The 54,853-nt window shown below is 63.6% G+C and carries 54 protein-coding genes (1 of these 54 cut by a window edge); 25 read left to right on the forward strand and 29 right to left on the reverse strand.

The features are described 5' to 3' along the window. Positions 1–21 precede the first annotated feature (21 nt). The 4 genes from ACW9H9_RS18250 to ACW9H9_RS18265 all read right to left on the reverse strand — a co-directional run bounded on the left by ACW9H9_RS18250 (position 22) and on the right by ACW9H9_RS18265 (position 3,094). Positions 22–1,128, reverse strand: a complete 1,107-nt coding sequence (locus ACW9H9_RS18250) for a DUF2515 family protein (RefSeq protein ID WP_457370437.1) — start codon at positions 1,126–1,128, stop codon at positions 22–24. Further along, a complete protein-coding gene (locus tag ACW9H9_RS18255) occupies positions 1,125–1,643 on the reverse strand; it encodes a PAAR domain-containing protein (RefSeq protein ID WP_457344580.1) in 519 nt (172 codons plus the stop codon). The genes ACW9H9_RS18250 and ACW9H9_RS18255 overlap by 4 nt, the downstream gene beginning before the upstream one ends. A 141-nt stretch (positions 1,644–1,784) precedes the next feature. Beyond that, entirely contained in the window at positions 1,785–2,462 is a 678-nt protein-coding gene (locus tag ACW9H9_RS18260) for an anti-sigma factor (RefSeq protein WP_457344581.1), read from the reverse strand. Then, the gene (locus ACW9H9_RS18265) at positions 2,459–3,094 is read right to left on the reverse strand and encodes a sigma-70 family RNA polymerase sigma factor (protein WP_457344582.1); all 636 of its coding nucleotides are present in this window, start codon (positions 3,092–3,094) and stop codon (positions 2,459–2,461) included. The genes ACW9H9_RS18260 and ACW9H9_RS18265 overlap by 4 nt, the downstream gene beginning before the upstream one ends. A 151-nt stretch (positions 3,095–3,245) precedes the next feature. On the opposite strand from ACW9H9_RS18265, the gene ACW9H9_RS18270 reads away from it, so the two are divergent. Together ACW9H9_RS18270 and ACW9H9_RS18275 are read left to right on the forward strand one after the other, a co-directional pair. Continuing rightward, complete coding sequence (locus ACW9H9_RS18270; RefSeq protein WP_457344583.1) at positions 3,246–3,809, forward strand: DUF2780 domain-containing protein; 564 nt, start codon at positions 3,246–3,248, stop codon at positions 3,807–3,809. Positions 3,810–3,942: 133 nt separating this feature from the next. Beyond that, entirely contained in the window at positions 3,943–4,146 is a 204-nt protein-coding gene (locus ACW9H9_RS18275; protein ID WP_457344584.1) for a hypothetical protein, read from the forward strand. A gap of 5 nt (positions 4,147–4,151) precedes the next feature. On the opposite strand, the gene ACW9H9_RS18280 is transcribed toward ACW9H9_RS18275, so the two are convergent. Further along, a complete protein-coding gene (locus ACW9H9_RS18280; RefSeq protein ID WP_457344585.1) occupies positions 4,152–5,045 on the reverse strand; it encodes an acyltransferase in 894 nt (297 codons plus the stop codon). 174 nt (positions 5,046–5,219) lie between these two features. Here ACW9H9_RS18280 and rloA2 point away from each other — a divergent pair, with 174 nt between their 5' ends. Genes rloA2 through creC form a run of 3 tightly spaced genes read left to right on the forward strand, consistent with a single transcriptional unit; the run spans position 5,220 to position 7,824 of the window. Continuing rightward, positions 5,220–5,720 carry a retropepsin-like aspartic peptidase RloA2 gene (rloA2, locus tag ACW9H9_RS18285; protein ID WP_457344586.1) on the forward strand — a complete coding sequence of 167 codons (501 nt, stop codon included), beginning with the start codon at positions 5,220–5,222 and terminating at the stop codon, positions 5,718–5,720. A gap of 8 nt (positions 5,721–5,728) precedes the next feature. Further along, positions 5,729–6,397, forward strand: coding sequence for a two-component system response regulator CreB (gene creB, locus ACW9H9_RS18290; RefSeq protein ID WP_457344587.1), 669 nt, complete (start codon positions 5,729–5,731; stop codon positions 6,395–6,397). Next, on the forward strand, positions 6,397–7,824 hold the full coding sequence (gene creC / locus ACW9H9_RS18295; RefSeq protein WP_457344588.1) for a two-component system sensor histidine kinase CreC: 1,428 nt from the start codon (positions 6,397–6,399) through the stop codon (positions 7,822–7,824). Before creB ends, creC begins: the two co-directional genes overlap by 1 nt. A gap of 1 nt (position 7,825) precedes the next feature. Here the strand turns inward: creC and ACW9H9_RS18300 are convergent, their stop codons facing one another. After that, on the reverse strand, positions 7,826–9,220 hold the full coding sequence (locus tag ACW9H9_RS18300; RefSeq protein WP_457344589.1) for an aminotransferase-like domain-containing protein: 1,395 nt from the start codon (positions 9,218–9,220) through the stop codon (positions 7,826–7,828). Between the two features lie 136 nt (positions 9,221–9,356). Here ACW9H9_RS18300 and ACW9H9_RS18305 point away from each other — a divergent pair, with 136 nt between their 5' ends. The 6 genes from ACW9H9_RS18305 (at position 9,357) to creD (ending at position 15,082) form a co-directional block, all read left to right on the forward strand. Further along, positions 9,357–10,547, forward strand: a complete 1,191-nt coding sequence (locus ACW9H9_RS18305; protein WP_457344590.1) for a KamA family radical SAM protein — start codon at positions 9,357–9,359, stop codon at positions 10,545–10,547. 5 nt (positions 10,548–10,552) lie between these two features. Then, entirely contained in the window at positions 10,553–11,653 is a 1,101-nt protein-coding gene (locus ACW9H9_RS18310) for a pyridoxal phosphate-dependent aminotransferase (RefSeq protein WP_457344591.1), read from the forward strand. After that, positions 11,650–12,360, forward strand: coding sequence for an AzlC family ABC transporter permease (locus ACW9H9_RS18315; protein ID WP_457344592.1), 711 nt, complete (start codon positions 11,650–11,652; stop codon positions 12,358–12,360). The genes ACW9H9_RS18310 and ACW9H9_RS18315 overlap by 4 nt, the downstream gene beginning before the upstream one ends. After that, complete coding sequence (locus ACW9H9_RS18320; RefSeq protein WP_457344593.1) at positions 12,353–12,652, forward strand: AzlD family protein; 300 nt, start codon at positions 12,353–12,355, stop codon at positions 12,650–12,652. The genes ACW9H9_RS18315 and ACW9H9_RS18320 overlap by 8 nt, the downstream gene beginning before the upstream one ends. 9 nt (positions 12,653–12,661) lie before the next feature. Beyond that, on the forward strand, positions 12,662–13,621 hold the full coding sequence (locus ACW9H9_RS18325) for a C-terminal binding protein (RefSeq protein WP_457344594.1): 960 nt from the start codon (positions 12,662–12,664) through the stop codon (positions 13,619–13,621). Between the two features lie 99 nt (positions 13,622–13,720). Beyond that, positions 13,721–15,082: a cell envelope integrity protein CreD gene (gene creD, locus ACW9H9_RS18330; protein ID WP_457344595.1), complete on the forward strand. Its 1,362-nt coding sequence runs from the start codon at positions 13,721–13,723 to the stop codon at positions 15,080–15,082. A 93-nt stretch (positions 15,083–15,175) separates the two neighbouring features. On the opposite strand, the gene ACW9H9_RS18335 is transcribed toward creD, so the two are convergent. The 8 genes from ACW9H9_RS18335 to ACW9H9_RS18370 all read right to left on the reverse strand — a co-directional run bounded on the left by ACW9H9_RS18335 (position 15,176) and on the right by ACW9H9_RS18370 (position 24,061). Continuing rightward, positions 15,176–15,796: a glutathione S-transferase family protein gene (locus ACW9H9_RS18335; protein ID WP_457344596.1), complete on the reverse strand. Its 621-nt coding sequence runs from the start codon at positions 15,794–15,796 to the stop codon at positions 15,176–15,178. Positions 15,797–15,986: 190 nt separating this feature from the next. Further along, complete coding sequence (locus ACW9H9_RS18340; protein WP_457344597.1) at positions 15,987–16,184, reverse strand: hypothetical protein; 198 nt, start codon at positions 16,182–16,184, stop codon at positions 15,987–15,989. After that, the gene (locus ACW9H9_RS18345; protein WP_457344598.1) at positions 16,181–17,284 is read right to left on the reverse strand and encodes a PepSY-associated TM helix domain-containing protein; all 1,104 of its coding nucleotides are present in this window, start codon (positions 17,282–17,284) and stop codon (positions 16,181–16,183) included. Before ACW9H9_RS18345 ends, ACW9H9_RS18340 begins: the two co-directional genes overlap by 4 nt. Positions 17,285–17,347: 63 nt before the next feature. After that, the gene (locus tag ACW9H9_RS18350) at positions 17,348–19,756 is read right to left on the reverse strand and encodes a TonB-dependent siderophore receptor (protein WP_457344599.1); all 2,409 of its coding nucleotides are present in this window, start codon (positions 19,754–19,756) and stop codon (positions 17,348–17,350) included. A 98-nt stretch (positions 19,757–19,854) separates the two neighbouring features. Continuing rightward, entirely contained in the window at positions 19,855–20,823 is a 969-nt protein-coding gene (locus ACW9H9_RS18355) for a FecR domain-containing protein (protein WP_457344600.1), read from the reverse strand. Beyond that, entirely contained in the window at positions 20,820–21,338 is a 519-nt protein-coding gene (locus tag ACW9H9_RS18360) for an RNA polymerase sigma factor (protein ID WP_457344601.1), read from the reverse strand. Before ACW9H9_RS18360 ends, ACW9H9_RS18355 begins: the two co-directional genes overlap by 4 nt. A 96-nt stretch (positions 21,339–21,434) precedes the next feature. Beyond that, positions 21,435–22,142 (reverse strand): 3'-5' exonuclease, encoded by a 708-nt coding sequence (locus tag ACW9H9_RS18365; RefSeq protein ID WP_457344602.1) that lies wholly within the window; start codon positions 22,140–22,142, stop codon positions 21,435–21,437. Then, a complete protein-coding gene (locus tag ACW9H9_RS18370) occupies positions 22,139–24,061 on the reverse strand; it encodes a putative nucleotidyltransferase substrate binding domain-containing protein (protein ID WP_457344603.1) in 1,923 nt (640 codons plus the stop codon). The genes ACW9H9_RS18365 and ACW9H9_RS18370 overlap by 4 nt, the downstream gene beginning before the upstream one ends. 243 nt (positions 24,062–24,304) lie before the next feature. On the opposite strand from ACW9H9_RS18370, the gene ACW9H9_RS18375 reads away from it, so the two are divergent. After that, the gene (locus ACW9H9_RS18375; RefSeq protein ID WP_457344604.1) at positions 24,305–24,748 is read left to right on the forward strand and encodes a response regulator; all 444 of its coding nucleotides are present in this window, start codon (positions 24,305–24,307) and stop codon (positions 24,746–24,748) included. A gap of 121 nt (positions 24,749–24,869) precedes the next feature. After that, positions 24,870–25,313 (forward strand): hypothetical protein, encoded by a 444-nt coding sequence (locus ACW9H9_RS18380; protein ID WP_457344605.1) that lies wholly within the window; start codon positions 24,870–24,872, stop codon positions 25,311–25,313. A gap of 65 nt (positions 25,314–25,378) precedes the next feature. Here ACW9H9_RS18380 and ACW9H9_RS18385 read toward each other — a convergent pair whose 3' ends face one another. Next, complete coding sequence (locus tag ACW9H9_RS18385) at positions 25,379–27,556, reverse strand: malate synthase G (protein ID WP_457344606.1); 2,178 nt, start codon at positions 27,554–27,556, stop codon at positions 25,379–25,381. A 427-nt stretch (positions 27,557–27,983) separates the two neighbouring features. Between ACW9H9_RS18385 and ACW9H9_RS18390 the strand changes: the two genes are divergently transcribed. Next, positions 27,984–28,505, forward strand: coding sequence for a glycine cleavage system protein R (locus ACW9H9_RS18390; RefSeq protein ID WP_457344607.1), 522 nt, complete (start codon positions 27,984–27,986; stop codon positions 28,503–28,505). Positions 28,506–28,612: 107 nt separating this feature from the next. On the opposite strand, the gene rarD is transcribed toward ACW9H9_RS18390, so the two are convergent. The 5 genes from rarD to ACW9H9_RS18415 all read right to left on the reverse strand — a co-directional run bounded on the left by rarD (position 28,613) and on the right by ACW9H9_RS18415 (position 34,193). Continuing rightward, a complete protein-coding gene (rarD, locus tag ACW9H9_RS18395) occupies positions 28,613–29,494 on the reverse strand; it encodes an EamA family transporter RarD (protein WP_457344608.1) in 882 nt (293 codons plus the stop codon). Positions 29,495–29,616: 122 nt separating this feature from the next. Then, positions 29,617–30,591, reverse strand: coding sequence for a serine/threonine protein kinase (locus ACW9H9_RS18400; protein ID WP_457344609.1), 975 nt, complete (start codon positions 30,589–30,591; stop codon positions 29,617–29,619). A gap of 73 nt (positions 30,592–30,664) precedes the next feature. Then, on the reverse strand, positions 30,665–32,563 hold the full coding sequence (locus tag ACW9H9_RS18405; RefSeq protein ID WP_457344610.1) for a PhoX family protein: 1,899 nt from the start codon (positions 32,561–32,563) through the stop codon (positions 30,665–30,667). A 70-nt stretch (positions 32,564–32,633) separates the two neighbouring features. Further along, positions 32,634–33,398: a TOBE domain-containing protein gene (locus ACW9H9_RS18410; RefSeq protein ID WP_457344611.1), complete on the reverse strand. Its 765-nt coding sequence runs from the start codon at positions 33,396–33,398 to the stop codon at positions 32,634–32,636. Between the two features lie 57 nt (positions 33,399–33,455). Further along, positions 33,456–34,193 (reverse strand): double zinc ribbon domain-containing protein, encoded by a 738-nt coding sequence (locus ACW9H9_RS18415; protein ID WP_457344612.1) that lies wholly within the window; start codon positions 34,191–34,193, stop codon positions 33,456–33,458. 90 nt (positions 34,194–34,283) lie between these two features. Between ACW9H9_RS18415 and bioB the strand changes: the two genes are divergently transcribed. The 9 genes from bioB to ACW9H9_RS18460 all read left to right on the forward strand — a co-directional run bounded on the left by bioB (position 34,284) and on the right by ACW9H9_RS18460 (position 44,682). Next, positions 34,284–35,339, forward strand: coding sequence for a biotin synthase BioB (gene bioB / locus ACW9H9_RS18420; protein WP_457344613.1), 1,056 nt, complete (start codon positions 34,284–34,286; stop codon positions 35,337–35,339). Positions 35,340–35,405: 66 nt separating this feature from the next. After that, positions 35,406–36,584, forward strand: coding sequence for an 8-amino-7-oxononanoate synthase (bioF, locus tag ACW9H9_RS18425; RefSeq protein ID WP_457344614.1), 1,179 nt, complete (start codon positions 35,406–35,408; stop codon positions 36,582–36,584). Then, a complete protein-coding gene (locus ACW9H9_RS18430) occupies positions 36,577–37,299 on the forward strand; it encodes an alpha/beta fold hydrolase (protein ID WP_457344615.1) in 723 nt (240 codons plus the stop codon). Before bioF ends, ACW9H9_RS18430 begins: the two co-directional genes overlap by 8 nt. Next, positions 37,292–38,104: a malonyl-ACP O-methyltransferase BioC gene (bioC, locus tag ACW9H9_RS18435; protein ID WP_457344616.1), complete on the forward strand. Its 813-nt coding sequence runs from the start codon at positions 37,292–37,294 to the stop codon at positions 38,102–38,104. The genes ACW9H9_RS18430 and bioC overlap by 8 nt, the downstream gene beginning before the upstream one ends. Continuing rightward, a complete protein-coding gene (gene bioD / locus ACW9H9_RS18440) occupies positions 38,101–38,781 on the forward strand; it encodes a dethiobiotin synthase (RefSeq protein WP_457344617.1) in 681 nt (226 codons plus the stop codon). Before bioC ends, bioD begins: the two co-directional genes overlap by 4 nt. A 107-nt stretch (positions 38,782–38,888) precedes the next feature. Then, positions 38,889–39,170: a pyrroloquinoline quinone biosynthesis protein PqqE gene (locus ACW9H9_RS18445; protein WP_457344618.1), complete on the forward strand. Its 282-nt coding sequence runs from the start codon at positions 38,889–38,891 to the stop codon at positions 39,168–39,170. Positions 39,171–39,486: 316 nt separating this feature from the next. After that, on the forward strand, positions 39,487–41,292 hold the full coding sequence (locus tag ACW9H9_RS18450; RefSeq protein ID WP_457344619.1) for a phenylacyl-CoA dehydrogenase: 1,806 nt from the start codon (positions 39,487–39,489) through the stop codon (positions 41,290–41,292). 190 nt (positions 41,293–41,482) lie between these two features. Continuing rightward, positions 41,483–42,769: a diguanylate cyclase gene (locus ACW9H9_RS18455; protein WP_457344620.1), complete on the forward strand. Its 1,287-nt coding sequence runs from the start codon at positions 41,483–41,485 to the stop codon at positions 42,767–42,769. A 134-nt stretch (positions 42,770–42,903) separates the two neighbouring features. Continuing rightward, on the forward strand, positions 42,904–44,682 hold the full coding sequence (locus tag ACW9H9_RS18460) for an acyl-CoA dehydrogenase C-terminal domain-containing protein (protein WP_457344621.1): 1,779 nt from the start codon (positions 42,904–42,906) through the stop codon (positions 44,680–44,682). Positions 44,683–44,910: 228 nt separating this feature from the next. Here ACW9H9_RS18460 and ACW9H9_RS18465 read toward each other — a convergent pair whose 3' ends face one another. Next, complete coding sequence (locus ACW9H9_RS18465) at positions 44,911–45,810, reverse strand: LysR family transcriptional regulator (RefSeq protein ID WP_457344622.1); 900 nt, start codon at positions 45,808–45,810, stop codon at positions 44,911–44,913. A gap of 208 nt (positions 45,811–46,018) precedes the next feature. Between ACW9H9_RS18465 and ACW9H9_RS18470 the strand changes: the two genes are divergently transcribed. Continuing rightward, complete coding sequence (locus tag ACW9H9_RS18470; RefSeq protein WP_457344623.1) at positions 46,019–47,287, forward strand: aspartate aminotransferase family protein; 1,269 nt, start codon at positions 46,019–46,021, stop codon at positions 47,285–47,287. Positions 47,288–47,469: 182 nt separating this feature from the next. Next, positions 47,470–47,628, forward strand: coding sequence for a YqaE/Pmp3 family membrane protein (locus tag ACW9H9_RS18475; RefSeq protein WP_003228885.1), 159 nt, complete (start codon positions 47,470–47,472; stop codon positions 47,626–47,628). Between the two features lie 3 nt (positions 47,629–47,631). Here ACW9H9_RS18475 and pqqE read toward each other — a convergent pair whose 3' ends face one another. From pqqE to ACW9H9_RS18515, 8 genes are all read right to left on the reverse strand, one after another. Beyond that, on the reverse strand, positions 47,632–48,762 hold the full coding sequence (pqqE, locus tag ACW9H9_RS18480) for a pyrroloquinoline quinone biosynthesis protein PqqE (protein ID WP_457344624.1): 1,131 nt from the start codon (positions 48,760–48,762) through the stop codon (positions 47,632–47,634). Next, a complete protein-coding gene (pqqD, locus tag ACW9H9_RS18485; protein WP_457344625.1) occupies positions 48,755–49,030 on the reverse strand; it encodes a pyrroloquinoline quinone biosynthesis peptide chaperone PqqD in 276 nt (91 codons plus the stop codon). The genes pqqE and pqqD overlap by 8 nt, the downstream gene beginning before the upstream one ends. Next, the gene (gene pqqC, locus ACW9H9_RS18490) at positions 49,027–49,779 is read right to left on the reverse strand and encodes a pyrroloquinoline-quinone synthase PqqC (RefSeq protein WP_457344626.1); all 753 of its coding nucleotides are present in this window, start codon (positions 49,777–49,779) and stop codon (positions 49,027–49,029) included. Before pqqC ends, pqqD begins: the two co-directional genes overlap by 4 nt. A gap of 11 nt (positions 49,780–49,790) precedes the next feature. Further along, complete coding sequence (gene pqqB, locus ACW9H9_RS18495; RefSeq protein ID WP_457344627.1) at positions 49,791–50,702, reverse strand: pyrroloquinoline quinone biosynthesis protein PqqB; 912 nt, start codon at positions 50,700–50,702, stop codon at positions 49,791–49,793. Positions 50,703–50,779: 77 nt separating this feature from the next. Then, the gene (gene pqqA, locus ACW9H9_RS18500; RefSeq protein ID WP_457344641.1) at positions 50,780–50,854 is read right to left on the reverse strand and encodes a pyrroloquinoline quinone precursor peptide PqqA; all 75 of its coding nucleotides are present in this window, start codon (positions 50,852–50,854) and stop codon (positions 50,780–50,782) included. A 171-nt stretch (positions 50,855–51,025) separates the two neighbouring features. Then, complete coding sequence (gene pqqF, locus ACW9H9_RS18505; RefSeq protein ID WP_457344628.1) at positions 51,026–53,425, reverse strand: pyrroloquinoline quinone biosynthesis protein PqqF; 2,400 nt, start codon at positions 53,423–53,425, stop codon at positions 51,026–51,028. A 39-nt stretch (positions 53,426–53,464) separates the two neighbouring features. Then, positions 53,465–54,259: a carbon-nitrogen hydrolase family protein gene (locus ACW9H9_RS18510; protein ID WP_457344629.1), complete on the reverse strand. Its 795-nt coding sequence runs from the start codon at positions 54,257–54,259 to the stop codon at positions 53,465–53,467. Positions 54,260–54,270: 11 nt separating this feature from the next. Continuing rightward, positions 54,271–54,853, reverse strand: the 3' portion of a protein-coding gene (locus tag ACW9H9_RS18515; RefSeq protein WP_457344630.1) for a flavin monoamine oxidase family protein. The gene runs 1,109 nt beyond the window's last position; the window shows 583 of its 1,692 coding nt (coding positions 1,110–1,692); its start codon lies beyond the right edge, outside the window; it ends in the stop codon at positions 54,271–54,273.

The raw sequence follows: 54,853 nt of genomic DNA on the forward strand, positions 1-54,853 counted from the left end.
GGCCTGCCTGACGGCAGGCCGTTACCGGCCCGCACACAAAAAATCTGACAGTCCCAACTGAATTGCAGCTCGGGTTACAAATTCCATGCGCTCGCCTTTGTTTGCCAAATCTGCACTTGCATTCCCACTAAAAGCTATCTTTCTGCTGTCGGATGCTTTGCACTGGCTTGTCAGTGTGAGCTGTATTTCTTCCGAGAGACCTGAATACATACCTGTGACCACTGACAGTACATCACCTGCTTGTGTGCCTCGCATTAAACGGGCGAAATGAGAGACGTCGTACATGGCTGGCTGGAGAATATTTAATTGTTCGTGTCGAGCCATCTGGAAAACACTTTCACTGATTTTTCCGTGGGCGATGAGTGAAAACGTTTGAGAAATTTCAAAATGGGCAATTCCAAACTCTACCTTGTCTGCAATGGGCCAAAGCACTTCACTTTTTAGATCTCTTCGGCTGGGCAGACACTGCTCCAGTTCTTCATACCCTCGCACCATAAAAAACCGATGCAACGGATACACATCCAGAAAAATCGCTGTATTTCCAAGCGCCAACATCTCCTGAACATACTGCAATTCCTCTTGCAGCATTGTTATCACGCCGCTCAGTAATGGATCACTCGCCATGGGCACCGGATTCTGTTGCTTGAGCTCATTCCACTCTTTCCAGTACTCGGACTTTGGGCGTGATTTGTTCATCACGATGCGTTCATACAGATCCTGAGGCGCATTGTGTCTGAGCGTTTTATAAGCCCTTTTTTCCGCCTCGATTCGCTCTTGTAGCGTGGCGGCATGCAACAACCCACACCCCACCTGCTTCGACGCAAACGCCGCCAACCCCGCCCATTGAAACCGCTCATCCGCCAGCCACAGCTGCGCATACGCGGCGTTGATCTTGCGGTTGCGCGCCTGTGGGTCGGCGATCAGAACGCCGCCGGGGGCGATCCAGTCTTGGGCTTCTTGCTGGAAGCGGCGCCACAGGCAGTTGCAGGTCAGCAGCGGAACTTCGATGCGGGTGGTCGGGTTGGGGCCGTCGGTGAGGGTTTCGCGTTTGCAGTCTGACAGTTCGCGGGTGCTGTCCCAGAGTTTTTTCATGTCCAGGTCGTGGGGCGCCAGGCAGTGTGCGGTCATGGGGTGCTTCCTTGAGTTCCGACAGGCCAGCGCACGACGGCGAGGCCAGGTTGCTGGGTGACGACGCTTTGGGTCATGCCTTGGGGGCTGGTCTGGCCGTTGACCCGGCGGCCTTCGGCGGTTTCGATTTCGTAGGCTTGCCTGGCGATGGGCTCGCCGTTGCCCATGCGGACGGCTTTGAATTCCACCAGGGGCTGGCCCAGGATCGGCAGCGGCGGGGTGAACGGCGCCGGGGTGTGCGTGTCGCCGATCAGGATGCTGGCGGACCCGCCGAGGATGACACCGCCGTGATCGGTCGTGCCATCTCGTGTCATGGCGTTGCGGCCATTGATGAAGACGGTCGAGGAAAACCCGCCACTGAGGGCTTGGCCGCAGGTGCAGGTGTCACCGAGGCGGGCGGCGGGGAGCCCGTCGAAGATGACATCGGGCGAACCGCTGGTGATCGGGTGGGTGCCATGGCCCGGTAAGGGGCAGGTGGCAAGGTCTGTAGCGCGGGCGGCGGGTTTGCCGGACATGGGCGTTCCTTTGAATGTTTTTTGGCTGAGTCGCGGACCCTAAATAGCGCTATGGGGAGGATCAAGCCTCCAGGGCCGGGCAGCAAAAAACAGGAACGTTCCTTATGTGCGGCGGTATTTATCTGTAGGAAAGGGCAGCGATTACCGCCCCGCCAGCGCACCCTGATACAGCACCGGCCCCGTCGGTTGCCCGGTGGTCGAGCCGCCGTGTGGCTCCAGGCTGATGGCCAGTGTCAACGGGGTGCGCAGCAGTGCTTGCTGCTGTGGGCTCAGGTCCATCCGGCCTTGAGCGGAGGCCGGCAGCACCCCGAGGGACACCGGCTTGCCGTCGGGCGGGATCGCCCACAGTTCCAGGTCCCGCGTGGGCGCTATCGCCGCGAGGGCCAGCGGTTCGATTTGCAGGTAGTCGGCAAACGCCTTGATGTGCAGCGCCGGTTGATGCGCTGCGCTGACCAGCGTGGCGTTGTATTGCAGGCCGCTATCGCGCTGGTACAGCACGCCCACCAGCAGGGCGATGACCAGCCCGCAGGCGGCCGCCAGCAGTTTGGCGTTGCGCCACCATCGCCGTTTGGTCGGGACGTGCAGCACCTGCGGCGCGATACGCGCCTGAATGCCCTGCCACACATGCTCGGGCACCGGCCGTTCGGGCAGGGCCCCGGTGAGGCTGGCGAGCGCGTCTTGCCAGTGGCCCAGCTCACGCCGCAGGTGGGCGTCGTTCAGCAGCAGCTGTTCAAAGCGTCGGCGCGCGGTGGCGGGCATCAGGCCAATCGCATAGTCGGCCGCCAGGGCGCGGCGCAGGGCGGTTGTCTGGTAGTTCATGATTCAAGGCACCTGCGCAAGCGCTCCAGGCCCCGGCGGACCCAGGACTTGACCGAGCCCAGCGGCGCGGCCAGGTGCCTGGCCAGTTCCGAGCCACTCAGGCCCTGGAAGTAGGCCAGGGTAATCGAGCGGCGCTGCATGCCTTCCAGGCTTTCCAGGCAGCGGTTGAGGGCACCGGCTTCGCGCGCGCGGTCGAGTTGTTCGTGCGCCCCGGGGCTTTCGTCGACCAGTGCATCTTGCTGGCCGTCTTCCAGCGGTTGTTCGCGGTGTTTGCGCAGCTGGTCGATGGCCAGGTTGCGCGTGATGTTGGTCATCCAGGTCATCGGTGCCGACAGGTGCGGCTCGTAGCGCGCGGCGTTGTACCAGATCCGCACAAAGCTTTCTTGCAGCACGTCTTCGGCCAGGTCCTGGCGGCTCATGAAGCGCAACGCAACGCCATGCAGGCGCGGGGACACCGCGCGGTAGAGCGCTTCAAACGCCTGGCGATCGCCCAGCGCGCAGCGGGCCAGCCAGTGGCGGAGTTGATCGGTGTCGACGGCGCTGATGGGGCTTCTCCTGGCGCTGGGGGGCACGCGGCGGGGCGACGCACGGAAGCGGTTGCCGGCAAAGGGTAGTTCAGCTCGTGCATTCATTCCATCCACCGCCGTGCTGCTGTTAGCGGATATACGCAGCGCGGGTGGATTTGGATGCAGGGATTTTTCTGAACTAATCTGCGCCCGGGAACATTCGTACACGATGCCCGTCAAACGGCTGCTTTCAGTTCTTACCTATCGAGGTTGCACGATGAAGATTTCACGCGGTTTTGCCCTGTCCTGCCTGCTGACCGTCGCGGCCAGCCCGGTGTTCGCGGCAGGTTTCAGCCTGGGTGACGTGGCCAACGCCGTTTCCGGCGCCCAAGGTGGCGACAAGGCCGCCGCCGCCGCCCCGACCTCGCAGACCGCCGGCCTGCTGAGCGCGTTGACCTCGCAATTGAACGTGACCCCCGAGCAGGCCGTGGGCGGTACGGGCGCCATGCTGGGCCTGGCCAAGAACCAGTTGGGTGGCGGGGATTACTCCCAACTGACCAAAAGCGTGCCAGGCCTGGACAAGCTGTCGGGCAGCAACGCCCTGGGCAGCCTCGGCGCGTTGAGCGGCATGCTCGGCCAGACCGGCGGCAGCAAGACATCCGGCCTGGACGGCGTGCTGGGTAACGTGAAAGACACCGGCGACCTGAACACCGCGTTCAGCGCCCTGGGCATGGATGACAGCATGATCGGCAAGTTCGCCCCGGTGATCCTGCAATACCTGGGCGGCCAGGGTGCCAGCACGTCGGTGCTGGGCAAGCTGGGCAGCATCTGGGGCGTTTGATCTTTTATTTGAGTAATGTTGTGTAGCATTCGTGAGGGAACGCTGTGGGACCGTTCGCCACACAGGGAGACCGCCTTGGGATAACGCGACAAGCCAAGGCGGGTTCATTAACCCCTGATGTAGGAACGACCTTATGAATATTGCAAATGCTGCGAGTTTCAACCCTGCTCACTGCGAACTCGCTCTGCGTCCGCAGGCAAGCTTGATCGGCGCCGTCGCCACGTTTAGCGAAGAAGAACGGCTCAATGCCCTGGCGGACGCGGTGAGTCGACAAGACACCATGACCCGCAAGTTCGTCCAGCCCCTGGGCCATGGCCTGAAAGACCGCGGCCTGTAATTGCGTCAAGACGTGGCGGTTTCGCGCTTCAACTGGCGAATTCGCTCGTCCTTCTCCCGCCAGAGCTGGTTGACCCAGCTCTGGACGGTCTGGCGAAACGCCGGATCATTCTCGTAATCGCCCTGCCACAACGCCGGGTCCAGCTCGCGGGTCTGGATGTCCACGATCACCTTGGGCACGGCGCCGCTGATCAAGTCCCAAAAGCCTGGGATCTTGTCCTGCGGGTACACCACGGTCACGTCAAGGATCGCGTCCAGCTGTTCGCCCATGGCGGCCAGCACAAAGGCCACCCCACCGGCCTTGGGCTTGAGCAAGTGATCGAACGGTGACACCTGCTGCTTGCGCTTGCTCTCGCTGAATCGCGTGCCTTCCAGGTAATTGACCACCGTCACCGGCTGGCACTTGAACAGCTCGCAGGCCTGCTGGGTGATTTTCAGGTCCTGGCCTGCCAGCTCCGGGTGCCTGGACAGGAACGCCTTGCTGTAGCGCTTCATGAACGGGTAGTCCAGCGCCCACCACGCCAGGCCCAGCAGCGGCACCCAGATCAGTTCCTTTTTAAGGAAAAACTTGAAGAACGGCGTGCGGCGGTTGAGGGTCTGGATCAGCGCCGGGATGTCGACCCACGACTGGTGGTTGCTGATCACCAGGTAAGACGTGTCGCTGCGCAGGCCGTTGTCGCCACGGATGTCCCATTGGGTGGGGATGCAGCGGGCGAAGATCAGCTTGTCGATTTCGGCCCAGGTTTCGGCGATCCACATCACGGCCCAGGAGGCGTAGTCACGGGAGCGGCCGGGGGCGACCAGCTTGAGCAGGGCAAACACCATCAGCGGGCCGATCAGGATCAGGGTGTTGAGCAATAGCAGCAGTGTGACGAAACTGCCGGTGAGCAGGCGGCGCATAGGCAACTCTTGTGGGGTCATGGGGGCGCGACATGATAAGCAGCTTCTGTCTAGAGGCCAAATCGCAGATGTGAGGATGAATGTTTCACGCAAGCCCCGGTATGCTTGGCGCTCAACTCAGCAGCGGTTGTGCGGTCTACAAAGTCACCTACCCCTTTCAAGGAAACCACCTACGTGAAATCCATCCTTGCCCTGCTCACCCTCGTGGCCTTGCCCGTCATGGCCGCCGAGCCGACGCTGTATGGCCGCTACGAATACATCCAACTCCCGGAAATCGGCGAAACCTTCAAGGCCAAGATGGACACGGGCGCGCTGACCGCCTCGCTGTCGGCCCGGGACATCGAGACGTTTACCCGCGACGGCGACGACTGGGTGCGCTTTCGCCTCGGCGGCAAGGACGCCGGCAACAAGGTCTACGAGCACAAGGTGTCGCGCATCAGCAAGATCAAGAGCCGCGCCGACGAGGACGATGACAAGGACGAACCCGCCGTGGCCAAGCGCCCGGTGATCGACCTGGAGATGTGCCTGGGCGACGTCAAGCGCACGGTGGAGGTCAACCTCACCGACCGCAGCAGCTTCAATTACCCGCTGCTGATCGGCGCCAAGGCCCTGCGCGAGTTCGGCGCGGCGGTGAACCCGGCGCGGCGCTACACCGCCGACAAGCCGGACTGCTGAGCCGCGCCATGGCCCATATCCTGATTGTCGAAGACGAAGCCGCCATTGCCGACACCCTGGTGTTCGCCCTGCAAGGCGAAGGCTTCACCACCACCTGGCTGAGCCTGGGCCAGGCGGCGCTGGCGCACCAGCGGCAAACCCCGGCGGACTTGATCATCCTCGACATTGGCCTGCCAGACATCACCGGGTTTGAAACCTGCAAGCAATTGCGCCGTTTCAGCGAGGTGCCGGTGATGTTTCTCAGCGCCCGTGACGGCGAAATTGACCGCGTGGTGGGCCTGGAGATCGGCGCCGACGACTACGTGGTCAAGCCCTTCAGCCCACGCGAGGTGGCGGCGCGGGTCAAGGCGATCCTCAAGCGCATGGGCCCAGGGCCTGCGCCGGAGCTGTTCCAGGTGGACCTCGAACGGGTGCAGATCAGCTACCGGGGCCAGGCGCTGAACCTCACCCGCCATGAGTTTCGCCTGCTCCACTGCCTGCTCGAACAGCCCGAGCGGGTGTTCAGCCGCGAGCAACTGCTGGACGCGGTGGGCGTGCCGGCGGATGCGGGCTACGAGCGCAACATCGACAGCCACATCAAGAGCCTGCGCAGCAAATTGCGTGCGGTGGCGGCGCAGGCCGAGCCCATCCAGACCCATCGCGGTCTGGGCTACAGCTACAGCCCGGGCAACAGCTGATGCGCCTGGGGCTGCGGTTTTTTCTGGTGTACGCGCTGTTCATCGGCCTGACCGGCTACTTTGTGCTCAACACCGTGATGAAGGAAATCCGCCCCGGCGTGCGCCAGTCCACCGAGGAAACCCTGGTGGACACCGCCAACCTTCTGGCCGAAATCCTGCGCGACGATGTCAAGCACGGCACCCTCGGGCAGAGCCACTGGCCGCAGCTGCTCAAGGCCTACGGCGAACGCCAGCCGGGCGCGAACATTTGGGGCTTGCCGAAAAACCAGGTCAACCACCGCATTTACGTGACCGATGCCAAGGGCATCGTGCTGCTCGACTCCACCGGCGAGGCGGTGGGCGAGGACTATTCGCAATGGAACGACGTGTACCTGACCCTGCGCGGCGAGTACGGCGCGCGCTCCACCCGCAGCGAGCTCGATGACCCCAATTCGTCGGTGATGCACGTGGGGGCGCCGATCCGCGATAACGGCCAGGTGATTGGCGTGGTCACCGTGGCCAAGCCCAACAGTTCGCTGCAACCCTATGTGGACCGCACCGAAAGCCGCCTGCTGGCCTACGGCGCGGGGCTGGTCGTGCTGGGCCTGCTGTTCGGTGCGCTGTTGTCGTGGTGGCTGAGCGTGGCGCTGCACCGGCTCACCGCGTATGCCCAGGCGGTGAGCGAGGGGCGCCGCGCCGAACTGCCGCGTTACCGGGGCGGCGAGTTGGGGCAGTTGTCCACCGCCGTCGAGCACATGCGCACGCAGTTGGAGGGCAAAGCCTACGTCGAGCGCTATGTGCACACACTGACCCATGAGTTGAAAAGCCCGCTGGCGGCGATTCGCGGCGCGGCGGAATTGCTGCAAGGGCAGATGTCACCGGCCCAGCAACAGCGCTTCGTGAGCAACATCGACAGTGAAAGCGCACGCCTGCAACAACTGATCGAACGCCTGCTGAACCTGGCGCAAGTGGAACAGCGCCAAGGCCTGGAAGAACAGACCGCCGTGCCCCTGGCGGCCCTGGTGGACGAAGTGCTCGAGGCGCAATACGCACGTCTGGAGGCGGGTGGCTTGCAGGTGCAGCAACAGATTGCGGCGGATGTGCAGCTGTTTGGCGAGCCGTTCCTGTTGCGCCAGGCCTTGGGCAACTTGCTGGAAAACGCCCTGGACTTCACCCCGCCCGGCGGCACGTTGCGGTTTGCGGCGCGGCGCCAGGGCAAGCAGGTCGAGTTGAGTCTGTTCAATGCCGCCGAGCCGATTCCCGACTACGCCCTGCCGCGCCTGAGCGAACGCTTCTATTCGCTGCCGCGCCCGGTGAGTGGGCGCAAAAGCACGGGCCTGGGGCTCAATTTTGTCGAGGAAGTGATGCAGTTGCACGGCGGGCGTTTGCAGATCGGCAACGTGGAGGGCGGCGTGTGCGTGCTGCTGTGGTTGCCCGCCGCGACGTGAGTCAGAGCTGGAACAGCCACTGGGCCTTGGCCGTGTCCAGGTGCGCCACATTGATGCGCAGCCAGGTGCTCTTGCGCCCGTCGGCGCTGAACAATTGGCCGGGCGCCAGCAGGATGCCGTGTTTGTAGGCGCGCTCCAGGAACTCGTCGATCTGGCTCAACCCGGGGTGGCGCACCCACAAGAACAAACCGCCGTCGGGCAGGTGAAAGATCTCCCAGCCCCAGCGCTGAAAGCTCGCCTGGGCAATGGCCTGGTGGGTCTGCAATTTGCGTTGCACCAGGCTCAGGTGCCGCTCGTAGATGCCGTCTTGCAAGATGGCGCTCAAGAAGCGCTCGCAGAAGCTGGGCACGGCAACGCTGGTGAGCAGCTTCAGGTCGGCCAGCGCGGCGATGAGATGGGCGGGCGCCACCAGGTAGCCCACGCGCAGGCTGGCAGAGAGGGTCTTGGAAAAGCTGCTGATGTAGATGACCTTGCGCAACCCGTCCAGGGTCGCCAGGCGCGTGCCGTGCTCGCCGGCAAGGTCGCCGTAAACGTCGTCTTCCACCAGCAGCAGGTCGTGTTGATACGACAGTTGCAGGATCTGGAACGCGTTCTGCGGGCTCAGCGAGGAACCGGTGGGGTTGTGGAACTGTGAGTTGATAAAGAACGCCTTCACCGGGCGGCTGGCCAGAATGTGCTCCAGCGCGTTGATGTCCGGCCCGTCCGGCAGGCGCGGGATGCCGACGATGGTCGCGCCGCGCAGGGCCAGCAGTTGCACCAGGTTGCTGTTGCACGGGTCGTCCACCAGCACGCAGTCGCCGGGCTCGATGAGTTTGCGGATCACCAGGTCCAGCGCCTGGGTGGCGCCCAGCGTGGTGAGCACCTGGTCGGGGCTGACGGTCAAGGCCAGCTTGTGGTGCAGGTGCCGGGCCAGGCCCTGGCGCAACGGCAGATGGCCGAGCGGGTCACCGTATTCGACCAGCGTGCTGTGGGCGAAGTTGGCCGTGCGCCGGATGATGCGGGCCAGGGCCTGGGTATCGCGCCAGGTGGGCGGCAGCCAGCCACACCCCAGCTTCATGCTGTAGGCGTCGCCGTTGAAGATGCGCCAGAAGGCGCTCAGGTTGCCACGGTCTACCGCTTCCAGTGGCGCCAGCGGTGCGGGTGTCACCACCTTGGCGGCATGGGCTTCCACAAAAAAGCCACGGCCTTGGCTGGCGCTGATGAACCCGTTGATTTCCAGGCGTTCGTACGCGCTGACGACCGTGTGGTAGCTCACGTCGTGGGTGGCGCAGAGTTTGCGAATGGACGGCAGGCGTTGGCCGGGCTTGATCTCGCCACGGCCGATGGCGGCCTTGATGGCCTCTACCAGTTGCTCGATAACGGGCGTTTTCGTTGAGCGGTCTAGTATGAGTTCCATCCCTGTAACGCCTGCCATGATGTGTTAGAGCAAATTTTCTAACAGTTATCACAGCAGGGCCAGCACTGTTTTTGGGTTACCGGGATTTCTGGAGTAAGCCTGACGCCTCTGTCCGCTTAATTCAGGAGCAATAACAATGACGCAGGTAGTGTCGCCGTCGGTCACGGCACCCCGCAACGCCCGGCAATTGGCTCTGACAGACCTGGACAACTGGGGGGACTGGAAATGGCAACAACGCAACGCCGTCACCAAGGTAGACGAGTTGCTCAGCTACTTCCCGGGCCTGGAGCAGGATGGCTGGCTGCAACGCATCAGCCAACACCTGGAGAACCGCAAACTCACCGTCACCCCCTACACCCTGGGCCTGATCAAGGTCGATGAGCACATGCGCCCGCTGGCCGACGACCCGTTCTGGCGCCAGATGATTCCCGACTGGAACAGCAGCCCCGCCACCCAGGTGCTGGGCTACGACGGCGAGTCGGAAAACTGGGAGTTGCCCAATGAAATGGTCACCCCGATCTGCCAGCACAAATACGACAACCGCGTGATCCTGCGCCTGGCCAATGTGTGCCACGCCTACTGCCAGTTTTGCTACGAAGCCCTGCGCACCCTGGAAAAACACACGGCCAAAAGCTCCATGCGCAAGCAGGACTGGCTCGACACGCTGGCGTACATCCGCCAGAACCCGCAGTTGGACGAGGTGATCCTGAGCGGCGGCGAGCCGTTGATGCATTCGGACAAGCACCTGGACGGCTACCTGGGCGACCTGCGCGCCATCCGCCCCGACCTGATCATCCGCCTGCACACCCGTGCGCTCACCTTTAACCCGTACCGCATCACCCCCGAGCTGGTGGAGATCCTGGGGCGTCACAATGTCACCGCCGTGGGCCTGCACATCGCCCACCCGTGCGAGGTGACCCCCGACTTCCTGCAAGCCGCCAAGCGCCTGCGCTCGGTGTGCCCGATCCTGTTTGCCAACATCCCGTTGCTGCACGGTATCAACGACAGCTACGACACCCTGGCCGAGCTGTGCCTGACCCTGTACCGCCACGGTATCCAGCCCCATTACCTGTACCACTTCATGCCGTTCTCGCCGGGCTCGCAGTCGTTTCGCACCCAGATCAGCGACGCGGTCGCGCTGGTGAGCCGCATGAAGCGCCACCTCTCCAACATCGCCGTGCCCGAATACGTGCTGCCCCACAAGACCGGCAAGTACACCGTGCCCCTGGACCTGGTCATCGGCCAGCCGACGCTTGAGCAGCGCGGCGACGGCGAATACCTGCACTACACCAACTGGCAGGGCGAGCCCTGCACCTTCCCGGAATAGCGCCCATGGCCAATCGTTTTGCCAGCCACCTGGTGGACCTGGACAACCCCAACCCGTTTCCCGGCATGGTCGCTTTCGAGCAGCGCACCGGCCGGCAGGTGGACCTGCGCCTGGGCGGCAACGAATGCCTGGATGCACCGCTGTCGGCCCTGCGCGAGCGCTACGGCGATGACTTTTGCGACCACGCGCGCCTGTATGGCGACCCGCAAGGCTTTGCCTTGCGCCAGGCGTTGGCCCAGGCGCAGGGTTTCAACCCGGCGCACCTGTGCCTGGACAGCGGCGCCGATGCGGTCCTGGCCCTGTGCATCCGCGCCTTGTGCGCGCCGGGCGATCGGGTGGTGTGCAGCGCTGGCACGTACCCCACCTTTGCGTACTTTGCCAAGGCGGCGGGCTGCGAGGTGATCGAGGCACCGTATCACCGCACCGACACCAGCCTGGCGGTGAACATCCCAGGCTTGTTGCTTGAAGCGGTGCGCTCGCGGGCCAAGGTGGTTTACCTGGCCAACCCGGACAACCCCACCGGCAGTTGGTGGTCGTACGAGGCGGTGCAGGAGCTGGCCACGTCACTGCCCCAGGACTGCACCTTGCTGCTGGACGAGGCCTACCTGGACTTTTGCCCCGACCTGCAGATGAACAGCGAGCGGGTGATCGAAGGGTGCATCCGCGTGCGTTCGCTCTCCAAGGCCTACGCCCTGGCGGGCTTGCGCCTGGGCTACGCGCTGGCCGACACCGCCAGCATCGCGTTACTCAACAAAGTGCGCATTCATTACGCCGTGGGCGGGCTGGTGCAGCAGGCCGCGCAAGTGGTGCTGGCCGACCGGCGCCACGCCGATGCCATCCGCGAAAACAACGCACTGGTGCGCGACGCATTCGCCCAGCGGCTACGCGCCATGGGCTACCGGGTGCTGCCGTCGGGCACCAATTTTGTCTGCCTGTTGCTGGCGTCCTCGGCGGCCGCGCTGCATTTGCAAGAGCACTTGCTGGACCACCGCATCGCGGTGCATCGCCCGTTGCACCCGGTATTCGCCAACCTGATCCGGGTCACGGTGTGCGAAGCGGCGTTGGACGAGCGCGTGCTGGAGCTGTTCGCGGGGGCGATGGAATGAAGCCTCAATTGCAGTTTCGCGATGCCGCGCAGGACGCCTTGCCCATCGTCATCAGCGGTTTTGTGTTTGGCCTGGTGTTTGGCGTGCTGGCCAGCAAGGCCGGGCTGTCAGCGTTGGCGGCGACGTTCATGAGCCTGATGGTGTTTGCCGGGGCCTCGCAGTTCGTGGCGGTGGAGCAGTGGCAGTCGGGGCAGTTGTCGCTGGTGGCGATTGTGATGACCACGCTGTTGGTCAACCTGCGGCACTTGCTGATGAGCCTGTCGTTGCGCCCAGCCTTTCGCAACGTGCCCAAACGCAAACTGATCCCGGCGTTTTCATTGCTGTTGATCGACGAAACCTGGGCGCTGGCCGAGCACCGGTTCAAGCGGGCTGCGCCGTCGTTGCGCTACTTCGTGCAGGCCGGGCTGCTGATCTATTTCGGCTGGGTGGGCGGCACGCTGCTGGGCACGCAGTTGGGCAGCCACATTCCCCGGCCGGCCGACTTTGGCCTGGACTTCACCTTTGTCGCGATGTTCCTGTCGCTGATGGTGTTGCTGTGGCAGCGCTCGCTGGACTTCTTCACCTGGCTGCTGTCCGGGGTCATTGCGTTTTACGCCGCGCAATTGCCGGGTATCGGCCAGGCTTCGGTGGTGATCGCTGCGATTATCGCCAGCGCGCTGGTGGCCGCGCTCCCGCAGGGCGGGCAACTGGAGGCCGGCCATGAGTGAACTGGAATTGGCGGCAATCATCGGCATGGCACTGGTCACTTACCTCACCCGCATCGGCGGGCTGTTGGTCACGGCCGAGCGCTCCAGCCTCAACGGCTTTACCGAACGCTTCCTGAAAAACCTGCCGGCGGCGCTGCTGGCGGCGTTGATCAGCCCAAAGCTGGCCACCGGCGACGTGTCGATCTGGCTGGCGGCCGCGATCACCGTGGCGGTGGTCTGGAAATTTAAAAACACACTACTGGGGGTGGCCGCAGGCACGGTTTCGTGCGCGGCGATCCGCTGGCTCATGTAAGGACAGCCCATGAAAATCGGAATCATCGACTCGCTGCACAACAGCTACGTGACCAAGGCCGACATCGAGCAAGAGGTGTTTGGCGGGCGCGCCAGTGTCTCGCTGTTCCAGGCCGCCAGTGCCGACGACCTGCCCCAGGCGGCGTTGCAGTGCGACGGGTTGATCAGCTGGCACCTGGTGGCCTTGCAGGCGCCCTTCATCAACCGCTTGGAGCAATGCCGGGGCATCGTCCGGGCGGCGGTGGGGTTTGACAACATCGACCTGGCTGCCGCGCGCCAACGCCAGATCGCGGTGGCCAACGTGCCGGACTACGGCACCGAGGAGGTCGCCGACCACGCCCTGGCCATGGCGCTGTCCCTGTTGCGCCGCCTGCCCCGTGGGCACGACGTGGTCAGCCGGGGCAGTTGGGACTGGCGCGAGGTGGGCTCGCTGCCGCGCCTGAGCCAGTTGCACGTGGGCATCATCGGTTGCGGGCGCATCGGCATGGCCGCGGCGCTGCGCTTCAAGGCCTTTGGCTGCCGTGTGAGTTTTTATGACCCGCACGTGTGCAGCGGGGTGGAAAAGTCTTTGGGCATCCAGCGCTGCGAGCGTCTTGACGAGCTGCTGCAAACGGCCGACCTGGTGAGTATCCACACGCCGTTGAACGAGCAGACCCACCACCTGATCGGCGCCCGCGAGTTGGCGGCGCTCAGCGGCAAATACCTGATCAACACCGCCCGCGGGCCGATCATCGACGGCCAGGCCCTGCGCCATGCGGTGTCCGACGGCCTGCTGGCAGGCCTGGGGCTGGACGTGTACGAGGACGAGCGCCATGCCATCCCCGACACGTTCCTGGGGCGTGACGACGTGTTGCTCTCGCCCCATGTGGCGTTCTATTCCCAGGCCGCACTGCCCGAACTGCGGGCCAAGGCGGCGCAGGTACTGCTGGGCATTCTTGAAAACGGCAGCCACCGCAACGTGGTCAACTGAGCCTCGCACCGGAGAGTCTCCACAGACTCTCCACAATCGCGCCATAAACCGCCGACATTCCCCGCCCAGACTCTCCCTCATCCAAACAGGGAGAGTCCCATGAACCGCAGCCTGCTTTACAAACTCGGCACCATTGCGTTGTTGATCCTGCTGTTGCTGATTCCGTTGCTGATGATCAACGGCATCATCACCAGCCGCCAACAGTTGCGCGATGACGTGCTGATGGACATCGCCCGCAGTTCCAGCTTCAGCCAGCGCCTGAGCGGCCCGGTGTTGGTGGTGCCTTATCGCAAGACAGTGCGCGAGTGGAAACTCAATGAAAAACTCAACGAGCGGTATGAGGAAACCCGCGAGGTGCGCGGCCGTCTGTATTTTTTGCCGGAGCATTTTGAGCTCGACGGGCAGGTGCAAACCGAACTGCGGGCACGTGGCATCTACCAGGCGCGGTTGTTCCATGCCGACAACCGCATCAGCGGGCGCTTTGTGCCTCCGGCGCAGTGGGGCGTGCAGGAGGACTTTGCCGATTACCGCTTTGATCCGGCGTTTCTGGCGGTGGGCATCAGCGACATTCGCGGCATCGAAAACGCGTTGAAGCTGGAACTGGGCAGCGAGCGCCTGGCGTTCGCGCCGGGCAGCCAGGTGGACTGGCTGGGGGAGGGCGTGCATGTGATGTTGCCCGAGCAAAACAACCAGGCCCCGGCGCCGCTGGACTTTGCCTTCGACCTGCGCCTGCAGGGCACCGAGCAGTTGCAGGTGTTGCCGGTGGGCAAGACCAGCCAGGTCAAACTGGCCTCCAACTGGCCGCACCCCAGCTTTATCGGTAACTTTCTGCCGGCCCAGCGCGACGTGAGCGACGCCGGGTTCAGCGCCCGCTGGCAGACCTCGTTTTTTTCCACCAACCTGGAAGACGCCTTGCGCAAATGCCTCACCGAGCGCGGCTGCAAGGAACTGACCGGGCGCAGTTTTGGTGTGAGCTTTATCGACCCCGTGGACCAGTACCTCAAGAGCGACCGGGCGATCAAATATGCCCTGTTGTTCATCGCCCTGACCTTTGCCGGGTTCTTTCTGTTCGAGGTGCTCAAAAGCCTGGCGGTGCACCCGGTGCAGTACGCGCTGGTGGGGGTGGCGCTGGCGTTTTTCTACCTGCTGCTGTTGTCGTTGGCCGAGCACACGGGCTTTGCCCTGGCCTACCTGGTGTCGGCGGTTGCCTGCGTGTCGTTGATCGGCTTTTACGTATGCCACGTGCTGCGCAGCGTGCGCCACGGGCTGGGTTTTTCGGCGGGGCTGGCGGCGTTGTACGGCCTGCTTTACGGGCTGCTCAGTGCCGAAGACTACGCGTTGCTGATGGGCGCGGTGTTGCTGTTTGGCCTGTTGGGCACGGTGATGGTGCTGACGCGCAAGCTGGACTGGTACGGCGTGGGCAAACACGAAACCCCCACCGACCTTGAGGTACTGGCATGAGCCGCTCGTTGGGGTTGCGCGAAGACCGGCAGGTGGGCGCGCAGTTGGTGGCGAGGATCGTTGCGTTGTTTCCCCCGCCACCGCCTGTGCCGGTTACACCGGTGGTTGCGTCGCGAGCAGCGAAGGGCGCTGGCTGACGTCGGCGTACCAGGCGGCCAATTGCGGATGGCCGGCGCGCCATTGCAGGTCGGGGTGACGGAAGTCCAGGTAACCCAACGCGCACGCCACGCTGATCGCGGCAACGTCGAACGGGCCGCTCAAGTCGGCGTGCTCCAGGGCATCGAGGCTACGGCGGATCTTGTTGCGTTGTTCGTCCAACCACAGGTCCCAGTGTTTTTCCGCCGGACGCAGGGCCGACTCGTAGCGCACCAACACGGCGGCATCCATCAGCCCGTCGGCGGTGGACGCCAGCGTGAGACGCTGCCAACGGGCCGGCCCCTCGCGGGGGATCAGCGCGGCGCTGCTGTGTTGGTGGTCGAGGTAATCGAGAATCACCCGGCTGTCATGCAGCACCGTGCCATCGGCCAGGCGCAGGGCGGGGATCTTGCCCAGCGGGTTGTCGGTGTTCAAGTCGGCGACCGGGCTGATCGGCGACACCTGCACGGCGTGCAGCGCCACCGCGTCATGCTGGCCGATTTCCAGCAGCAGCACGCGAACCTTGCGCACAAAGGGGGAAGCGGGGTTGTGGAACAAGGTTAGGGTGGGCATGAACATTCCTCGCAGATGGGCAGCGGCTAGCCTAGAGGGTTGTGCAGGGGCTGGCGATAGCAGCGACAACATTTCACGAAACGTACTACTTCATCGCCGGATAACTCCGCCCTTTGCCCGATGTATCAGGCGGTCATCGCGCTGCGGGGAACGGCCTTACGCAGTGCCTTGGCCGCCGCAGCAACTCAAAGGCGCTCTAGGTAGAGCCCTTGTAAGACCGCCGCTTCACCACCCCCCACACCCCAATCACCGCCGGTATCCCCAGCCCCACCCAACTGGCCGCGTCCCACATCCCGTCTCCCAGCAATGCCGCAAACAGCCCGGCCGCCGTGAGCAGGCCGATGCCCAGCGGGATCGTGAAGACTTTCCAGAAGCTCGACTGCCTGGGTTTCATGCGGTTGCCGCCTTGCGCCGTACCCACCACAGGTACACGCCGCTGCCCAGCACGAGGATGGTCAGGCTGTCCAAGACCGCCCACAGCACTTTCATCGGCAGGCCGCCGTAGTCGCCAAAGTGCAGGGGCTGGGACATGCCCATGGCGTCCATGTACCAGGGCCGTTTGGCGATGGCGGTAACGGACAGGTCGCTTGCGTCGATCAGCACCGGGGTCAGCAGGTGGGCGGTGAGGTGGGTGCTGCCTTTCATGAACACCGCGTAATGGTGCTCGCTGGAAAACCGTGTGCCGGGGAAGGCGATGAAGTCTGGCTGCATGCCGGGGGCGGCCTGGGCGGCGATGTCCAGCAGGTGGGTGGCCGGGGCGCGCAGGGTCAGCGGTGGGGCGTTTTTGTAGGGTTCGATCATGGCGCTCAGGCTGTCGGTGCGCCATGCGGCGATGATCAGGTCGGCGCAGGCGCTGATCACGCCGGTCACGCCCACCACCAGCGCCCAAGTCAGGGTGACGATGCCGATGAGGTTGTGCAGGTCGAGCCAGCGCAGGCGCGTGGATTTGTCCTGGCGCACCGTGGCAAACGGCAGGCGGCGCATGAAGGGCAGGTACAGCACCGTGCCGGAAACAATCGCCAGCACAAACAACACACCCATGAACGCCAACAACAATTTGCCCGGCAGCCCGGCGAACATATCGACGTGCAGGCGCAGCAGGAACAAGGTCAGCCCGCCGTTGGCCGAGGGTGTTTCCAGCGCCTCGCCGGTGCGTGCGTCGAGCATGAAGGTGTGCGACGAGTTGGGCTCGGTGCCCGCGGTGGCGGCCATGATCGCGATCACCCCGTTCGGGTCCTCCTCGTCCCAGCCGATGTACTGCAGGGCTTCGCCGGGGCGATGGGCCTGGGCGGCGGCCACCAGCTGTTCAAGGTTCAATTGCGGAGTGTCGGCCGGCATTTGCCGCAGTTCGGGCGCGTTGCCCAGCAGGTGGTCGATCTCGTGGTGAAAGATCAGCGGCAGGCCGGTGAGGGCCAGCATCAGCAGAAAGACCGTGCACACCAGGCTGGTCCAGGTGTGGATGAACGACCAGCGGCGGATGGTTTTGCTTTTCATACTGCATCCCAATGCAAAAAGGGCCACGGTGAACCGTGACCCTTGGGTGGCCGCGTCAGCGGGTTACCACTTGTAGTTCACCGCTGCCACGACATTGCGCTCATCGCCGTAGTAACACCAGGCGCCGTCGCAGGTCGACAAGTAGTCTTTGTTGAAGATGTTCTTGGCGGTGACGTCTACAGAGACGCCCTTCAGCGCCGAATTGAGACGGCTCAAGTCGTAATGCACCGCCGCGTCATACACGGTGTAGGCGCCGACATGGCCATTGGCGGTGTTGGCCGTGTTGCCATAGGTGTCGCCCACATAGCGCACGCCAGCACCCACGCCAAAACCGTCCAGCACACCCGCGTGCCAGGTGTAGTCAGACCACAGCGAAGCCTGGTTACGCGGCACCAGCTTCATGCGGTTGCCTTTGTCATCACCCTTGAGGATCTCGGTATCGGTGTAGGTATAGGAACCCACCAGTTTGAGGTTGTCGTTGACGTGGGAGGTGGCTTCCAGCTCCAGGCCGCGCACGCTGATTTCGCCGATCTGGCGGGTGATGTTGTCTTGGGTCACCGCGACGTTTTGCTGGCGCAGGTCAAACACCGCCGCCGTCAGCAGGGTCTGGCTGCCCGGTGGCTGGTACTTCACGCCGATTTCGGTCTGCTTGCCTTCGGTGGGCTTGAACGACTGGGTCGCACTGGCGCTGGCCCCTGCCGTGGGCTGGAAGGATTCGGTGTAGGAAAGGTAAGGTGTCACGCCCGAGTCGAACACATAGCTCAGGCCCGCGTTGGCGCTGAAGGCCTTGTCGCGCTGAGTATGCGTGGCGTCGTTCATGTTGAAGAACGTGGTGCCGGTATGGACCCAATCCTCGCGCCCGCCCAGGGTCAGGCGCCATTTTTCCAGGGCGATCTGATCCTGAAGATACAGCCCGGTTTGCACGGTCTTTTGGTTGTAGTCATAGAAGGTGAACGGCGCGCCCGGCGGACGTGGCTGGTTGTAGACCGGGTGGTTGGGGTTGATGCTCGCCGCCGTGCCTTCGACCCAGTGGTAGTCGGTGTTGGTGCGCTGGTGATCCAGGCCCAGCAACAGGGTGTGGCTCAGGGCGCCGGTCTGGAAGTCAGCCTGGAAGTTGTTGTCCAGGGCCAGTTGGGCGATGTCTTCATCCACCGTGTCGTAGATGCGTTTTAGCAGGCCGTCTGCGCCGACGGCGGTGTCGCCGTAGCTCGAATAGGTGGTGTTGAAGGCCAGTTCGCTTTTGGTGTAGCGCAGGTTTTGCCTGAACTGCCAGACATCGTTGAGGCGGTGGTCAAAGGCATAGCCCAGGGCGTAATACGTGCGGTCGTAGTAGTCCTGATCCGGCTCGCCCAGGTTTTTGTGATGGGAGATTTTGCCCGCTGGCGACGCCAGTTTGGTGCCTTGCAGGGGCAGGAACTGGCCACTGATGCCGGTATCGTCGCGGGTAAATTGCGAGAGCAGCGTCAGGTGCGTGTCGTCGTTGATATTCCAGGTCAGGCTCGGGGCGATGTTGTAGCGCTTGTCCTGAATGTGGTCGATCGGCGTGCCGCTGTCACGCACCACACCGTCGACGCGGTACAGGAACTGCCCCAGGTCGTCGAGTTTGCCGGTGCTGTCGAAGCTGATTTGCTTGCGGTTGTTGCTGCCGACTTCGGCGCGTACCGCGTTGCTGTCCTGGGCTTGTGGGCGGCGGCTGATCATGTCCAGCAGGCCGCCGGGCGGCGTTTGACCGTAGACCGAGGACGCCGGGCCGCGCAGCAAGGTGATGCGGTCCAGGTTCCAGGTTTCCTGTTTGGGGTTGGCGTAGGAGCCTTTGGGCAGGGGCAGGCCGTCGAGGAACTGGGTCGGCTCAAAGCCACGTACCCGCAGCCAGTCGGCGCGTGAGTCGCTGCCATAGCTACTGGCAATCACCCCCGGCATGTAGCGCACCGCATCATCGAGGTTTTGCACGCCACGGTCGTCCATCTGCGCCCGGGTGACCACCGACATCGAGCGCGGGGCTTCGACAATCGGCGTATCGGTCTTGGTGCCTGCCGCCGTGCGCGTGGCCACGTAGCCATCGACCGGCCCCCACGCGCTTTCGTACGCGGCCTGGCCGGTGATGCTGGTTTCCGGCAGGGCCATGACGCCTTCCGGGATCGCGCTCAGGGTAAACGTCCCGGCGCTGCTGCGCTCCAATTGCAAGCCGGTGCCGCGCAGCGCCTCACGCAGGGCGCCTTGGGCGTCGAACGGGCCGTTGACCGGGGCCGAGGTCTTGCCCGCTGCAAGCGCGGGGTCAAGGGTGAGCGCCAGCCTGGCCTGGCTGGCGATCTGGTTCAGGGTGCTGGCCAGCGGCGCGGCGGGCAGGTTGTAGGCGCGCACGCTGGACGCCTGTTCGGCGGCGAGCAACGCGGTGCTCGCCAGCGGGGCGCTCAAGGCAATGGCGGCGGCCAACAGGCTGGGGCGCAACAAGGTGTCTAGCGTGCGGGACATACAGAGGCTCCTGAATGGAAATATTTCTCAATTGCCTGTGTGCCGCATGAGATTGGAAAAGTGATAGGGCAGGGCGTCACTATTTTTTGCCGGGGCCTTCAAGGCTTGGCGACGACCGTTACCCACCACGGCGTGTGCTGTTCGATCTGCACCGGCAAGGTCGGCAGCAAGGCGTTGAGCGCCAGGGTGGTGTCGTGCAGCGGGAAGCTGCCGGTGATGCGCAGGTCGGCCACTTGTGAGTCCACGCCCAGGTGCCCGGTGCGATAACGGCTCAACTGCGCGATCACATCGCCCAGCCGGGCGTTGTCCACCACCAGCATGCCGCGCGTCCAGGCATCGCTGCCAGGGGCGACGGCGAGCAGCGGGCCCAGGCCGTCGCTGTGCATCAGCACTTGCTGGCCGGCCTTGAACACCTGCTCGTCTTTAAAGGTTTCGGGGCGTGCGGCCACGGCCGACTGCAACACGCTGAGCCGCGTGCCGTCGTCCTCGCGCTTGACGATAAACCGCGTGCCCAGCGCCCGCAGGTCGCCTTCGCGGGTCTGGACGATGAACGGGCGGGCGTCGTTGTGGCCGGTTTCGATGAGGATCTCACCTTCTTGCAACACGATCAGGCGGCGTTTTTCATCAAAGCGCACATCGATGGCGCTGTGGGTGTTGAGGTTGATCAGCGTGCCGTCCGCCAGTTTGATCTCGCGTTGCTCGCCAGTGGCGGTGCGCTGGTCGGCCAGCCAGTAGTGGATCGGCAGGTAGCGCGGGCCCACGAACAGGGCCAGGCCACACACCAGCACCACACTGGCCAGGGCACTGCCCAGCTTGCGTACGCGCCGGCGAATGCCCTCGCGGGACTGCAACAGCGCCACGCGAGCCGGCCCTGCGGCCACGCTGAAGCGTTGGTCGAGCATGCCCAATTGGCGCCAGGCCCGGGCGTGTTCTTCATCGCTGGCCAGCCATTGGGCGAAGGCTTCCCGTTCCACGGCGTTGCCGTCGCCCGAGTCCAGGGACAGCTGCCAGGCAATGGCGGCATCCAGCACGCGGGCAGACACCGGCCGCGTGTTGAGCGGGTTCACAGCGGCTCGCCGTACAGCGCGATGTAGCACTGGCGGATGCCCTGGGCCAGGTATTGGCGCACCCGGGGCACGGACACCCCCAGGCGCGTGGCGATGTCGGCGTGGCCCAGGCCGTCGAGGCGGTTATAGAGGAAGGCCGCGCGGGCCTTGCTCGACAGTTTGCCCAGCAGGCGGTCGATGGCCTTGAGGTCTTCGAGGATCAGTTGCTGGGTTTCGGGCGACGGGTGTTCACTTTCCGGGATCAGCATGAGTTCGGTGAGGTAAGCCTGTTCCAGCGCGGCGCGGCGGAAATAGTCGAACAGCAGGCCCTTGGCGATGGCCACCAGAAACGCCCGGGGTTCGCGGGGCGCCTGCAGTTCTTCGCGGCCGAGCAGGCGCACGAAGGTGTCCTGGCTCAGGTCCTCGGCGCGGTTGGGGCAGGCGACGTTGCGCCGCAGCCACGCCAGCAGCCAGCTGCGATGGTCGCGGTATAACGCGCCAACAAGCTCACTGTGGGGACTCTGGATCGACGACAAGGCAACACCGACTGAACTAAATGTTTAAAATAACGAGAATTATTCGCGATTGTGTCAGAGGCACCGGGGCGGCGCAATTGACGTCTGTCGGTGAATTCAGAACGTCGTGGCCTGCTGGCGGCGTTTCCACTGGCTCACGCGCTGCTGCAAGTGCTGCGGGCTGTCGATCTGCTGCTGGCGGGCGCGGTTGAACAGGATCAGCATCAGTTCCGCCGTGGCCAGCGCGTCGGCACTGGCGTGATGACGTTCGCCCACGTGCAGTTTGAAATGGGCGATCCAGTCGTCCAGCCCGGCTTCGCGCAGATGGGTGTGCGGGCACAGCGACGGGGCGATGTCGGCCACGTCTATAAACACATGGTTCAAGCGATAACCCAGGCTGTCCTTGAGCGCCCGGCACAGCATGTGTTGGTCAAAGGGCGCGTGAAACGCCAGCAACGGGCTGTCGCCGACAAACTCCATGAACTCCAGCAGCGCCTGCGCCGGGTCGCAGCCAGCGGCGATGGCGCTGGGGCCCAGGCCGTGGATCAGCACGGCGGGGCCCGGCTTGGCGGGCGCGCGTTGCAGGGTGCGTTCAAACATTTGGGAAAAATCGACGGCGCCGTCTTCGATCACCACCGCGCCGATGGACAGCACCTGGTCGCGCTTGAGGTTCAGGCCGGTGGTTTCCAGGTCCACCACCACCCAGCGCTGGCTGCGCAAGGGCCCCTGGCCCAGCTCGGCGGCGTTGGGCAGTTGCGCCAGACGCTGCTGTTGCTGCGCGTCGAGCCCGGGTTTGGCCGCCCGCAGCCAGCCGAACAGGTTCACAGCTGATACCGCAGGGTCAGGCTGGCTTGCAGGCGTTGGGCCTGGCGCAGGGATTCGCGCAGGATGCGGCGGTCCAGGTGGTTGAGGCTGTCGGGGTCGACGCGGTTGGAATAGGGCAGGTTTTCGCGGCTTTGCCGTTGGTGTTGCTGCATGCGCGTTTGCTGAATGAAGTGGTAGGCCTCCTCATAGGCGGCGCCGTCCAGCGGCTCGATGACTTCACGCGCCACCAGCTGGCGCAGGCGTTCCAGGGTGTTGTTGGCGCTGATGCCGTTTGCCAGCGCGAGCAGGCGGGCCCCGTCGACAAACGGTGTGAGGCCCTGCACCTTGAGGTCCAGGGTGGCCTTGTCGCTGCCTTTGCGGCTTAACACAAACTCGCGAAAACGCCCCACCGGCGGGCGCTGGCGCAAGGCATTGGCGGCCAGCATGCGCTGGAACAGCTGGTTGCCCGCGACCTGATCGAGGATGCCCTGGCGCAGCTGCTCGCTGCCCTGTTCGTCGCCCCACACCACCCGCAGGTCAAAATAAATGCTGGAACCCAGCAGGTTTTCCGGGGTGGCCTCGCGGATAAACCCGGCAAAGCGCCGCGCCCATTCGGCGCGGGACAGGCACAGCTCGGGGTTGCCGGCCATGATGTTACCCTTGCACAGGCTGAACCCGCACAGCGCCAGGTGCTGGTTGATCTGCTGCGCCAGCGGCAGCAGGGTGGCGCGGATCGCCTCGGCCTCGGCGGCATCGCGGGCCTCAAACAAAATGCCGTTGTCCTGGTCGGTGTACAGGGTCTGTTCGCGGCGCCCTTCACTGCCAAAACACAACCAACTGAACGGCACGCCCGGGTCGCCTTTGTCGGCCAGGGCCAGCTCGATCACCCGGCACACGGTGTGGTCGTTGAGCAAGGTGATGATGTGGGTGATCTGGGTGGACGACGCACCATGGGCCAGCATGCGCTCGACCAGTTGGCCGATTTCGCCGCGCAGCGCCACCAGGTTGTCCACCCGGGGCGCGTTGCGGATGGTGCGGGCCAGGTGCACCAGGTCCACCCGTTGCAGGGAAAACAGGTCGCGCTCGGACACCACGCCACACAGGCGCCGGTCCTTGACCAGGCACACATGGGCGATGTGCCGCTCGGTCATGGCGATGGCCGCGTCGAAGGCGCTGTGGTCGGGGCTCAGAAAGAACGGCGCCTGGGTCATGTGGCGCGCGATGGGCTGGTTGAAGTCGCTGGTGCCGTCGGCCACCACCTGGCGCAAATCGCGCAGGGTAAAAATCCCCAGCGGCGCCTTGTGCTCATCCACCGCCACGATGCTGCCCACCTGTTGCTCATGCATCAGCGTCACCGCTTCGCGCAGCGGGGTGTGCGGGCTGCAGGTGACGGGGTGACGCATGGCCAGCTCGCCGAGCAGGCTGTTCAGCGAATATTGGGTGCCGAGGGTTTCCACGGCCTTTTGTTGCACTTGCTGGTTGACCTGATCCAGCAGGCTGCTCACCCCGCGCAGCGCGAAGTCGCGAAACGGGCTGGACAGCGCGAACAGCTTGATAAACGCCGTCTTGTTCAGTTGCAGGCAAAAAGTGTCTTCGGCGGCCTTGTGCTCGGTGCGGGTCGCCCGCTCGCCCAGCAACGCGGCCAGCGGGAAGCACTCGCCGGTGGTGATCTCGAAGGTGGTGTCGTCCGACTCGGGCCGCTGCCCTACCACGCGGCCCTGCTTGACGATATAAAAGTGCTCCACTGCGCCGCCCGTGGGCTTGAGAATGCTGTCGCCGGGGCCATAGAAGCGCAGCTGGCATTGCTCCACCAGAAACGCCAGGTGGGCGTTTTCCATCTGGTTGAACGGCGGGAAGCGTTGCAGAAATTGCAGCGTGCCGTGGATGTTCTGCAACACGGCGGTCTTGCCCGCCTGTGTGAATGCGTCAGCTTTACTCATAACGTGACCGCAATTTTTTGTCGTTATCGTGGCCCATGGTCGACGCCTGTGCGGCAGGTGCCCATTGGACGTAAGTCTAGGTAGGTACATGTACTGCCTGACTAGGGCAAAACCTTACAGGCCTATTGTCAAAACCCGTAGAACGCCCACTAGTCAAACTTTCCGACGAAGTGCACATTGTTCGCCTTTCCGGCGATGTCTGAGGTGTGTGCTGGGAGATTGACCGCAACTGCCGAGAAACGTATGCCGGACCACGATATTTTGAGCGATGCCGAGCGCGAAGCGCTGAGCGCCGTGATGCTTGAGCCTGACTTACCGCCGCAACGGGTTTTGATCGTGGACGACGACAAGGACGCGCGCGAGCTGCTGGCCGAAATCCTCGGGCTGGACGGCATTCGCTGCATGACGGCCGACAGCGGCGAAACCGCGTGGGACTTGCTCAACTCCAGCAGCGCCATCGGCCTGTTGATCACCGATCTGCGCATGGCGCCCAGCAACGGGCTGGAGCTGATTCGCCAGGTGCGCGAGTCGCCACGGGCGGCGCTGCCGATCATCATCATGTCCGGTGACGCGGGCGCCCGGGATGTGATCGATGCCATGCATTTGAGCGTGGTGGACTTCCTGCTCAAGCCGATCGACAGCGTGAAGCTGGCAAAGATGGTGCGGCGTGAGTTGGGGATGGTGTAGTAGTTGCCGTTTGTCAGAACTGTCATTTGTGACAGTGGTTGTGAAGGGTTGACTCAGGTGAAGTGGTGATGAGTAGACGGGGATGAGCCCTGTCATCCATTCATTCCACCAGGAGTTCGTCATGACGACTGAAGACTACCGCGCCGATCCACAAAAGCCCTCCGGCCCCCGCGACCAAGTGGACAGTGGCGTCGCTTACATTCTGTATCTGGAAAATCACCAGGCCCGCTTTTTAAAGTCCACTAACTTGAACGCGAGCTTAAGGCACTTTACGGTCTATAACGACGCCGGGTCGTTGACGGCTGAGTACGGTGCCACGCTGTTTCCACGGGCGGAGCCTTACATCATGGACCTGCCTGGACGGCCCTATAACATTGACTATCGCGACGCCAGCGGGGTTTATTTCATTAGGCCGACGTCTGGAAAGATGATTGTTCATTCCGAAGAAGCGGGCCCGGCGGACACGTACATCAATCGAATTATCTATGTGAATGTCAAGTTTGAACACGAAGGGCGGGAAGTGGTGATCAATGGCACGGGTGAGGCCACGTTCGTTTTTAAATAAGTTTCTCAGCGGTTGTAAAAAAGCCCGGATCTCTCGACCCGGGCTTTTTCATCTTCGCGGTTTATTCAAAGACCGTTTTTAGCCTTGAACTCCCGACGACGACGGTGCAACACCGGCTCGGTATAACCGTTGGGCTGTTTCGTGCCTTCGATCACCAGTTCGACCGCCGCCTGGAAGGCGATGTTGCTGTCGAAGTCCGGCGCCAGCGGGCGGTACAGTGCGTCCCCGGCGTTCTGACGGTCCACCACCGGCGCCATGCGCTTGAGGCTTTGCATCACCTGGTCTTGCGTGACGATGCCGTGGCGCAGCCAGTTGGCGATGTGCTGGCTGGAAATGCGCAGGGTGGCGCGGTCTTCCATCAGGCCCACGTCGTGGATGTCCGGCACTTTGGAGCAGCCCACGCCCTGGTCGATCCAGCGCACCACGTAACCGAGGATGCCCTGGGCGTTGTTGTCCAGCTCGTTGCGGATTTCTTCGTCGGACCAGTCGGTAGTTGGCGCCAGAGGAAGGGTGAGGATGTCGTCCACCGACGCGCGGGCGCGCTTGGCCAGTTCGGCCTGGCGGGCGAACACGTCCACCTTGTGGTAATGCAGCACGTGCAGCGCGGCGGCGGTGGGCGATGGCACCCACGCGGTGTTGGCGCCAGCCAGCGGGTGCGCGATCTTCTGCTCGAGCATGGCGGCCATCAGGTCGGGCATTGCCCACATGCCTTTACCGATTTGCGCGCGCCCTTGCAGGCCGGTGCTCAGGCCGATGTCGACGTTCCAGTTTTCATAAGCGCCAATCCACTTTTCGGCTTTCATGGCGGCCTTGCGCACCACTGCGCCGGCCTCCATGGAGGTGTGGATTTCGTCACCGGTACGGTCCAGGAAGCCGGTGTTGATAAACACCACGCGCTCGGCGGCTTCCTTGATGGCGGCCTTGAGGTTGACCGTGGTACGGCGCTCCTCGTCCATGATGCCGACCTTGAGGGTGTTGCGTGAGAGCTTGAGCACGTCTTCGATACGGCCGAACAGCTCGTTGGTGAACGCCACTTCTTCGGGGCCGTGCATCTTGGGCTTGACGATGTACACCGAGCCGGTGCGGCTGTTCTTGCGGCTGTTATTGCCGTTGAGGCTGTGCACGGCGGCCAGGCTGGTGACCAGGCCGTCCAGAATGCCCTCGGGCACTTCGTGGCCGTGGCGGTCCAGGATGGCGTCGATGGTCATCAAGTGGCCGACGTTTCGTACAAACAACAGCGAACGGCCGTGCAGAGTCACGTCCTCGCCCGCGACACCGGTGTAGACGCGGTCGGCGTTCATGGTGCGGGTGAAGGTCTTGCCGCCCTTGGCCACTTCTTCGGCCAGGTCGCCCTTCATCAGGCCGAGCCAGTTGCGGTAGATCACCACTTTGTCATCGGCATCGACGGCGGCCACGGAGTCTTCGCAGTCCATGATGGTGGTCAGTGCGGCTTCCACCAAGAGGTCCTTGACCCCGGCGGCGTCGGTCTGGCCGACCGGGGTGCTGGCGTCGATCTGGATCTCGAAGTGCAGGCCATTGTGCTTGAGCAGCACGGCCGTCGGGTGCTGGGCATCGCCGTGGTAGCCGATCAGTTGCGCATCGCTGCGCAGGCCGCTGTTGCTGCCGCCCTTGAGGCTGACGACCAGCTTGCCATCGACAATCTTGTAGCCGGTGCTGTCCACATGGCTGCCCGCCGCGAGCGGGGCCGCCTCGTCGAGGAAGGCGCGGGCAAAGGCGATGACCTTGTCGCCGCGCACCTTGTTGTAGCCCGGGCCCTTTTGGGCGCCGTCGGCTTCGCTGATGGCGTCGGTGCCATACAGTGCGTCATACAGCGAACCCCAGCGCGCGTTGGAGGCGTTGAGGGCGAAGCGGGCGTTCATCACCGGCACCACCAGCTGGGGGCCTGCCAGGCGGGCAATTTCGTCGTCGACGTTTTGCGTCGAGGCCTGGAAGTCCGCCGCTTCTGGCAGCAGGTAACCGATGTCTTGCAGGAAGGCTTTGTAGGCGACCGGGTCGTGGGCTTTGCCGGCGTGGCTCTGGTGCCAACCGTCGATGCGCGCCTGGAAATCGTCGCGTTTGGCGAGTAGGGCTTTGTTCTTTGGGGCCAGGTCGTGGATGACCTTGTCGGCGCCAGCCCAGAACTGGTCGGCGCTAAGGCCGGTGCCAGGAATGGCTTCGTTGTTCACGAAGTCGAACAGGACTTTGGCGACCTGCAGGCCACCGACTTGAACGTGTTCAGTCATTGCTTGCCTCACTCTGCTCAGCGCATGCGCTTTTTAAGCTTGCTTAATGTTCCAATGAAGCCTCTGGCCCTGTTACCCGCAAACCCTCTGCGCCAGTACGTGCCATCAAGGGCGGCTGGGCGTTCCCGTCAACGGCCAAATGCCTGGCTGACGGGGTGTTCAGGGTTGCGGCGGGGCTGGGCAAACATCGACCTGACGTTTATGTAGTGCGCGACGGGGCATACTACATGATGCGTTGCGGTTGTGAAAATCAGACTAAATACGTCGTTTAGCGACCCACGTGTGCCCTGCGGTCACAGTGGGGTACGGGATGTTCTCAAAAAACCGATGGATTGTTCCAGATAAAAATAAAAATGGTACACGATTTGTTTTCGGGCGAGCCTGCGTCCACCTTGTTTAAACGTTATCCATACCAGAGGGCTACGCCATGGAGCATTTAGTACTGACTGTGATCGCCCCCGACAAGCCAGGCCAGGTCGAGCGCGTGGCGCAGTGCGTCGCTGAACACGGCGGCAACTGGCTGGAAAGCCGCATGGCGCGCATGGCGGGCCAGTTTGCCGGGATTTTGCGTGTGGGTGTGCCGGCGCAAGCCTACGACGAATTGGTCGGCGCGTTGCAGAAATTATCCAGCCACGGCATCCGCGTGCTGGTGGCCGAAAGTGGCGAGGCGCAACTGACGGAGTGGAAGGCGATCGCCATGGAACTGGTGGGCAACGACCGGCCGGGCATCGTGCGGGACATCACCGGGCTGCTCAGCCGGCATGGGGTGAACCTGGAGCGGCTGATCACCGACGTGCGCCCGGCGCCGATGAGCAGTGACCCGTTGTTCCACGCCGAAGCCTTGCTGGCCGTGCCGCTGAGCCTGTCGCTGGACACGTTGCAGGCCGCGCTGGAAACCCTGGCCGACGACCTGATGGTGGAATTGGCCCTGCGGCCCGAAGAGTCATGACCGGCAGGCTTATGCAGGGAAATCTTGCATGGGCCTGTGGATAAGCTTGGGGTGAATGCCTGTAAGCCACGCCCCGCGAGGCTTACAGGGTGTTGTACGTTATTTGATCAACCTTTGCGGTTCAACCAGATGTCCAGGCTGTACACCAGCAGGCCCGCCCAGATAAAGAAGAAGGCGGTGAGGGTGCTGGGCGCCAGGCTTTCACCAAACAGCAGCACGGCTTCCAGCAGCACCAGGGTCGGCGCCGTGTATTGCAGGAACCCGATGGTGGTGTAGGGCAAATGACGGGTGGCGGCGTTGAAGCACACCAGCGGCACCAGCGTGACCGGGCCGGCGGCCACCAGCCACCAGGCTTCAGAGGTGCTCCAGAAGGCCATTTGCGCGGTGTGGGCCATGGGGTTGAGCAGCAACCAGACCAGCGCAATCGGCAGCAGCATCCAGGTTTCCACCACCAGCCCCGGCAGGGCCTGCACCGGCGCCTGTTTGCGGATCAGCCCGTAGAACCCAAAGGTCAGCGCCAGCACCAGCGACACCCACGGCAAACTGCCGACCTGCCACACCTGCTGCGCCACGCCCGCCACCGCCAGGCCCACTGCGAGCCATTGCAGGCGCCGCAGGCGTTCGCCCAACAGCAACATGCCCAGCAACACGTTCACCAGCGGGTTGATGTAATAACCCAGGCTGGCCTCCAGCATCCGCCCGCTGTTGACCGACCACACGTAGGTCAGCCAGTTGGTGGCGATCAAGGTGCCGCTCAAGGCCAGGATCGCCAGGCGCTTGGGGTTGTCCAGCAGCTCGCGCAGCCAGCCGGGGTGTTTCCACACCAGCAGCAGCAAACTGCCGAACAGCGCTGACCACAGCACGCGGTGGATGATGATTTCGGTGGCCGGGACGCTGGCGATGGCCTTGAAGTAGAGCGGGAAAAGTCCCCAGATGATGTAGGTACTCAGGCCCAGTACGTAGCCTCGGCGGGGATTGACGGCTTGCATGCACGATCCTTCTGGGGCAGCTGGCAAAGCTGCGATTGTAAGGATATTTGTCAGTCAATGGGATCCAATTTGTGCACAATTCAAGCGCCGACACCCTGGGCCGGCCCGGTTCCCCGCGACGGTCAGAACAGCTTCAAGGGCTCTTCGTTGAGCGCCGCCAGTTGTTCGCGCAAGGCCAGCACCTGGTCGCCCCAGTACCGCTCGTTGCCGAACCACGGAAAGCTGCGAGGGAAGGCGGGGTCGTCCCAACGCCGGGCCAGCCAGGCGCTGTAGTGCATCAGGCGCAGGGCGCGCAACGGTTCGATCAGGGCCAGTTCGCGTGGGTCGAAGTCGTGGAATTCCTGGTAGCCGTCCATCAGTTCCGACAACTGCCCCAGACGTTCCTGACGGTCCCCGGCGAGCATCATCCACAGGTCTTGTACCGCCGGGCCCATGCGGCAGTCGTCGAGGTCGACGATATGGAACACCTCGTCGCGACACATCATGTTGCCGGGGTGGCAATCACCGTGCAGGCGGATGTTCTGGTGCGGAGTGGCGCGGTAGATCTCTTCGACCCGCTTGAGCAGGTCGCGGGCCACCGACTCGTAGGCCGGGAGCAGGCTCTTGGGCACAAAGTTGCCTTCAAGCAGTGTGTTGAGCGAATCGTGGCCGAAGTTTTTCACCCCCAGCGCTTCACGGTGCTCAAACGGGCGGGTCGCGCCCACCGCGTGCAGGCGCCCGAGCAATTGCCCGAGGCGATACAACTGGTCGAGGTTGCCCGGCTCCGGCGCCCGGCCGCCACGGCGGGGGAACAGGGTGAACCGAAAACCCGCGTGTTCAAACAGGCTCTGGCCGTCATGAATCAACGGCGCGACCACCGGCACTTCGCATTCGGCCAACTCAAAGGTGAAGCGGTGTTCTTCCAGGATGGCGTCGTGGGTCCAGCGCTGGGGCCGATAGAACTTGGCGATCAGCGGTTCGCCGTCTTCGATGCCAACCTGATAGACGCGGTTTTCATAGCTGTTGAGCGCCAGCACGCGGGCGTCGCTGAGAAAACCGATGCTTTCAACGGCGTCCAGGACCAGGTCGGGGGTGAGGGTGTCAAACGGGTGGGCCATGCGAACTCCTGCGCGCAGCAGGGCGCCGCGTCCGGCCGGGTATGGTAACGCACCCGGCCGGTGATAGGCCCGGTCAGGCACCGATAATTGCGCCGTCATCCCGACGAATCGCAATCACCGACGAGCGCGGTTTGCCGTTGGGCAAGTGCTGCGGCCAGGTCGAGCCGCCGGTTTCACCCGGGTGTTGAATGCCCACGAACAAGGTTTTCTGGTCGGGCGCAAAGCTGATGCCCGTCACCTCGCACGCCACCGGGCCCACCATGAAGCGGCGGATCTCGCCCGTCGCCGGGTCGGCGCAGAGCATCTGGTTGTTGCCCATGCCGGCAAAGTCGCCGCCGTTGCTGTAGTCGCCGTCGGTCAGGATCCACAGCCGCCCGGCCTTGTCGAAGCCCAGGCCGTCCGGGCTGTTGAACATGTTCTGCGGGTTGATGTTGGACGAGCCGCCCTTTGGCGTACCGGCGTGCACGCTCGGGTTGCCGGCCACCACGAACAGGTCCCAGCTGAAGTCCGTCGCGCCATGGTCATCGGCGTTGGCTTTCCAGCGCAGGATCTGCCCGTAGACGTTTTTTTCCCGCGGGTTGGGGCCGCCCACGGGTTGGCCGTCTTCGCCGCGCTTGGCGTTGTTGGTGAGGGTGCAATACACCTGGCTGTCGGTGGGGCTCACCACGATCCATTCGGGGCGGTCCATGCGCGTGGCCTTTACCACGCTGGCCGCCAGGCGGGCGTGGATCAGCACCTCGGCCTGGCTGGCAAAGCCGCTGGCCGCGTCGATGCCGTTTTGGCCGTGGGTCAGCGCCACCCACCGGCCGTGGCCCTTGGGGTGGTCGGCATCGCCGTCGCCTGCATCGAAGATCGCCACGTACAAGGTGCCGTGGTCGAGCAGGTCTTGGTTGGCCTTGGAGTTCTTGGGGTTGATCGGGTCGCGGCTGACGAACTTGTAGATGAACTCACCGCGCTCGTCGTCGCCCATGTACACCACGGCGCGGCCGTCGCGGGTTTGCGCCAGCGCGGCGTTTTCGTGCTTGAAGCGGCCCAGGGCGGTGCGCTTGACCGGGGTGGATTGCGGGTCGAACGGATTGATCTCCACCACCCAGCCGTGGCGGTTGAGTTCGTTGGGGTGTTGGGCGATGTCAAAACGCGGGTCGTGCGGGTGCCAGTTGATTTCCTTGCTGGCGGCCACTACGCCGTAGCGCTTTTGAGCGGCGTCGAAGGCTTGTTGCGGGTGGCTGCTGCCAAAGCAATCGGTGAAGTTTTCTTCGCAGGTGAGGTAGGTGCCCCACGGGGTCTTGCCGTTGGCGCAGTTCTGGAAGGTGCCGAGCACCTGTTTGCCGCTGTTGTCGGCGGCGGTCTTGAGCCAGGCGTGACCGGCGGCGGGGCCGCTCAGGCGGATGGGCGAGTTGCCGTGGATGCGCCGGTTGTAGCGCGAGCCCTGGACGAATTGCCAGGTGTCGCCCTGGCGGCGCACTTCGATCACCGACACGCCTTCGCTGGCCAAGGCCTTGCGCACGTCTTCGGCCGACTGCGGCGCGCCGCCGTGTGCATAGAGGTAGCGGTAGTTGGTGTATTCGTTGTTGATGGCCATCAGTGCGCGGTTGCTGTCGCCGGGAAAGGCGAACAGGCTCATGCCGTCGTTGTTGTCGCCGAACTGCACTTCCTGGGCCGCCGCGCTGCCGTTGCCGCTGGGGTCAAAGGCCGGGCCGTCCTTGTGCAGGGGCTGGCCCCAACTGATGAGCACCGATGAGCTGTAGCCGGGCGGCAGGGTGATGGTGTCGGTGGTGGCCGTGCCAATGCTGGCAAAGCCCAGCAAGGGGCTGGCCGAGGCGGCGTTGACGGCCAGTGCGCTGCGGGTCAGCAGGTTGCCGCCCAGGAACATCGCGGCACCGCACAGGGCGCCCGCGCCGATGAAGCGACGGCGGGTGAGGCCCACCATTTGTTCAAAGTCGGTGGCTTGGTTGTCTTCTAATAGGCTCATCGTTGGCTCCCGGCGGTTTTTGCAGCCACCTTAGGGAGCGCTTGTGACGTATTTGTTGCAGTTTTTTGCGTTACACCGGGGTGCCCAGCAGCACGTTGCTGGGCGAGAACTGCACCTGCACCGCCAACCCTTGCGCGGCGTGCAGACGCTGGAGCGCAGCGGGCGGGGCCAGGGCGCATAAAACCTGACCGTTGGGCAGGGCGATGCGCACTTCACTGGGGCCGTCATCCGCGTGGAGAATCGCCTCGATTTTCCCGCTGAGGCAATTGTGTCCGGGTGTTGCGGCTTGTTCGGCGGGCCATAGCTCAAGCCAACCGGCCTTGATCAGCGCGACCACTTCGGTGCCGGTTTCCAGTTCCAGGCGTAGGGTGCTGTCGTGGGTAATCTGCGCGTCGAGCGTAAGACCTGCGGCCAGTTCCAGTCGGACGTGGTCATTATGGCCATGGCCCTCGATGGCAATGATCTTGCCGTGCAACTGGTTGCGCGCACTGGTGCGCAGCATCAGGCGGCCGAGCAGGTTGAGGTCACTGGCGTCCTGCGCCGACTCCAGCACCTGGGCCTGCAACACCTGCAGGCGCTGGTACAAGCGCAGCACGCGCTCGCCTTCGGCGGTCAACCGGGCCCCGCCGCCGCCCTTGCCGCCCACGCTGCGTTCCACCAACGGCATTTGCGCCAGGTTATTGAGCTCGTCGATGGCATCCCAGGCGGCCTTGTAGCTCAGGCCTGCGCTTTTAGCGGCGCGGGTGATGGAGCCTTGTTCGGCGATGTGTTGCAGCAACGCAATGCGCTGGGGGCGACGGACGATATGTTGGCTGAGCAGGCTGGGCAGAGACATGGCGATACGCTGTTAAGGAATGCACAGACGGTGCGGGCCCGCCGCGCTGGCGTCAAGTCAATCGCCGGGTTTGGGGGTGCGGGCCAGGCAATACACGTCGACCTGACGTGCCCCGGCCGCCATTAACAAGCGGGCCAGGCTGTGGGCGGTGGCGCCGGTGGTCAGTACGTCGTCGACCAGGGCCAGGTGGCGGCCTTTGACGCAGGCGTGGTCGGCCAGGGCAAAGGCGCCGAGCAGGTTGCGTCGGCGGCCCTGGGCGCCCAGCGCCTGCTGCGCGAGGGTTTCATGGGGGCGTAATAACAGGTGTTCATCGTAGGGGATCTGCAGGCTTGCGCTCAGCCAGCGCGCCAGCATCGCGGCCTGGTTGTAACCCCGTTGGCGCAGGCGTTTGCGCGCCATGGGCACGGGCAGCAGGCAGTCGGGGCGGCTCAGTTCGGCGTTTTCATAGCGGTGTTGCAGGTAGTGGCCCAGCAGCTGCGCGAGCAGGTGGCCGAGGGGCCAGCGGGCCTGGTGTTTGAAGCGGCTGATCAGGCTGTCCACGGGAAAGCTGTAGGTCCAGGGCGCCACCACCTGTTTAAAGGCGGGCGGCCGTTTCTGGCATTGGCCGCAGGTCAGGCCCGCCATGGGCAAGGGCAGGGCGCAGGTTTGGCAGGCGTCCATCAGCCATGGCAGCTCGGTTTCGCAGACGTTGCACGCCGAATGGGCGGTGTCGGTGGGTTCATCGCAGATTAAACAGCTTTGGTTGCTTTTTAACCAGATGTAAACCTTGTGTTTGTCTCTTGGTTGACAGTGCATGAATCTTCCTTAACTATGCCGAGCATCCGTGTCGTGCCTGTGGGTATTGCTTCCCGCAGGGCTTGCCAAAGCATAATCAAGGAATCGCCCATGAGCGCCAGCACCACTGCCACCCTGCGTCACGATTGGTCTTTGAATGAGGTCAAAGCGCTGTTCGTGCAGCCGTTCAACGACCTGTTGTTCCAGGCGCAGACCGTGCACCGCGCGCATTTCGATGCCAACCGGGTTCAAGTCTCCACGCTGCTGTCGATCAAGACGGGCGCCTGCCCGGAAGATTGCAAATATTGTCCGCAGTCGGGCCACTACAACACTGGCCTGGAAAAAGAGAAGTTGATGGAAGTGCAAAAGGTGCTTGAAGAAGCCGCCCGCGCCAAAGCCATCGGCGCGACGCGCTTTTGCATGGGCGCGGCCTGGAAGCACCCGTCGGCCAAAGACATGCCGTATGTGTTGCAGATGGTCAAAGGCGTGAAGGCCATTGGGCTGGAAACCTGCATGACCCTGGGCCGTCTCGACCAGGACCAGACCCAAGCGCTGGCCCAGGCAGGCCTGGACTACTACAACCACAACCTGGACACCTCGCCGGAGTTCTACGGCTCGATCATCACCACCCGCACGTACAGCGAGCGCTTGCAGACGCTGGCGTACGTGCGCGATTCGGGGATGAAGATCTGCTCCGGCGGGATCCTGGGCATGGGCGAGTCGCTGGACGACCGCGCCAACCTGCTGATCCAACTGGCCAACCTGCCGGAGCATCCGGAGTCGGTGCCCATCAACATGCTGGTGAAAGTGGCCGGCACGCCGCTGGAAAATGCCGACGACATCGACCCGTTCGATTTCATCCGCATGCTGGCGGTGGCGCGCATCCTGATGCCGCAGTCTCACGTGCGCCTGTCTGCCGGGCGCGAAGCGATGAACGAGCAGATGCAGGCGCTGGCGTTTTTTGCCGGGGCCAACTCGATTTTCTATGGCGACAAATTGCTCACCACCGCCAACCCGCAGGCCGATAAGGACATGCAACTGTTTGCCCGCCTGGGGATCTTGCCGGAGGCGCGTGAAGAGCACGCCGACGAAGTGCACCAGGCGGCAATCGAGCAGGCGCTGGTTGAGCAAAAAAGCAGCGAGCAGTTCTACAACGCCGCCGTTTAATGCCAAGGCGTGGCCCCCGCCGGGGGCGCGCCTGCGTTTCAAGCTTTTTGCATCGCCGAGGCCTGCATGTCTTTCGATCTCGCCGCACGCCTGGCTGCCCGCCGTGCCGAACACCTTTATCGCCAGCGTCCGCTGCTGCACAGCCCACAAGGGCCGCAGGTGGTGGTGGACGGCCAGCCGTTGCTGGCGTTTTGCAACAACGATTACCTGGGCCTGGCCAATCACCCGCTCGTGATCGAGGCCTGGCGTGCCGGTGCGTCCCGCTGGGGCGTGGGCGGCGGCGCGTCGCACCTGGTGGTGGGCCACAGCACCCCGCACCATGAACTGGAAGAAGCGCTGGCCGACCTCACCGGACGCCCGCGGGCCTTGCTGTTTACCACCGGCTACATGGCCAACCTCGGCACGGTCACAGCGTTGGTGGGGCAGGGCGACACCGTGTTGGAAGACCGCCTCAACCATGCGTCCTTGCTGGACGCGGGGCTGTTGTCCGGAGCGCGGTTCAACCGCTATTTGCACAACGATGCCGCGAGCCTGGCGCTGCGCTTGCAAAAGGCGACCGGCAATACCCTGGTGGTCACCGACGGCGTGTTCAGCATGGACGGCGACCTGGCCGACCTGCCGGCCCTGGCCCGTGAAACACGGGCCCGAGGCGCCTGGCTGATGGTGGACGATGCCCATGGTTTTGGCCCGCTCGGGGCGAACGGGGGCGGGAGTGTCGAGCACTTCGGCTTGAGCCAGGACGATGTACCGGTGCTGGTCGGTACGCTGGGCAAAGCCTTTGGCACCGCCGGGGCGTTTGTGGCGGGCAGTGAAGAGCTGATCGAAAGCCTGATCCAGTTCGCCCGGCCCTACATCTATACCACCAGCCAGCCGCCCGCCCTGGCCTGCGCCACGCTCAAAAGCCTGCAATTGCTGCGCAGCGAGCACTGGCGGCGCGAGCACCTGAACGGGCTGATCCGCCAGTTCCGGCATGGCGCGGCGCAGTTGGGCCTGGGGTTGATGGACAGCTTTACCCCGATCCAGCCGATCCTGGTCGGTGACAGCGCGCGGGCCTTGCGCCTGTCGCAGCTGCTGCGCGAGCGTGGGGTGATGGTGAGCGCGATCCGCCCGCCCACCGTGCCCGCTGGCAGTGCGCGTTTACGTGTGACCCTGACCGCCGCCCACAGCGAAGCGCAGGTGCAGCTATTGTTAAGCGCATTGGAAGAGTGTTTCCGCTTGTTAGGCCAGGAGCCCGACCATGCGTGATCGACTGATATTGCTCCCCGGCTGGGGCCTCGGCGTGTCGCCGCTCGAACCCCTGGCCGCCGCACTGCGGGGCCTGGACGAGCACCTGCGTGTGCAGATCGAGCCGTTGCCGATGGGGGACCTCGACGATTGCCTCGACGAATTGGACGCCAGCCTGCCGGACAACGTCTGGCTGGGCGGTTGGTCGCTGGGTGGCCTGCTGGCCTCTGAACTGGCGGCGCGTCGGGGCGAGCGCTGCTGCGGCCTGCTGACGCTGGCCAGCAACCCGTGTTTTGTCGCCCACGACGGCTGGCCGAGCGCGATGCCCGCCGAGACGTTCGACGCGTTTCTGGCCGGCTGCCACGCCAACCCCGACGCCACCCTCAAACGGTTTGGCCTGCTGTGTGCCCAGGGCGCCGCAGACCCACGCGGCCTGGCGCGCCAGCTGGTGAGCGGCGCGCCCGCGGCGCCGCCGGGCGCCTTGATGCACGGCCTGGAGTGGCTGGCCCAACTGGACACCCGCGAGGCGTTGCAAGCCTTCCGCGGGCCGCAGCTGCATGTGTTTGCCGGGCGGGACGGCTTGGTGCCCGCCGAGGCCGCGAGTGATTTGCTGGCGTTGTTGCCAGATGTTGAAGTCGGCCTGATTGAACAGGCCGGTCACGCTTTTTTACTGGAAGATCCCCACGGTGTCGCGGGGGCCATCCGGGCTTTTTTGCACGAGTGCGGTGATGACTGATCTGTCCCATCCTCCGCTCCCTGGCGGCTTGCCTGACAAGCGCCAGGTGGCGGTTTCCTTTTCCCGCGCGGCGGCCAGTTACGACAGCGTCGCGCAATTGCAGCGCGATGTGGGCGATGAGCTGCTGCGCCGCGTGCCTGCGCAGCTGGCGCCGCACCACTGGCTGGACATGGGCTGTGGCACCGGGCATTTCAGCCGCGTGTTGGCCACACGGTTCGGCACGGGCCAGGGCGTGGCGCTGGATATTGCCGAAGGCATGCTCAACCACGCCCGGCCGCTGGGCGGGGCGCAGCACTTTATCGCCGGGGATGCGGAGCGTTTGCCCCTGCAAGATGCGCGGTTTGGGCTGATCTTCTCCAGCCTGGCGGTGCAGTGGTGCCCGGACTTTATCGCCGTGCTCAGCGAGGCGCAGCGGGTGCTGGCGCCCGGGGGCGTGTTGGCGTTTGCCAGTTTGTGCGTGGGCACGCTCGATGAGCTGCGCGAAAGCTGGCGGGCGGCGGACGGCATGGTGCATGTCAACCGCTTCCGGCCGTTCAGCCGCTATCAGCAACTGTGCGCCGACAGCGGCTTGCGCGTGCTGAGCCTGGAGCAGTGCGCGCATGTCTTGCATTACCCGGATGTGCGCAGCCTCACCCATGAGTTGAAGGCCCTGGGGGCGCACAACCTGAACCCCGGTCGGCCTGGCGGCTTGACGGGCCGGGCGCGGATGGCGGCCCTGATGGGCGCCTACGAGCAGTTCCGCCAGCCGAGTGGCCTGCCCGCGACTTACCAAGTGGTGTACGCCGTATTGGAGAAACCGCTATGAGCGCCGCTTATTTCATCACCGGCACCGACACCGACGTGGGCAAAACCACGGTTGCCGCCGGTTTACTGCATGCCGCGCGGCTAGCGGGCAAGAGCACGGCGGCGGGCAAGCCGGTGGCGTCGGGTTGCCAGGTGACGCCCAAGGGGCTGCGCAATGCCGATGCCTTGGCGCTGTTGGCCGAATGTTCGCTGCCGCTTGCCTACGCCGAGGTCAACCCGGTGGCGTTCGAGCCTGCCATCGCCCCGCACCTGGCGGCACGCGAGGCCGGGGTGGCGCTGACGGTGCAGTCGTTGCTCAAACCCATGCAACACATTCTCGCCAAACAGGCGGATTTCACCTTGATCGAAGGCGCGGGTGGCTGGCGCGTGCCGTTGGCCGATCAGGACAGCCTGTCGGATTTGGCCAAGGCGCTGAAGCTGCCGGTGATTTTGGTGGTGGGCGTGCGGCTGGGCTGCATCAGCCATGCCTTGCTGACGGCCGAAGCCATCGCGCGGGACGGTCTGCCATTGGCTGGGTGGGTGGCCAATATCATCGAGCCCAAGACCTCTCGTCTGGAAGAAAACCTGGCGACCTTGGCCGAACGGCTGCCCGCGCCGTTGCTGGGGCGGGTGCCCAGGCTCAAGCAGGCCGGTGCCGCGGCGGTGGCGGCGTACTTGCAATTGGACCTGCTTGATTAGTTTTGTCTAGCTAAAAAGCATTATGCCATTAGTGTTTTTGACGGGCCTTTTGCCAGGTTGTCTGCTTCAATAACGGTTCATGTTTCTTGTACAGGCAGGTTCACGCCATGGAAATCTCTGGCAGCAGTGCGTTTTACTCGGGGCTGAGCGCGATTCAGACCGGGCAGAACCGTGTCGACCAGGCCGCCGGCAAGATCGCCAGCGCCGCCACGTCCCAGCCGTCCGATGCACAAAACGACCGCTTGCGGGCGACCGACCGCGCGCAGCCGTCGAATTCGGCGAGCGACATGGTTGAAATGGCTCAGGGAAAGTTTCAGGTGGAGTTGGGCGCAAAAGTCGCCAAGGCTTCCAATGAAATGCTGGGTACGTTGATCGACACCTACGCTTGACGCCTCTGCAGGGCCTGCTTCTATGAAGGCTGGCCGCTGCGATCGCCTTACCAGACCACCGGGTCGCCTGCCACGCGGGCCCGCCCGGGTTCTCTCTTTACGCTGCGCAGCCTGACTGCGCCCTTCACCCGCTCGCTTGTGTGCAGCTTTTGGCTGTAGGCCCTGTCACGTCTACAGTTGACCCAGGTCATGACAACGGATGCTGCACGGTGCTTGACAAGGATTAGGCGTAAACGTATGTTTCAAACAACTGTTTGACCGCATCACACATCCACGCGGTTGTTCATTCCAGATACATCAGCAGAGGTTTATCGCTATGCCTGACTACAAGGCCCCCTTGCGTGATATTCGCTTCGTACGTGACGAACTGCTTGGTTACGAGGCGCACTATCAGAGCCTGCCGTCTTGCCAGGACGCTACCCCGGACATGGTCGACGCCATTCTTGAGGAAGGCGCCAAGTTCTGTGAGCAGGTGCTGGCACCGCTGAACCGCGTGGGTGATATCGAGGGGTGTACCTGGAGCGAGTCAGGCGTCAAGACGCCTACCGGTTTCAAAGAAGCCTATAAACAATTCGTTGAAGGCGGCTGGCCAAGCCTGGCCCACGACGTGGCACACGGCGGCCAAGGCCTGCCCGAGTCCCTGGGCCTGGCAGTGAGCGAGATGGTCGGCGCGGCCAACTGGTCGTGGGGCATGTACCCTGGCCTGTCCCATGGTGCGATGAACACCATTTCCGAGCACGGCACCCCCGAGCAGCAAGACGCCTACCTGACCAAGCTGGTGTCGGGCGAATGGACCGGCACCATGTGCCTCACCGAGCCGCACTGCGGCACCGACCTGGGCATGCTGCGGACCAAGGCCGAGCCTCAGGCCGACGGTTCCTACAAAGTCTCCGGCACCAAGATCTTCATCTCGGCCGGTGAACACGACATGGCCGACAACATCGTCCACATCGTGCTGGCCCGCCTGCCGGACGCGCCTGCGGGCACCAAGGGCATTTCGCTGTTTATCGTGCCTAAATTCCTGCCTAACGCCGATGGCAGCATTGGCCAGCGCAACGCGGTGTCGTGCGGTTCGCTCGAACACAAGATGGGCATCCACGGTAACGCGACCTGCGTGATGAACTTCGACGCGGCCACCGGTTTTCTGATCGGCCCGGCGAACAAAGGCCTGAACTGCATGTTCACCTTTATGAACACCGCCCGCCTGGGCACCGCGCTGCAAGGCCTGTCCCACGCCGAAATCGCCTTCCAGGGCGGCCTCAAATACGCACGTGATCGCCTGCAAATGCGCTCGCTCACCGGCCCCAAGGCGCCGGACAAAGCCGCCGACCCGATCATCGTGCACCCGGACGTGCGCCGCATGCTGTTGACCACCAAGGCGTTCGCCGAAGGCAACCGCGCCATGGTGTACTTCACCGCCAAGCAGGTCGATATCGTCAAGTACGGCACCGACGAAGACGCCAAGAAACAGGCCGACGCGCTGCTGGCTTTCATGACGCCAATCGCCAAGGCGTTCATGACCGAAGTGGGTTTTGAAGCGGCCAACCACGGCGTGCAGATCTACGGCGGCCATGGCTTTATCGCCGAGTGGGGCATGGAGCAGAACGTGCGCGACAGCCGCATCTCGATGCTGTACGAAGGCACCACCGGCATCCAAGCGCTGGACCTGCTGGGCCGTAAAGTGCTGATGACCCAAGGCGAAGCGCTCAAGGGCTTCACCAAGATCGTGCACAAGTTCTGCCAGGCCAACGAAGGCGTTGAAGCACTCAACGAGTTCGTCACCCCGCTGAATGCGCTGAACAAGGAATGGGGCGAGTTGACCATGAAGGTCGGCATGGCCGCCATGAAAGACCGCGAAGAAGTCGGCGCCGCGTCGGTGGATTACCTGATGTATTCGGGCTACGCGTGCCTGGCTTACTTCTGGGCCGACATCGCCCGTGTGGCCGCCGAAAAACTGGCGGCTGGCACCAGCGAAGAAGCCTTCTACACCGCCAAGCTGCAAACGGCACGTTTCTACTTCCAGCGCATCCTGCCGCGTACCCGTACGCACGTTGCGACCATGCTGTCGGGCGCCAATAACCTGATGGCCATGCAAGAAGAGCACTTCGACCTGGGCTACTAAGCCCCGGCCGGTTTGCCTTGAAAAGCCGCCGCTTCCCTGGGAGCGGCGGCTTTTTTGTGGGCGCCGCTCAGGGATTGCCAAAGCCTGCCGTTAAAGTGATGGCAAAGTGATACACATCCAGGCGGATGTGCTTAACTGTGCCGCATGAAGGCACTGTGCCATCTTTTACGGGCAAGTCGGAGTTTTACCCTTGTCACGCGCGTCTGCTGTGCGTTTTAGCCATTTCCTACCGTCGTTGTTGTTATTGCTGGCGGGGCTCTCGGCTGCGTACATCAAGGATCTCAACGTCTTCTTTACCTCACTGTTTAACGTGCTGCCCACCCTGGTGTTGCTGTTGGGCGGTTCGTATTGCGCGGTTTATCGGCGCCAGCGTGAGCTGTTTCTGATGATCACGGTGTACATCGCCTATTTCCTGCTGGACACCCAGACCGATTACTACCGCGACACCGGGCGCGTGCGTGAAGACGCCGCGGTGGTCTTCCACCTGTGTTCGCTGCTGCTGCCGCTGCTGTTCAGCGTGTATGCCTTGTGGCAGGAAAAAACCCACTTGTTTCGCGACTTTGTCGCGCGCGGCGCGGTGTTGTTTGCCGTGGGCTGCGTGGCATTGGCCCTGGAGCAAAGTTACCCCCAAGCGTTGCTGAGCTGGTTGGCAGAGATCCGATGGCCGGCCTTGCACGGTGCGTGGATGAGTTTGATCCAGCTGTCTTACCCGATGTTTCTGATCGGCTTCATCACGCTGGCCGCCCAGTACTGGTATCAGCCCCGCCCGTTGCATGCCGCGCAGATGGTGGGGTTGCTGGGGATTTTCTGGATGTTGCCCCAGACGTTTATCCTGCCGTTCACCCTGAACATCATGTGCAGCCAGGTGATGCTGATGATCGCCGCGGGTGTGGCGCACGAGGCTTATCAAATGGCTTTTCGTGATGAACTCACCGGCCTGCCGGGGCGGCGGGCGCTCAATGAACGCATGCAGCGGCTGGGGCGCAACTATGTGCTGGCCATGAGTGATGTCGATCACTTCAAGCGCTTCAACGACACCCATGGCCATGATGTGGGCGACCAGGTGCTGCGCCTGGTAGCCGCCAAGCTGTCAAAGGTCAACGGCGGCGGGCGGGCCTATCGGTATGGCGGGGAAGAGTTTGCCGTGGTGTTCGCGGGCAAGACCCTGGAGGAGTGCCTGCCGCACCTGGAGGAGATCCGCGAAATCATCGCCGACTACGACATCAAGTTACGCAACCCCGACCGCCCGCAAGACGACAGCCAGGGCCGCCAGCGGCGCTCGGGTAACGGCGCGTCGAGTGTGTCGGTGACCATCAGCATCGGCGTGGCCGAACGCCAGGCGCAGCAACGCACGCCCGAAGAGGTGCTCAAGTCGGCCGACCAGGCGCTGTACAGCGCCAAGGGCGCGGGGCGCAATTGTGTGATGGCCGCCGGGGAGCACCGTCGCGGGGCGATACGCGAGGGCGCCGCCGGTTGAACAGTGTACTTGTGACCAAAAAATACTTATAAGTCATGACTTGACCCTATGTGTCTCAAAAGTTGTTCGGGTACACTCGGAGCCTGTAAAACCGATCCCACACGAATCACTTTAGAGTTCCTACGAGGTTTGCCATGGCTGACTACAAAGCGCCGCTGCGCGATATGCGCTTCGTCCTCAACGAAGTTTTTGAGGTCGCCAAACTCTGGGCCCAACTGCCGGCGCTGGCCGAGACGGTCGACGTTGAAACCGTTGAGGCAATCCTCGAAGAAGCCGGCAAAGTCACCACCAAAAGCATCGCCCCCCTGAGCCGCAGCGGCGACGAAGAAGGCTGCCACTGGGACAACGGCGCGGTCACCACCCCGGCCGGGTTCAAGCACGCCTACAAAACCTATGCCGAAGGCGGTTGGGTGGGCGTGGGCGGCGACCCGACCTACGGCGGCATGGGCATGCCCAAGGCGGTTTCGGCCCAGGTCGAAGAAATGATCAACTCCTCGGGCCTGGCCTTTGGCCTGTACCCGATGCTGACTTCCGGCGCCTGCGTGTCGATCAACACCCACGCCAGTGAAGCACTGAAAACCACCTACCTGCCCAATATGTACGCCGGTGCCTGGGCGGGCTCCATGTGCCTGACCGAGCCGCACGCGGGCACTGACTTGGGGATTATTCGTACTAAGGCCGAGCCGTCGGGCGACAACGCCTACACCATCAGCGGCACCAAGATCTTCATCACCGGCGGCGAGCACGACCTCACCGAGAACATCATCCACCTGGTGCTGGCCAAGCTGCCGGACGCGCCTGCCGGGCCCAAGGGCATTTCGTTGTTCCTGGTGCCCAAGTTCATGGTCAATGCCGACGGCAGCCTGGGCGCGCGCAACGCGGTCACTTGCGGTTCCATCGAGCACAAGATGGGGATCCAGGCGTCCGCCACCTGCGTCATGAACTTTGACGAAGCCGTGGGCTACCTGGTGGGCGAACCGAACCGTGGGTTGGCGGCGATGTTCACCATGATGAACTACGAGCGCCTGGGCGTCGGTATTCAAGGCCTGGCCTCGGGCGAACGTTCCTACCAGAACGCCGTTGAATACGCGCGTGACCGCCTGCAAAGCCGCTCGCCGACCGGCCCGCAGGCGCGGGACAAAGTGGCTGACCCGATCATCGTGCACCCGGACGTGCGCCGCATGCTGTTGACCATGAAAGCGGCGAACGAGGGTGGCCGTGCGTTCTCCACCTACGTGGCCATGCAGTTGGACACCGCCAAATACAGTGAAGACGCCGCCACCCGTCAACGCGCCGACGACCTGGTGGCGCTGCTCACCCCGGTGGCCAAAGCGTTCCTCACCGACCTGGGGCTGGAAACCACCGTGCTTGGCCAGCAGGTGTGCGGCGGCCACGGTTACATCCGCGAATGGGGCCAGGAGCAGTTGGTGCGTGATGTGCGGATTACGCAGATCTACGAAGGCACCAACGGCATCCAGGCGCTGGACCTGGTGGGCCGCAAGATTGTGGGCAGTGGCGGCGCTTTTTATAAGCTGTTTGCCGACGAGATCCGCCAGTTCACCGCAATGGCCGATGCCGAGCTGGCCGAGTTCACCCGGCCGCTGAACGCAGCCGTGGACGAGCTTGATGAGTTGACCGCCTGGGTGCTGGACCGCGCCAAGTCCAACCCGAACGAAATCGGCGCGGCTTCGGTTGAGTACCTGCATGCGTTTGGCTACATGGCCTATGCATACATGTGGGCGCGCATGGCCAAGGCGGCCTTGGGCAAGGCCTCGCAGGAAGATTTCTACGCCAGCAAACTGGGCACGGCGCGCTTCTACTTCGCGCGTTTGCTGCCGCGCATCGCGTCCCTCAGTGCCTCGGTGAAGGCGGGCAGCGAGTCGCTGTTTTTGCTGGATGAGGCGCTGTTCTGACCGGGATGGGGGCGTGTAAGCATTCTCTTACGTGACGTGCTGCTATTCGCCCTCTATCGCCAAATTGGATCCATCGATAATCTACTTCACATGGACGTCGCGCAGGAAGCGCAAAGCAACAACAGGGACACGTAGGATTCTGCCAGGATGGTGGAGTGAAAGGGATGTCAGGGAAACAGTCTGCAAAACCCCGCTTCGGCGGGGTTTTCTTATTGCCCGCGAAAAAGTTCAGGCAGTGTCCTGCGGCGCATTCATCACGCCCTCGAGCAGTGTGCGCAACAACGCCAGGGTGGCTTGTTGGCGCTGCACGTCCCGGCACACCAACCCCACCTTGAGCGGCACGCGGGGCTCGCTGATGGGTTTCCACAACAGTGCCTTGCTGTTGTGCGCGTCTTGCGAGCGCCCCGGCAACACCGTTGCCAGCCGGGTGTACGGCAAGCTGTCGAGAATGCCGGCCATGGTATTCAACTCGGCTTGCACCTGCGGCCGTCGGCCCAGGTTGGCCAATTGGCCCTGCCAGATTTGCCGCACCTGAAACTCTTCCCCCAACAGCAGCATGGGCAGTTCGGCCGCTTGCTTGAGCGAGACTTTCTTGAATTCGCGCAAGGGATGATCCGCCGGGATGACCACCTTCAGTTCATCTTCATACAGCAACACGCCATGCAGCCCTGGCTGGCGTGGCGGCAGGTAGCTGATGCCGATGTCCAGGGAGCCGTTGAGCAAGCGCCGCTCGATCTCAAGCCCGGTCAATTCGTAGATCTGCACCACCAGGTGCGGCTGGGCCTTGCGCACCCGTTCCAGCATCTGCGGCACCAGGCTGGTGTGCACGGTTTGCAGCACGCCGATGGCCAGCGTCCGCAAGGCCTGGCCCTTGAAGTTGCGCAGCGCCTCCACCGCCTGTTGCATGCCGTCGAGCAAGGGCAGGGCGTGGTTGTACAACGTGTGGGCGGCGAGGGTGGGCAGCAGGCGCTTGTTGGTGCGCTCGAACAGGTGAACATCGAGGTTCTGTTCAAGCTGGCGAATCTGCTGTGACAGCGCAGGCTGGGAGATCGACAGGCGCTCGGCTGCCCGTCCTACGTGACCTTCTTCATACACCGCGACGAAATAACGCAGTTGCTTGAAATCCATAAGTGATTCTTATCGAAAAAGCTGGAAAATCGAAATGGCTGTGTGCCCGGCAGGGGCCTAGTCTAGCGCCATTCACAGGGCTTGCAGGGCCGGAACGGGCGATGAATAGCGTTTATTTCGACGGTGTTTACATAGGCAATGCAAACAATCATCAGCAGGCGTTGGGCGTTGCTGTCAACCCATGTCCTCTTGCGGGCGGGGTGTTTTCATGAGCCTGTTCAATCGGCGTCGTACGGCCCCCAGTCTCGACGATTTGATGTTGCACACCCCACAGCCCGCGCGGCCGGGTGACTGCCTGATGCCCACCGTGGCCCGCCCGCCCCAGGTGTTCGTGCGCGGCCAGGGCTCCTGGTTATGGGGCCGCGATGACCGCGCCTACCTGGACTTTGCCCAGGCCGGTGGCGCCAACAGCCTTGGCCACAGCCCGGCCGTGCTGGCCAAGGCCCTGGCCGACCAGGCCCTGACGTTGATCAACCCCGGAAGCGGCCTGCACAACCTCCATCAACTGAACCTCGTCGAGCGCCTGTGCGAGTGGACCGGCAGCGACCAGGCCTACCTGCTCAACAGCGGCACGCAAGGCTGCGAAGCGGCGATCAAGTTGGCGCGCAAATGGGGCCAGCGCCATCGCGGCGGGGCCTATCACATCATCACCGCCCGTCACGCCAGCCATGGCCGCAGCTTTGCCGCGATGGCGGCGTCCTCGGTGGCCGGCCAGAACCGTTTCGAGCCCCAGTTGCCGGGCTTCAGCCACGTTCCGTTTAACGACCTGCCGGCGCTGCACGCGGCCGTGGATGCCAAGACCGTGGCGATCATGCTGGAGCCGATCCAGGGTGAGGCGGGCGTCATTCCCGCGACCGAGCATTACCTCAAGGGGGTCGAGCGGCTGTGCCGCGAATTGGGCATTTTGCTGATCCTCGATGAGGTCAACACCGGCATCGGCCGCTGCGGCACACTGCTGGCCGAACAACATTATGGCGTGCGCGCCGACATCCTCACCCTCGGCAAAGGCCTGGGCGGCGGCGTGCCCCTGGCGGCCTTGCTGGCCCGGGGCAGCGCCTGCTGTTTTGAGCCCGGCGAGCTTGATGGCACCCACCATGGCAATGCACTCATGGCGGCGGCGGGCGTGGCGGTGCTCGACACGGTGTTGCACGGTGGGTTTTTCGACCACGTGCAGGACGTGGGCCAGGCCCTCAGCGAAGGACTCATGTGCCTTGCCCATCGCTACGCACACGGCGGGCTGCGCGGTCGGGGCCTCATGTGGGGCCTGAGCCTGTCGGACGATTCGGCTGATGCGCTGGTGACGGCTGCTCTTGCCGAAGGGCTGATCCTCCACGCACCGCAAGCGGACTGCCTGCGCTTTACGCCTGCGCTTAACGTCAGCAAGCGCGACGTCGAGGAGATGCTCCAGCGCCTGTCCCGCGCCTTTGCCCGGGTGCGTACGGCGCAATTGCACTGCCGCAAGGGCATTGCGGTTTAACCGGCTTTTTCCTGAACCGTCTCGCGGTATTCGCGGCGCCCCCGGCCGGTTTTCTGGCCGGGGGCATTTTTTGCGCCACGCCTTGAGAGTGGCCCAATGCTAGCGGGGCACTGAACCCTCACGAACCCGCAAGGTCGATTAGCTGTACGGCTCGCACGAGCCGATTTTCAGGAGCTGACCCCATGGACTTCATTCGTATCATCATCGCCATCCTGCTGCCGCCATTGGGTGTGTTTCTGCAAGTGGGCTTTGGCGGCGCGTTCTGGCTGAATATTCTGCTGACGTTGTGCGGTTATATCCCGGGCATCGTGCACGCGGTGTACATCATCGCCAAGCGTTGAACCTCAGCCTTTCGCGATGAGCCGGGAATTGCGCTCATTGCGAAAGGCCAGTTGTTCGATGGTCTGGGTCGCGTGTTCGGCGTCTTCGCGCGCCTGAAGGATCACGCCGTGGTGCGCGGACTTGCTGCACACCGGGTCGGCCTGGCTGGCGTCGCCTGTGAGCATGAAGGCCTGGCAGCGGCAGCCGCCAAAGTCCTTTTCTTTCTCGTCACACGAACGGCAGGGCTCGGGCATCCAGCTGTAGCCGCGAAAGCGGTTGAAGCCGAATGAGTCGTACCAGATGTGCTGCAGGCTGTGGTCGCGCACATTCGGAAATTGCACCGGCATCTGTCGGGCGCCATGACAGGGCAGGGCGGTTCCGTCTGGCGTTACGGTGAGAAAAATACTGCCCCAACCGTTCATGCAGGCTTTTGGGCGTTCCTCGTAGTAATCCGGCGTCACAAAGATCAGCTTGCACGGGTGGCCCTGCGCCTCAAGTTTGGCGCGGTACTCGTTGGTGATGCGTTCAGCGCGTATCAACTGTTCACGGGTGGGCAACAGGCCGACACGATTGAGCTGGGCCCAGCCATAGAATTGGCAGGTGGCGAGTTCGACAAAGTCGGCTTCAAGGGCGATACACAGCTCGATGATGCGGTCGATCTTGTCGATGTTGTGCCGGTGCGTGACGAAGTTCAGCACCATCGGATAACCGTGGGCTTTCACTGCACGGGCCATGTCCAGTTTCTGCGCGAAGGCTTTTTTTGAGCCTGCCAACAAGTTGTTCACTTGCTCGTCGCTGGCCTGGAAACTGATCTGGATGTGGTCCAGCCCGGCTTTCTTGAAGTCGCTGATTTTCTGCTCGGTAAGGCCGATGCCAGAGGTGATCAGGTTGGTATAAAACCCCAGCTTTCGCGCCTCGCCGATCAGTTCGGCGAGGTCCTGGCGCACCAGCGGTTCACCGCCGGAAAACCCCAACTGCGCAGCCCCCATCTCCCGGGCTTCGCGAAACACCTTGATCCATTGTTCGGTGCTCAACTCCTTGCCTTGCTCGGCAAAGTCCAGGGGGTTAGAGCAATACGGGCATTGCAGCGGGCAGCGGTAGGTCAGCTCGGCGAGCAACCACAGCGGCAGGCCCACCTCGGGCTTGTCAGGCAAGGGTGATCCAGTGCTCGGCACGGGCGACCTCCATGAACTGCTCAATGTCGTCGCCCAGCTCGGGCACGCCAGGGAATTGTTGCGCCAGCGCGTCGATGATGGCCGTTACATCGCGCTCGCCGTCGATCAGGCCGCCAATCAACGCGGCGCTGTCGTTGAGCTTGATCATGCCTTCGGGGTAGAGCAGCACGTGGCCCTTTTGCGCCGGTTCGTACTGGAAGCGGTAACCCGGGCGCCAGGCCGGTTTTTGGCGGCGATCGATGCTCATAGGGCGATTCCTTTATGCCAGACGCGCGCGTCGGTCACGCTGTGATACGGCGGGCGATTCAATTCGTAAGCCATGCTCATGGCGTCGAGCATGCTCCAGAGGATATCCAGCTTGAACTGCAGGATTTCCAGCATGCGCTCCTGGCCTTCGCGGGTGGTGTAGTGCGCCAGCGTGATGGCCAGCCCGTGCTCCACGTCGCGCCGGGCCTGGCCCAGGCGGGTACGGAAATAGTCGTAGCCGGCCGGGTCGATCCAGGGGTAATGCTGGGGCCAGCTGTCCAGGCGCGACTGGTGGATCTGGGGGGCGAACAGTTCGGTCAACGAGCTGCTGGCCGCTTCCTGCCAGTTGGCGCGGCGGGCAAAGTTCACGTAGGCGTCTACCGCAAAACGCACGCCTGGCAGTACCAATTCCTGCGAGCGCAGTTGGTCCGGGTCCAGCCCCACGGCCTGGCCCAGGCGCAACCAGGCTTCAATGCCACCGTCTTCGCCGGGGGCGCCGTCGTGGTCGAGCAGGCGCTGGATCCACTCGCGGCGCACGTCCCGGTCGGGGCAGTTGGCCAGGATCGCGGCATCCTTGAGCGGGATGTTCACCTGGTAATAAAAGCGGTTGGCGACCCAGCCCTGGATTTGTTCGCGGGTGGCGCGGCCTTCGTACATCGCCACATGGTAGGGGTGATGGATATGGTAGAAGGCGCCTTTGGCGAGCAGGGCCTGTTCAAACTCGGTGGTGCTCAGCGGTGTGTCAGTCATTGGGTTCATTCCTACAATTGGATGCTCATGCCGTCGTAGGCTACTTCTACATTACGTCGCACCAGTTCGGCCCGTTCGGGAGAGTCTTCATCCAGGATCGGGTTGGTGTTGTTGATGTGGATCAGCACCTTGCGCTGTTCGGGCAACTGCTCCAGCACCTGCAGCATGCCGCCGGGGCCGTTTTGCGCCAGGTGGCCCATCTCGCGGCCGGTGCGGGTGCCCACGCCACGGCGCTGCATTTCGTCGTCATCCCACAGCGTGCCGTCCACCAGCAGGCAGTCGCTGGCGGCCATGATCTCCAGCAACGGGCCATCGACCTTGCCCAGGCCCGGCGCGTAGAACAGTTTGCCGCCGGTGCGCAGGTCTTCGACGATCAGGCCGATGTTGTCGCCCGGATGCGGGTCGAACCGGTGCGGTGAGTAGGGCGGCGCCGCGCTGCGCAGCGGTAGCGGCGTGAAGCGCAGGTTGGGGCAGGCCGGGATGGTGAAATGTTGGTCCAGTTCGATGCGGTTCCAGTCCAGGCCGCCGTTCCAGTGGGTCAGCATCTTGAACAGTGGAAAACCCGTGCTCAGGTCTTCATAAACCATGTCGGTGCACCAGACCGCGTGTGGGCAGCCTTCGCGCAGGCTGAGCAGGCCGGTGGTGTGGTCGATCTGGCTGTCCATCAGGATGATCGCGCCGATGCCGGTGTCGCGCAGGGCCCGGCCCGGTTGCATCGGGGCAAAGCCCTGGAGTTGCGCGCGGATGTCCGGCGAGGCGTTGCACAGCACCCAGTTCACGCCGTCATCGGACAGCGCGATGGACGACTGCGTGCGGGCCTGTGCCCGCAGGCTGCCGTCGCGAAAGCCTGCGCAATTGGCGCAATTGCAGTTCCACTGCGGGAAACCGCCGCCCGCGGCGGACCCTAGAATCTGGACGAACATGACCGCTTCCTTCCCCAACACTCAAAAATAAAAACGCCCCGGGCGAGCCGAGGCGTTGCAGTGCGATACAAAGCCAATCAGCGATTGGCAAAGTACATGGTGACTTCAAAGCCGATGCGCAGATCAGTGTAAGCAGGTTTGGACCAGGTCATATTCATACTCCTACGTAGGGATGGGACGTTTACTACAAAGCTAATACATATAGTCCATCTCCAGACGGAGACGTTCAGACGACTGCGCAGGAATCTTACGCACTTGTTGTAAAGGTAGCGCTATCTTGATCAAGAAAATCTTTTACAACGGCTGCAATGATCCCTTCAGCCCTAGCCCTGGAAGGCCTTATTGGTCAGGTAGAACCCGCCTGCGGTGCCCGCATTGAGTTGCTGAGCGGCGTCGAGCAGGTCTTGCCGTGTGCGGCTCCCGATCAGTGCCTGCAACTGCGCCAGATAATCCGACGGATGGCCGGCCAGCGAAGCCTGCCAGAGGAGTTCGGCGGCCTCGGCGGTGGGCAGCGTGGTGGCGCAAAACTGTTGCGCCAGGGCCGTGGCCGCGTCTTTGACCGTGTCGATCAGCCCGGGCAACTGCTGAAGAAATGCGTGCACCTGCTCGACGATGTTTTCAACGCTGGCACTAGGGGACTGCACGCCAAACAGCAGGCCGGTGTGGCCGTTGAATTGTCGGATGCCGCTGAATACGGCGTAGCCCAATTGCAGTTCCACCCGCAGACGTTGATAAAACGGCGGTTGGGCCAGGTGGGCCAGCAATCGCCAGCAGGCCTCGTCGGCCAGTGCAGCGGTGGGCACCGGGTAAAACAGCAGCACGGCGGCTTCGGCGGAACCCGTGTTCAGGGTGTGATAAACCCGCTGGTCGCGCGCGTGCAGGGGCGCGTGGCTGCCCGTTTGCGCGTGCCCCGGCAGACGCCCCGCCGCACTTTTGATCGCCGCTTCACAGGCCGCGGGCAATCCTACGCCCAAGCCCTGCCAGCAGGCGGTTGACCCCGCAGCGGGCAACGGCGCGAGGGCCGTGTGGGACCCGATGTTTTCAGGCGTGGCGCCGGTGCAATAGCCGGGCAATGCCTTGAGCAGTTGTCGAATCGCCATCGTGGGTGGCGTGTGAGACGGTGGCCGCGACCCCGTGTCGTCGGCGGGCATGTTCAGGCGGCGTGCGACCTGCTCCAGCACGGCTGGCATGGGTTCGTGCAGACCGCTGAGTTTGAGCTGCCAGTCATTGCCCGCTGCGTCGAAGGATAAAACCACACCGGCCTGGCGTGCCTGCTCGCTCAATGCCTGCAGGCTGTGTTCCAAGCGTGGGAAAACATCCCCATGCACGGGCGAATCGAAGCGCCAGCGCAGGTAAAGGGCGCCCTCGCCGGTGTCATCCGGGAGCGCATGGCTGAAGGTCAAGGCCGGCAGGTCTTTTCGCCCCCGCGAGCGGTCCTGGGCAAATGTGCGCAAGCCGCGATGGGCGCTGGTCTGACCGCGAATCAGCCCCGGGCGTTGTTCTTTGACCGCCGTGCGCAAGAACGGGTTGAGCGCGGGTAATTGCCAGGCTTCCCGGGCCGCTGGTAAATGCAGCGACATCAACAGCGCCTTGAGGGCGGCCGCATCGGCGTCGGACAGGTGTGGCGCCCAGCCTTGGATGTCTTGCCGGGCCAAGGCCAGTGCGCCGCTCACCTGTTGTTGGCGGGCGATCAGCAAGGTGTACTCTTCGCGCAGTTGCGTCCAGTCGCTGTGTGCGAAAAAGCTCAGCCAGTCGTGCAGCAGGGTTTGCACGGGCGGTGGGTTGTCATCGCACAGGGTGATGCCGATCGACAGTAATGCCTGCTGCCCGAACTGATAAAGCGGCTTGGCGTGCAGCCCACTGGCCCAGCGCCGGGTGTGCAGTTCGGCGAGCAAGCCGCCCGTTGCCGAGGTGTTCAGCCAGGTGCAGAGAAAATCCAGGGCCTGGGCAGGCGCGTCACCGGCGATCAGTTGGTGCCACTGACGGCCGCTTGCCTGAACGTAGCGGTGTTCATCGCTTGCCAACAAAGCGGGCGCGGCGATTTGTTCTCGGTGCTGGCCGGGCGTGAGCCGTTCACTGAACCGCTGAGCCAGGGTGTGCAGGTCGGCTAACGGCTGGGGGCCGCACAGGCTCAGGCTCATCTGGCCGGTCTGATAAAAACCTTGGTAAAACGCCCGCAACGCCTGCTGAAAATCCTCACGCGATACGGGCAATGTGTCGCGGTTGCCCGCGTGAAAACCCCGCAGGGGATGGCCCTCGGCAACGCCTTGGAGCAGCGCTTGCTCATGTTGCGCGGCCTCATCGGTGGACCAGGCCACATATTCCGCGTGCAGCACTTCGCGTTCGCGCACCTGGTCATCCAGCGCCAGGCGCGGTTGCGTCAGCATGTTGGCCAGGCGTTCCAGGGCGGCCTCGAACACCGCCGTTGGCACCTCAAAGAAAAAGTCCGTGGTGCGTTCACGGGTGCTGGCGTTGACCTGGCCACCGTGGCGCTGCACGTAGGCCATCAACCCTTCGCGGGCAGGAAAACGCTCGGTGCCCAAGAACAGCAGGTGTTCCAGAAAGTGCGCCAGCCCAGGCCAGGCCAACGGTGCATCGTGGCTGCCTGCCGCCACGCGCAGCACGGCGGCGCAGCGTTTGAGGCGCGGGGCATGGCGCAGGGAAACCCGCAGGCCGTTGGCCAGGGTCAGTTGACGGTGATGAGGGTGGGCCGGCGCAGGCATGGGCACTTCCAGAACGGGGGACGTGCCTATGCTACCGGATCAGGGTTTATGCAGCGCGCTGTAAAGCTCGGGCCGGCGGTCGGCAAGGTAGCGGTTGGCTGCGCGTGAGTCGTGCATGCGCTGGCGGTCCAGCGTGCCGATGATCAGGGCCTCATCCCGCCCGGCCAGGGCGATCCGCTGCCCGTCCGGCGCGGTGAGGCTGCTTTGCCCGCAGTACTCGATCGCACCCTCGCGGCCGCAGTAGTTGGCGTAGGCCAGGTAGCACTGGTTCTCGAACGCACGGGCGCGCACGGTCACGTCGGCGACAAAGTCGAAGGGCACCATGTTGGCGGTGGGCACCAGGATCAGCTCTGCCCCGGCCAGGGCCAGGCGGCGGGTGTTTTCGGGGAACTCCACGTCGTAGCAAATCAGCAAGCCCAGTTGCCAGCCATTCAGTTCGACCAGCGGGCAATCATCCTCGCCTGCGCTGAACATCGAATGGTCAAGCTCACCGAACAAGTGGGTCTTGCGGTAATTGCACACACGCTGGCCGTGGGCGTCGATCAACTGCACGGCGTTGAAGACCCGGCCGTCTGCGCTGCGCTCGGGGTAGCCATACACAATCGCCATGCCCGCGCGTTTGGCCAGGGCGGCGATGAACTGCGCGCTGGGCCCGTCCTGATCTTCCGCCAGGGCGGCGGCCGCCTGGGCGCCGATGTTGTAGCCGGTCAGAAACATCTCGGGCAGCACCAGCAGCTCGGCGTCGCCCGCTTCGGGCACGAGGCGTTGCAGGCGCTGGAGGTTGCCCGCCACGTCCAGCGGCAGCGGCGGGCATTGATAAAGGGCGACACGCATGAGGCGGCTCCTTATTCGGGTAGGGCGATCGGGCCGATCTCGTCGAACACATCCCCGGGGCCCGGGTTTTGCGCATGGGTGCTGCCGCCAAAGTGGGTCATGATGCCCCACACCGCGTTCAGCGAGGTTTGCACCGCGCCTTCCACCCACGCGGGGGTCCAGGACACATCGTCACCGGCGATGAAAATGCCGCGTTGCTCGGCGGGCATGTCCTTTTGCATGAAGTGCGCGTACATGCGCTGGTTGTAGCGGTAGTGGCCCGGCAGGGCGCCTTTGAAGGCTCCGAGGAAATGCGGGTCGGCTTCCCACGACACGGTGATCGGGTCGCCGATGATGCGTGCGGCAATATCCACCTTCGGATAGATCTTTTTCAGCGCATCGAGGGCCAGTTTCACGCGTTTGTCGATGGGCTGCGGGAGCATCTTCAGCGCATCGCTCATCCACGAGTAGGACAGGCAGATGACGCCCGGCTTGTCGTCGCCGTTGTCGAACAGGTAGGTGCCCCGGGTCAGGCGGTCGGTGAGGGTCATGCTCATCAGGTCGCGGCCGGTTTGCGGGTCTTTGTCCTTCCAGAACGGCCGGTCGACCATCACA

It is taken from the genome of Pseudomonas sp. SDO5215_S409 (assembly GCF_054071325.1).

What these genes read in the sequence shown, in the direction of transcription:
- ACW9H9_RS18400 (WP_457344609.1), bottom strand. Translation starts at nt 30,591, where the DNA reads ATGGCCCACCCGTTTGACACCCTCACCCCCGACCTGGTCCTGGACGCC.
- ACW9H9_RS18280 (WP_457344585.1), bottom strand. Translation starts at nt 5,045, where the DNA reads ATGCGCCGCCTGCTCACCGGCAGTTTCGTCACACTGCTGCTATTGCTC.
- ACW9H9_RS18370 (WP_457344603.1), bottom strand. Translation starts at nt 24,061, where the DNA reads ATGAGTAAAGCTGACGCATTCACACAGGCGGGCAAGACCGCCGTGTTG.
- ACW9H9_RS18410 (WP_457344611.1), bottom strand. Translation starts at nt 33,398, where the DNA reads ATGTCTCTGCCCAGCCTGCTCAGCCAACATATCGTCCGTCGCCCCCAG.
- ACW9H9_RS18350 (WP_457344599.1), bottom strand. Translation starts at nt 19,756, where the DNA reads ATGTCCCGCACGCTAGACACCTTGTTGCGCCCCAGCCTGTTGGCCGCC.
- bioF (WP_457344614.1), top strand. Translation starts at nt 35,406, where the DNA reads ATGTCTTTCGATCTCGCCGCACGCCTGGCTGCCCGCCGTGCCGAACAC.
- creD (WP_457344595.1), top strand. Translation starts at nt 13,721, where the DNA reads ATGAACCGCAGCCTGCTTTACAAACTCGGCACCATTGCGTTGTTGATC.
- ACW9H9_RS18465 (WP_457344622.1), bottom strand. Translation starts at nt 45,810, where the DNA reads ATGGATTTCAAGCAACTGCGTTATTTCGTCGCGGTGTATGAAGAAGGT.
- ACW9H9_RS18415 (WP_457344612.1), bottom strand. Translation starts at nt 34,193, where the DNA reads ATGCACTGTCAACCAAGAGACAAACACAAGGTTTACATCTGGTTAAAA.
- ACW9H9_RS18310 (WP_457344591.1), top strand. Translation starts at nt 10,553, where the DNA reads ATGGCCAATCGTTTTGCCAGCCACCTGGTGGACCTGGACAACCCCAAC.
- ACW9H9_RS18275 (WP_457344584.1), top strand. Translation starts at nt 3,943, where the DNA reads ATGAATATTGCAAATGCTGCGAGTTTCAACCCTGCTCACTGCGAACTC.
- ACW9H9_RS18385 (WP_457344606.1), bottom strand. Translation starts at nt 27,556, where the DNA reads ATGACTGAACACGTTCAAGTCGGTGGCCTGCAGGTCGCCAAAGTCCTG.
- ACW9H9_RS18445 (WP_457344618.1), top strand. Translation starts at nt 38,889, where the DNA reads ATGGAAATCTCTGGCAGCAGTGCGTTTTACTCGGGGCTGAGCGCGATT.
- ACW9H9_RS18470 (WP_457344623.1), top strand. Translation starts at nt 46,019, where the DNA reads ATGAGCCTGTTCAATCGGCGTCGTACGGCCCCCAGTCTCGACGATTTG.
- ACW9H9_RS18475 (WP_003228885.1), top strand. Translation starts at nt 47,470, where the DNA reads ATGGACTTCATTCGTATCATCATCGCCATCCTGCTGCCGCCATTGGGT.
- ACW9H9_RS18345 (WP_457344598.1), bottom strand. Translation starts at nt 17,284, where the DNA reads ATGAAAAGCAAAACCATCCGCCGCTGGTCGTTCATCCACACCTGGACC.
- bioC (WP_457344616.1), top strand. Translation starts at nt 37,292, where the DNA reads ATGACTGATCTGTCCCATCCTCCGCTCCCTGGCGGCTTGCCTGACAAG.
- ACW9H9_RS18320 (WP_457344593.1), top strand. Translation starts at nt 12,353, where the DNA reads ATGAGTGAACTGGAATTGGCGGCAATCATCGGCATGGCACTGGTCACT.
- pqqB (WP_457344627.1), bottom strand. Translation starts at nt 50,702, where the DNA reads ATGTTCGTCCAGATTCTAGGGTCCGCCGCGGGCGGCGGTTTCCCGCAG.
- ACW9H9_RS18450 (WP_457344619.1), top strand. Translation starts at nt 39,487, where the DNA reads ATGCCTGACTACAAGGCCCCCTTGCGTGATATTCGCTTCGTACGTGAC.
- pqqD (WP_457344625.1), bottom strand. Translation starts at nt 49,030, where the DNA reads ATGAGCATCGATCGCCGCCAAAAACCGGCCTGGCGCCCGGGTTACCGC.
- ACW9H9_RS18315 (WP_457344592.1), top strand. Translation starts at nt 11,650, where the DNA reads ATGAAGCCTCAATTGCAGTTTCGCGATGCCGCGCAGGACGCCTTGCCC.
- ACW9H9_RS18340 (WP_457344597.1), bottom strand. Translation starts at nt 16,184, where the DNA reads ATGAAACCCAGGCAGTCGAGCTTCTGGAAAGTCTTCACGATCCCGCTG.
- pqqF (WP_457344628.1), bottom strand. Translation starts at nt 53,425, where the DNA reads ATGCCTGCGCCGGCCCACCCTCATCACCGTCAACTGACCCTGGCCAAC.
- rarD (WP_457344608.1), bottom strand. Translation starts at nt 29,494, where the DNA reads ATGCAAGCCGTCAATCCCCGCCGAGGCTACGTACTGGGCCTGAGTACC.
- ACW9H9_RS18300 (WP_457344589.1), bottom strand. Translation starts at nt 9,220, where the DNA reads ATGGAACTCATACTAGACCGCTCAACGAAAACGCCCGTTATCGAGCAA.
- ACW9H9_RS18305 (WP_457344590.1), top strand. Translation starts at nt 9,357, where the DNA reads ATGACGCAGGTAGTGTCGCCGTCGGTCACGGCACCCCGCAACGCCCGG.
- ACW9H9_RS18255 (WP_457344580.1), bottom strand. Translation starts at nt 1,643, where the DNA reads ATGTCCGGCAAACCCGCCGCCCGCGCTACAGACCTTGCCACCTGCCCC.
- ACW9H9_RS18460 (WP_457344621.1), top strand. Translation starts at nt 42,904, where the DNA reads ATGGCTGACTACAAAGCGCCGCTGCGCGATATGCGCTTCGTCCTCAAC.
- ACW9H9_RS18430 (WP_457344615.1), top strand. Translation starts at nt 36,577, where the DNA reads ATGCGTGATCGACTGATATTGCTCCCCGGCTGGGGCCTCGGCGTGTCG.
- ACW9H9_RS18270 (WP_457344583.1), top strand. Translation starts at nt 3,246, where the DNA reads ATGAAGATTTCACGCGGTTTTGCCCTGTCCTGCCTGCTGACCGTCGCG.
- ACW9H9_RS18380 (WP_457344605.1), top strand. Translation starts at nt 24,870, where the DNA reads ATGACGACTGAAGACTACCGCGCCGATCCACAAAAGCCCTCCGGCCCC.
- pqqC (WP_457344626.1), bottom strand. Translation starts at nt 49,779, where the DNA reads ATGACTGACACACCGCTGAGCACCACCGAGTTTGAACAGGCCCTGCTC.
- ACW9H9_RS18260 (WP_457344581.1), bottom strand. Translation starts at nt 2,462, where the DNA reads ATGAACTACCAGACAACCGCCCTGCGCCGCGCCCTGGCGGCCGACTAT.
- creB (WP_457344587.1), top strand. Translation starts at nt 5,729, where the DNA reads ATGGCCCATATCCTGATTGTCGAAGACGAAGCCGCCATTGCCGACACC.
- creC (WP_457344588.1), top strand. Translation starts at nt 6,397, where the DNA reads ATGCGCCTGGGGCTGCGGTTTTTTCTGGTGTACGCGCTGTTCATCGGC.
- ACW9H9_RS18335 (WP_457344596.1), bottom strand. Translation starts at nt 15,796, where the DNA reads ATGTTCATGCCCACCCTAACCTTGTTCCACAACCCCGCTTCCCCCTTT.
- ACW9H9_RS18250 (WP_457370437.1), bottom strand. Translation starts at nt 1,128, where the DNA reads ATGACCGCACACTGCCTGGCGCCCCACGACCTGGACATGAAAAAACTC.
- ACW9H9_RS18390 (WP_457344607.1), top strand. Translation starts at nt 27,984, where the DNA reads ATGGAGCATTTAGTACTGACTGTGATCGCCCCCGACAAGCCAGGCCAG.
- ACW9H9_RS18265 (WP_457344582.1), bottom strand. Translation starts at nt 3,094, where the DNA reads ATGAATGCACGAGCTGAACTACCCTTTGCCGGCAACCGCTTCCGTGCG.
- ACW9H9_RS18325 (WP_457344594.1), top strand. Translation starts at nt 12,662, where the DNA reads ATGAAAATCGGAATCATCGACTCGCTGCACAACAGCTACGTGACCAAG.
- ACW9H9_RS18510 (WP_457344629.1), bottom strand. Translation starts at nt 54,259, where the DNA reads ATGCGTGTCGCCCTTTATCAATGCCCGCCGCTGCCGCTGGACGTGGCG.
- ACW9H9_RS18405 (WP_457344610.1), bottom strand. Translation starts at nt 32,563, where the DNA reads ATGAGCCTATTAGAAGACAACCAAGCCACCGACTTTGAACAAATGGTG.
- ACW9H9_RS18375 (WP_457344604.1), top strand. Translation starts at nt 24,305, where the DNA reads ATGCCGGACCACGATATTTTGAGCGATGCCGAGCGCGAAGCGCTGAGC.
- bioD (WP_457344617.1), top strand. Translation starts at nt 38,101, where the DNA reads ATGAGCGCCGCTTATTTCATCACCGGCACCGACACCGACGTGGGCAAA.
- bioB (WP_457344613.1), top strand. Translation starts at nt 34,284, where the DNA reads ATGAGCGCCAGCACCACTGCCACCCTGCGTCACGATTGGTCTTTGAAT.